Annotated in this window: 49 protein-coding genes and 1 pseudogene (2 of these 50 running past the window's edge); 24 read left to right on the forward strand and 26 right to left on the reverse strand. The window is 63.4% G+C overall.

What is annotated here, in order from left to right; translation table 11 throughout:
• The 3 genes in view from CRO75_RS22270 to CRO75_RS22280 are tightly spaced (each overlapping or abutting the next) and all read left to right on the forward strand, a layout consistent with a single transcriptional unit that may run on beyond the window.
• A protein-coding gene (locus CRO75_RS22270) for an FUSC family protein (protein WP_097138215.1) crosses the window boundary here: on the forward strand, positions 1-769 show its final stretch. It extends 1,379 nt beyond the left edge of the window; the window shows 769 of its 2,148 coding nt (coding positions 1,380-2,148); the start codon falls outside the window, past its left edge; its stop codon occupies positions 767-769.
• Positions 759-962 carry a DUF1656 domain-containing protein gene (locus tag CRO75_RS22275; RefSeq protein ID WP_007924845.1) on the forward strand — a complete coding sequence of 68 codons (204 nt, stop codon included), beginning with the start codon at positions 759-761 and terminating at the stop codon, positions 960-962. The genes CRO75_RS22270 and CRO75_RS22275 overlap by 11 nt, the downstream gene beginning before the upstream one ends.
• The gene (locus tag CRO75_RS22280; RefSeq protein ID WP_009044140.1) at positions 959-1,906 is read left to right on the forward strand and encodes an HlyD family secretion protein; all 948 of its coding nucleotides are present in this window, start codon (positions 959-961) and stop codon (positions 1,904-1,906) included. Before CRO75_RS22275 ends, CRO75_RS22280 begins: the two co-directional genes overlap by 4 nt.
• Positions 1,907-2,007: 101 nt before the next feature.
• Here the strand turns inward: CRO75_RS22280 and CRO75_RS22285 are convergent, their stop codons facing one another.
• From CRO75_RS22285 to CRO75_RS22305, 5 genes are all read right to left on the reverse strand, one after another.
• Complete coding sequence (locus tag CRO75_RS22285; RefSeq protein ID WP_097138217.1) at positions 2,008-3,429, reverse strand: TolC family protein; 1,422 nt, start codon at positions 3,427-3,429, stop codon at positions 2,008-2,010.
• Positions 3,426-6,605 (reverse strand): efflux RND transporter permease subunit, encoded by a 3,180-nt coding sequence (locus CRO75_RS22290; protein WP_097138219.1) that lies wholly within the window; start codon positions 6,603-6,605, stop codon positions 3,426-3,428. The genes CRO75_RS22285 and CRO75_RS22290 overlap by 4 nt, the downstream gene beginning before the upstream one ends.
• Before the next feature lie 15 nt (positions 6,606-6,620).
• Positions 6,621-7,877 (reverse strand): multidrug efflux RND transporter periplasmic adaptor subunit MexE, encoded by a 1,257-nt coding sequence (mexE, locus tag CRO75_RS22295; protein WP_009044137.1) that lies wholly within the window; start codon positions 7,875-7,877, stop codon positions 6,621-6,623.
• A gap of 280 nt (positions 7,878-8,157) precedes the next feature.
• Positions 8,158-8,817 carry a DUF2931 family protein gene (locus CRO75_RS22300; RefSeq protein WP_097138221.1) on the reverse strand — a complete coding sequence of 220 codons (660 nt, stop codon included), beginning with the start codon at positions 8,815-8,817 and terminating at the stop codon, positions 8,158-8,160.
• Positions 8,817-10,391, reverse strand: a complete 1,575-nt coding sequence (locus CRO75_RS22305) for a DUF2235 domain-containing protein (RefSeq protein ID WP_097138223.1) — start codon at positions 10,389-10,391, stop codon at positions 8,817-8,819. Before CRO75_RS22305 ends, CRO75_RS22300 begins: the two co-directional genes overlap by 1 nt.
• A 255-nt stretch (positions 10,392-10,646) precedes the next feature.
• Here CRO75_RS22305 and CRO75_RS22310 point away from each other — a divergent pair, with 255 nt between their 5' ends.
• Genes CRO75_RS22310 through CRO75_RS22335 form a run of 6 tightly spaced genes read left to right on the forward strand, consistent with a single transcriptional unit; the run spans position 10,647 to position 16,721 of the window.
• On the forward strand, positions 10,647-11,963 hold the full coding sequence (locus tag CRO75_RS22310) for an NAD(P)/FAD-dependent oxidoreductase (RefSeq protein ID WP_097138225.1): 1,317 nt from the start codon (positions 10,647-10,649) through the stop codon (positions 11,961-11,963).
• Positions 11,963-12,373, forward strand: coding sequence for a RidA family protein (locus CRO75_RS22315; protein ID WP_023965614.1), 411 nt, complete (start codon positions 11,963-11,965; stop codon positions 12,371-12,373). The genes CRO75_RS22310 and CRO75_RS22315 overlap by 1 nt, the downstream gene beginning before the upstream one ends.
• Positions 12,374-12,383: 10 nt before the next feature.
• Positions 12,384-13,058 carry a DUF1028 domain-containing protein gene (locus CRO75_RS22320; RefSeq protein WP_097138227.1) on the forward strand — a complete coding sequence of 225 codons (675 nt, stop codon included), beginning with the start codon at positions 12,384-12,386 and terminating at the stop codon, positions 13,056-13,058.
• Positions 13,051-14,247 carry an acetylornithine deacetylase gene (gene argE, locus CRO75_RS22325; protein ID WP_097138229.1) on the forward strand — a complete coding sequence of 399 codons (1,197 nt, stop codon included), beginning with the start codon at positions 13,051-13,053 and terminating at the stop codon, positions 14,245-14,247. Before CRO75_RS22320 ends, argE begins: the two co-directional genes overlap by 8 nt.
• Positions 14,244-15,626 carry an aspartate aminotransferase family protein gene (locus tag CRO75_RS22330; protein WP_097138231.1) on the forward strand — a complete coding sequence of 461 codons (1,383 nt, stop codon included), beginning with the start codon at positions 14,244-14,246 and terminating at the stop codon, positions 15,624-15,626. Before argE ends, CRO75_RS22330 begins: the two co-directional genes overlap by 4 nt.
• 54 nt (positions 15,627-15,680) lie before the next feature.
• On the forward strand, positions 15,681-16,721 hold the full coding sequence (locus CRO75_RS22335; protein ID WP_097138232.1) for an ABC transporter substrate-binding protein: 1,041 nt from the start codon (positions 15,681-15,683) through the stop codon (positions 16,719-16,721).
• Between the two features lie 58 nt (positions 16,722-16,779).
• Here CRO75_RS22335 and CRO75_RS22340 read toward each other — a convergent pair whose 3' ends face one another.
• The gene (locus tag CRO75_RS22340) at positions 16,780-17,691 is read right to left on the reverse strand and encodes a LysR substrate-binding domain-containing protein (RefSeq protein WP_009044121.1); all 912 of its coding nucleotides are present in this window, start codon (positions 17,689-17,691) and stop codon (positions 16,780-16,782) included.
• Between the two features lie 351 nt (positions 17,692-18,042).
• Here CRO75_RS22340 and CRO75_RS22345 point away from each other — a divergent pair, with 351 nt between their 5' ends.
• Together CRO75_RS22345 and CRO75_RS22350 are read left to right on the forward strand one after the other, a co-directional pair.
• Complete coding sequence (locus CRO75_RS22345; RefSeq protein ID WP_062826026.1) at positions 18,043-18,678, forward strand: lytic polysaccharide monooxygenase auxiliary activity family 9 protein; 636 nt, start codon at positions 18,043-18,045, stop codon at positions 18,676-18,678.
• A gap of 37 nt (positions 18,679-18,715) precedes the next feature.
• Entirely contained in the window at positions 18,716-19,774 is a 1,059-nt protein-coding gene (locus CRO75_RS22350) for a chitinase (RefSeq protein ID WP_097138234.1), read from the forward strand.
• A 272-nt stretch (positions 19,775-20,046) separates the two neighbouring features.
• Here CRO75_RS22350 and CRO75_RS22355 read toward each other — a convergent pair whose 3' ends face one another.
• Positions 20,047-20,619, reverse strand: coding sequence for a LuxR C-terminal-related transcriptional regulator (locus CRO75_RS22355; protein ID WP_097138236.1), 573 nt, complete (start codon positions 20,617-20,619; stop codon positions 20,047-20,049).
• A gap of 148 nt (positions 20,620-20,767) precedes the next feature.
• Here CRO75_RS22355 and CRO75_RS22360 point away from each other — a divergent pair.
• The 3 genes and pseudogenes from CRO75_RS22360 (at position 20,768) to CRO75_RS22370 (ending at position 24,874) form a co-directional block, all read left to right on the forward strand.
• A pseudogene (locus tag CRO75_RS22360) lies at positions 20,768-21,946 on the forward strand (acetyl-CoA acetyltransferase).
• 2 nt (positions 21,947-21,948) lie between these two features.
• Positions 21,949-23,490 carry an AMP-binding protein gene (locus tag CRO75_RS22365; protein ID WP_097138238.1) on the forward strand — a complete coding sequence of 514 codons (1,542 nt, stop codon included), beginning with the start codon at positions 21,949-21,951 and terminating at the stop codon, positions 23,488-23,490.
• Between the two features lie 43 nt (positions 23,491-23,533).
• Positions 23,534-24,874, forward strand: coding sequence for an MFS transporter (locus CRO75_RS22370; RefSeq protein WP_097138240.1), 1,341 nt, complete (start codon positions 23,534-23,536; stop codon positions 24,872-24,874).
• Between the two features lie 160 nt (positions 24,875-25,034).
• Here the strand turns inward: CRO75_RS22370 and CRO75_RS22375 are convergent, their stop codons facing one another.
• From CRO75_RS22375 to CRO75_RS22420, 10 genes are all read right to left on the reverse strand, one after another.
• Positions 25,035-27,155 (reverse strand): TonB-dependent siderophore receptor, encoded by a 2,121-nt coding sequence (locus CRO75_RS22375; protein WP_097138241.1) that lies wholly within the window; start codon positions 27,153-27,155, stop codon positions 25,035-25,037.
• A 268-nt stretch (positions 27,156-27,423) separates the two neighbouring features.
• Positions 27,424-27,741: a hypothetical protein gene (locus tag CRO75_RS22380; protein WP_177409778.1), complete on the reverse strand. Its 318-nt coding sequence runs from the start codon at positions 27,739-27,741 to the stop codon at positions 27,424-27,426.
• Between the two features lie 114 nt (positions 27,742-27,855).
• Entirely contained in the window at positions 27,856-28,533 is a 678-nt protein-coding gene (locus CRO75_RS22385) for an energy-coupling factor ABC transporter permease (protein WP_097138243.1), read from the reverse strand.
• Between the two features lie 59 nt (positions 28,534-28,592).
• On the reverse strand, positions 28,593-29,033 hold the full coding sequence (locus tag CRO75_RS22390) for a nitrile hydratase accessory protein (RefSeq protein WP_097138245.1): 441 nt from the start codon (positions 29,031-29,033) through the stop codon (positions 28,593-28,595).
• Entirely contained in the window at positions 29,030-29,683 is a 654-nt protein-coding gene (gene nthB, locus CRO75_RS22395) for a nitrile hydratase subunit beta (protein WP_092420071.1), read from the reverse strand. The genes CRO75_RS22390 and nthB overlap by 4 nt, the downstream gene beginning before the upstream one ends.
• 19 nt (positions 29,684-29,702) lie before the next feature.
• Positions 29,703-30,341 (reverse strand): nitrile hydratase subunit alpha, encoded by a 639-nt coding sequence (gene nthA, locus CRO75_RS22400; RefSeq protein ID WP_097138247.1) that lies wholly within the window; start codon positions 30,339-30,341, stop codon positions 29,703-29,705.
• A gap of 76 nt (positions 30,342-30,417) precedes the next feature.
• On the reverse strand, positions 30,418-31,932 hold the full coding sequence (locus CRO75_RS22405) for an amidase (protein WP_097138249.1): 1,515 nt from the start codon (positions 31,930-31,932) through the stop codon (positions 30,418-30,420).
• Positions 31,933-32,252: 320 nt separating this feature from the next.
• Positions 32,253-32,777 (reverse strand): group 1 truncated hemoglobin, encoded by a 525-nt coding sequence (locus CRO75_RS22410; protein ID WP_097138251.1) that lies wholly within the window; start codon positions 32,775-32,777, stop codon positions 32,253-32,255.
• Between the two features lie 160 nt (positions 32,778-32,937).
• Positions 32,938-33,804, reverse strand: a complete 867-nt coding sequence (locus CRO75_RS22415; protein ID WP_097138253.1) for a transporter — start codon at positions 33,802-33,804, stop codon at positions 32,938-32,940.
• 87 nt (positions 33,805-33,891) lie between these two features.
• Positions 33,892-34,947, reverse strand: a complete 1,056-nt coding sequence (locus CRO75_RS22420) for a phenylacetaldoxime dehydratase family protein (RefSeq protein ID WP_097138255.1) — start codon at positions 34,945-34,947, stop codon at positions 33,892-33,894.
• A 573-nt stretch (positions 34,948-35,520) separates the two neighbouring features.
• Here CRO75_RS22420 and CRO75_RS22425 point away from each other — a divergent pair.
• Positions 35,521-36,456: a helix-turn-helix domain-containing protein gene (locus tag CRO75_RS22425; RefSeq protein ID WP_097138257.1), complete on the forward strand. Its 936-nt coding sequence runs from the start codon at positions 35,521-35,523 to the stop codon at positions 36,454-36,456.
• 376 nt (positions 36,457-36,832) lie between these two features.
• Here CRO75_RS22425 and CRO75_RS22430 read toward each other — a convergent pair whose 3' ends face one another.
• Positions 36,833-37,747 carry a LysR family transcriptional regulator gene (locus CRO75_RS22430; RefSeq protein ID WP_009044100.1) on the reverse strand — a complete coding sequence of 305 codons (915 nt, stop codon included), beginning with the start codon at positions 37,745-37,747 and terminating at the stop codon, positions 36,833-36,835.
• A gap of 269 nt (positions 37,748-38,016) precedes the next feature.
• On the opposite strand from CRO75_RS22430, the gene CRO75_RS22435 reads away from it, so the two are divergent.
• Both CRO75_RS22435 and pgm read left to right on the forward strand, forming a co-directional pair.
• Entirely contained in the window at positions 38,017-39,039 is a 1,023-nt protein-coding gene (locus CRO75_RS22435; protein WP_009044099.1) for a zinc-dependent alcohol dehydrogenase family protein, read from the forward strand.
• Between the two features lie 229 nt (positions 39,040-39,268).
• A complete protein-coding gene (pgm, locus tag CRO75_RS22440; RefSeq protein WP_097138259.1) occupies positions 39,269-40,912 on the forward strand; it encodes a phosphoglucomutase (alpha-D-glucose-1,6-bisphosphate-dependent) in 1,644 nt (547 codons plus the stop codon).
• Between the two features lie 74 nt (positions 40,913-40,986).
• Here the strand turns inward: pgm and CRO75_RS22445 are convergent, their stop codons facing one another.
• Positions 40,987-41,682: a pirin family protein gene (locus CRO75_RS22445; protein ID WP_097138261.1), complete on the reverse strand. Its 696-nt coding sequence runs from the start codon at positions 41,680-41,682 to the stop codon at positions 40,987-40,989.
• Between the two features lie 277 nt (positions 41,683-41,959).
• On the opposite strand from CRO75_RS22445, the gene CRO75_RS22450 reads away from it, so the two are divergent.
• The gene (locus tag CRO75_RS22450; protein WP_097138263.1) at positions 41,960-44,419 is read left to right on the forward strand and encodes a UvrD-helicase domain-containing protein; all 2,460 of its coding nucleotides are present in this window, start codon (positions 41,960-41,962) and stop codon (positions 44,417-44,419) included.
• Between the two features lie 66 nt (positions 44,420-44,485).
• Here the strand turns inward: CRO75_RS22450 and CRO75_RS22455 are convergent, their stop codons facing one another.
• Entirely contained in the window at positions 44,486-44,755 is a 270-nt protein-coding gene (locus CRO75_RS22455; protein ID WP_007924808.1) for a DUF1652 domain-containing protein, read from the reverse strand.
• A 12-nt stretch (positions 44,756-44,767) separates the two neighbouring features.
• Here CRO75_RS22455 and CRO75_RS32620 point away from each other — a divergent pair, with 12 nt between their 5' ends.
• The 5 genes from CRO75_RS32620 (at position 44,768) to CRO75_RS22475 (ending at position 48,842) form a co-directional block, all read left to right on the forward strand.
• Positions 44,768-44,980 (forward strand): hypothetical protein, encoded by a 213-nt coding sequence (locus tag CRO75_RS32620; RefSeq protein ID WP_143504001.1) that lies wholly within the window; start codon positions 44,768-44,770, stop codon positions 44,978-44,980.
• A gap of 62 nt (positions 44,981-45,042) precedes the next feature.
• On the forward strand, positions 45,043-45,858 hold the full coding sequence (locus CRO75_RS22460; protein ID WP_097138265.1) for a nuclear transport factor 2 family protein: 816 nt from the start codon (positions 45,043-45,045) through the stop codon (positions 45,856-45,858).
• A 51-nt stretch (positions 45,859-45,909) separates the two neighbouring features.
• Positions 45,910-47,316, forward strand: a complete 1,407-nt coding sequence (locus CRO75_RS22465) for an FAD-dependent oxidoreductase (RefSeq protein ID WP_097138267.1) — start codon at positions 45,910-45,912, stop codon at positions 47,314-47,316.
• Between the two features lie 41 nt (positions 47,317-47,357).
• Entirely contained in the window at positions 47,358-47,699 is a 342-nt protein-coding gene (locus CRO75_RS22470; protein WP_097138269.1) for a cupin domain-containing protein, read from the forward strand.
• 48 nt (positions 47,700-47,747) lie between these two features.
• Positions 47,748-48,842 carry a polyamine ABC transporter substrate-binding protein gene (locus CRO75_RS22475; RefSeq protein ID WP_097138271.1) on the forward strand — a complete coding sequence of 365 codons (1,095 nt, stop codon included), beginning with the start codon at positions 47,748-47,750 and terminating at the stop codon, positions 48,840-48,842.
• Positions 48,843-48,893: 51 nt separating this feature from the next.
• Here CRO75_RS22475 and CRO75_RS22480 read toward each other — a convergent pair whose 3' ends face one another.
• From CRO75_RS22480 to CRO75_RS22505, 6 genes are all read right to left on the reverse strand, one after another.
• On the reverse strand, positions 48,894-50,096 hold the full coding sequence (locus CRO75_RS22480) for an MFS transporter (protein ID WP_097138298.1): 1,203 nt from the start codon (positions 50,094-50,096) through the stop codon (positions 48,894-48,896).
• 239 nt (positions 50,097-50,335) lie between these two features.
• Positions 50,336-51,100, reverse strand: coding sequence for an SDR family oxidoreductase (locus CRO75_RS22485; RefSeq protein ID WP_097138273.1), 765 nt, complete (start codon positions 51,098-51,100; stop codon positions 50,336-50,338).
• A complete protein-coding gene (locus CRO75_RS22490; RefSeq protein ID WP_097138275.1) occupies positions 51,097-52,479 on the reverse strand; it encodes an aspartate aminotransferase family protein in 1,383 nt (460 codons plus the stop codon). Before CRO75_RS22490 ends, CRO75_RS22485 begins: the two co-directional genes overlap by 4 nt.
• 256 nt (positions 52,480-52,735) lie before the next feature.
• Positions 52,736-53,551 carry a molybdenum cofactor biosynthesis F family protein gene (locus CRO75_RS22495; RefSeq protein ID WP_097138276.1) on the reverse strand — a complete coding sequence of 272 codons (816 nt, stop codon included), beginning with the start codon at positions 53,549-53,551 and terminating at the stop codon, positions 52,736-52,738.
• Between the two features lie 90 nt (positions 53,552-53,641).
• Complete coding sequence (locus CRO75_RS22500; RefSeq protein ID WP_097138278.1) at positions 53,642-54,319, reverse strand: LuxR C-terminal-related transcriptional regulator; 678 nt, start codon at positions 54,317-54,319, stop codon at positions 53,642-53,644.
• Between the two features lie 268 nt (positions 54,320-54,587).
• Positions 54,588-55,919, reverse strand: coding sequence for an aspartate aminotransferase family protein (locus CRO75_RS22505; protein ID WP_097138280.1), 1,332 nt, complete (start codon positions 55,917-55,919; stop codon positions 54,588-54,590).
• A 434-nt stretch (positions 55,920-56,353) separates the two neighbouring features.
• Between CRO75_RS22505 and CRO75_RS22510 the strand changes: the two genes are divergently transcribed.
• On the forward strand, positions 56,354-57,160 hold the 5' portion of the coding sequence (locus CRO75_RS22510) for an aldehyde dehydrogenase family protein (protein ID WP_097138282.1). It continues 681 nt past the right edge of the window; only the first 807 of its 1,488 coding nucleotides appear in the window; it begins with the start codon at positions 56,354-56,356; the stop codon falls past the right edge of the window.

The raw sequence follows: 57,160 nt of genomic DNA on the forward strand, positions 1-57,160 counted from the left end.
CGAATGGCTGGCGCTGTTGCTGGTGCCGCTGCTGTATACGGTCGCGGTGGGCCTGGCCAGCCCGATGACCGCCGGGATCGGCATGGGCCTGGGGCTGTCGAGCCTGCTGATGATCGGCCCACAGAACATCGGCGCCTGGCAGAACAATGCCGCTCAATGGTTCGAGTTCGCCGGGGCCTATGTCAGCGGCGGGGTGCTGTCGTTGCTGGTCTATGCGTTCATTTTCCCGTTCAACCCGGTGCTGCGCATTCGCCGCTTGTTCCGCGACACCCGCGAGCAGGTGTACGCCTTGCAGAAAACCACGGCCAGCGATGAGGAGCAGTTTGTCTTCGAGAGCCGCATGGTCGACCGCCTGACCCAGATGCTCGGGCTATTGCCCGCCGCCGCCGACCGGGCTTCCGTCGAGCGTTTCGAGACCAGCCTGGCCTGCATGACCCTGGGCGTGGCGATGAACCAGCTCAAGCAGCAGAGCCTGGACAACCCCTGGCTGAGCAGCGCGGCCAACGCCGACCTGCAGCAGTTGCTGCGGCGGGTCGGGCGCTATGTGGCGGGGCGCCCGGGGCTGGATGTGGACCCACTGCTGGCGCGGCTGCGGGAACTGGGCGACCACCTGGACCAGTTGCACGCCGACGACCGGCCCCAGGCCCACGAACAGCTGTGGTCGGTGTTCCGCATGCGCGTCTCGCTGCTGATTGTCGGCGCTTTCCTGGAGCGCTACCGCCCCATGCTGCAACCCACGGAAACAGGAGAACCGGCCCTTGCCCATTGATTTCGAATTCGGCGGCGTCTACCTGCCGCCCATTGCCCAGGCCCTATTGCTGGCCTTGCCGATTTTCCTGCTGCTCGACTGGGGGCTGCGGCGCCTCGGTGTATTGCGTTTCGTCTGGCACGAAGCATTGTTCGAAGGGGCGCTGTATGCCTGCGTCTGCGCCACGGTCATTCTGTTGATGGGAAGCCTATGAATCTGAAAAACACCCTGGCCCGTTCGATCACCCTGGTGGCGGTAGTGCTGGCGCTGGTGCTGGGCTGGTTCGCCTGGGAGCATTACACCCGCGCGCCCTGGACCCGCGATGCGCGGGTGCGGGCCGATGTGGTGACCCTGTCGGCGGACGTCGCCGGGCGCATCGTCAGCCTACGGGTGCAGGACAACCAGCACGTGGACAAGGGCCAGCTGTTGCTGGAGATCGACCCGGCGCAATATGCCCTGGCCGTGGAGCATGCCAAGCGCTCGGTGGAAGTGGCGGTCGCCACCCTCGGCCAGTCCGAGGCGGCGATTGCCGCCAGCGCGGCGCAGCTCAAGCAGCGGCAAAGCGAAGAACGCCGGCGCCGCAGCCTGAAGCAGGGCTTCGCGATTTCCGGCGAGGAGTGGGAGAAGTCCAATACCGATGTGGCGGTGGCCCAGGCCGACCTGTTGCGCGACCAGGCCAACCTCGGCTTGGCCCAGGCCAACGTGCACCTGGCCCAGGCCGCGCTGAAGCAGGCCGAACTGGACCTGCAGCGCACCCGGGTCGAAGCCCCGGTCAGCGGCTACGTGACCAACCTGCAGACCCGCCAGGGCGACTACGCCAGTGCCGGCGCGGCCTTGCTGGCCCTGGTGGACAGCGACTCCTTCTATATCAGTGGTTATTTCGAGGAGACCAAGCTGCCGCGGATCGAGGAGGGCAGCGCAGTGCGCATCCAGCTGATGAGCGGCGAGACCTTCAACGGCAAGGTGCAGAGCATTGCCTTCGCCATTACCGACCGTGAGAACTCCCAGGGCAGCCGCCTGCTGGCCAACATCAACCCCAGCTACACCTGGGTCAAGCTGGCGCAGCGGGTGCCGGTGCGGATCGCCATCGACCCCGATTACCCGGGCAAGGACAGGTTGCGCGCCGGCACCACGGCGACGGTGACGGTGCTGGAATAGGCGATGCTTTTTGCCAGGCGAAAAAAAGCCCCGTGACCGAATGAGAACACGGGGCAAAAAATTGGTTGGTTGCGGCCAACCAAAGGAGCTCGGTTGAAGCCTTATTTGCTGGCGACCGTCTCCGGCTGCCAGCCGCCACCCAGGGCCTTGTAGATGGCGACGATGCCACGGTACAGGTCGACCTCGGCCTGGGCCTGGGAGTCCTCGGCGGCCAGGCGTTCGCGCTGGGCGTCGAGCAGCACCAGGAAATCGACGGTGCCTTCGCGGTAGCGGATTTCCGCCAGGTCGGCCGCGGCGCGGCTCGACTCGCTCTGGCGAATCAGCGAGATCAGGCGTTGCTGGCGCTTGCCGTAGTCGCTGAAAGCGTTTTCCGACTCTTCCAGGGCCAGCAGCACTTGCTGCTCGTAGGTCGCCAGGGCGCCGTCGGCGTCGGCATTGGCGCCCCGCAGGCGGGCGCGCACGCTGCCCAGGTCGAAGGCCGCCCAGGTAATGCTCGGGCCCAGGGCCCAGGCATTGGCGGCCGAGGAGCCGATCTGCGAACCACGGCCGGCGGTGAAGCCGAGAAAGCCGCTGAGGCTGAGCCGCGGGAACAGGTCGGCCTTGGCCACGCCGATCCGCGCGGTGGCGGCGGCCAGCTGCCGTTCGGCGCTGAGGATGTCCGGGCGGCGCTGCAGCAGTTCGCCCGGGTCGCCGATTGGCAGGGCCTTGGCAATCGCCGGCAACTGCGCGGGCTTGAGATCGACACTGAGCTTGTCCGGACGCTCGCCCAGCAGGGTGGCGATACGGTTGCGCTGGCGCACCTGTTCGGCCTGCAGTTGCGGCACGCTGGCCTCTACCGCGGCCAGGCGCGCATCGGCGCGGACCACGTCGAGCTGGTCGCCGACGCCGGCGTCACGCAGGCTTTCGGTGATCTTGCGCGACTCCTGCTGGTTGTCCAGGTTGGCCAGGGCGATCTTTTCCCGCAGCTGGGCGCCACGCAGCTGGCCGTAGGCGTCCACCAGCTCGGCAATCATGGTGACTTGCAGCTGGTAGAGGTCGGCCTCGGCGGCCTGCTGGTCGGCTTCGCTGGCTTCCAGGTTGCGCTGGATGCGGCCGAACAGGTCCAGCTCCCAGGCCATGTCCAGGCCCAGGTCGTAGCGTTCGCTGTTGACCCGGCGGGTGGTCTGGCCGGGGATCTGCCCCTTGGCCAGATCGCTGCTGGCACGGCTGGTGATGGTCGGCATCGCATCGTTGCTGGCGTCGTCGCGGATCGCCCGGGCGGCCCGCAGACGGGCGAAGGCCACGCGCAATTCACGGTTGCCCTGCAGGGACTTTGTCACCAGCTGGTTGAGCACCGGGTCGTCGAACTGCTGCCACCAGATGCCTTCGAAGCGCGCGCGGTCGAACTGCTTCTGGCCCGCGGCGCCATCGGCGGCGGCCGCGATATGGGCCGCCTCGGTGGTCGGGGTCTGGTAGTCCGGGCCGACGGCACAGGCGCTCAGGGCCAGTGCCAGCAAACTCGGCAGGAAGACTTTCAGGCTCATTGTTGCGCCTCCAGTTTCAGGGCACGGGTCGCTTTGCGGGCTTCGCTGCGCTCCACATAGTTGCGGATCAGGACGTAGAACAACGGGGTCAGCAGCAGGCCGAAGAAGGTCACCCCGAGCATCCCGGAGAACACCGCGACACCCATGGCATGACGCATTTCCGCGCCGGCGCCGCTGGAGAACACCAGGGGCACCACACCCATGATGAAGGCGAACGAGGTCATCAGGATCGGCCGCAGACGCAGGCGGCAGGCTTCCAGGACCGCGGCCAGCGGATCAAGGCCCTCTTGCTGCTTGTCCTTGGCGAACTCGACGATCAGGATCGCGTTCTTGCACGCCAGGCCCACCAGTACGATCAGGCCGATCTGGGTAAAGATGTTGTTGTCGCCACCGGACAGGATCACCCCGGCGATAGCCGACAGCAGGGTCATGGGCACGATCAGGATCACCGCCAGCGGCAGGCTCCAGCTCTCGTATTGCGCGGCCAGTACCAGGAAGGCCAGCAGCACGCAGAGCGGGAAGACGAACAGCGCGGTGTTACCGGCCAGGATCTGCTGGTAGGTCAGCTCGGTCCATTCGTAGGTCATGCCGTTGGGCAGTTCTTCCTTGAGCAGTTTCTCGATCGCCGCTTCCGCCTGGCCGGAGCTGTAGCCCGGTGCGGCCGCGCCGTTGATTTCCGCAGTGACGAAGCCGTTGTAGTGCATCACGCGGTCGGGACCGGCGGTGTCACTGACCTTGATGAAGGTCGCCAGCGGGATCATCTCGCCCTTGTTGTTGCGTACTTTCAGCTGGCCGATCTGCTCGGCCTCGAGACGGAACTGCTGTTCAGCCTGGACGTTGACCTGGTAGGTACGGCCAAAACGGTTGAAGTCGTTGGCGTACAGCGAGCCCAGGTAGACCTGCAGGGTGTCGAAGATATCGCTGATGGCCACGCCGTGGGTCTTGGCCTTTTCCCGGTCGATAGCCGCATCGACCTGGGGCACGTTGACCTGATAGCTGGTGAACAGCCCGGCCAGTTCCGGCACGCTGCGACTCTTGGCGATGACGTTCTGCACTTCTTTATACAGCTCTTCGTAACCCATGCCGCTGCGGTCCTCGACCTGCAGGCGGAAGCCGCCGATGGTCCCCAGGCCCTGTACCGGCGGCGGTGGGAAGATCGCCATGTAGGCTTCCTGGATATCGGCGTACTTGCCGTTCAGGGCGCCGGCGATGGCCCCGGCGGACATGCTCGGGTCCTTGCGCTCGTCGAAAGGCTTGAGGGTCACGAACACGATGCCGTTGTTCGGGCTGTTGGTGAAACCGTTGATCGACAGGCCCGGGAAGGCCACCGCGCTTTCCACGCCCGGTTGCTTCAGGGCGATGTCGGACATGCGCTTGATCACGTCCTCGGTGCGGTCCAGACTCGCGGCGTCCGGCAGTTGGGCGAAGGCCACCAGGTATTGCTTGTCCTGGGCCGGGACGAAGCCCATCGGCGTATGGGCGAAGCCGAACCAGGTCAGCACCATCAGGCCCGCGTAGAGGAACAGGGCGATGCCGCTGCCACGAATCACCCGGCGCACGGTGCCGACGTAACCATGGCTGGCGCGGTCGAAGAAGCGGTTGAAGGGTTTGAACAGCCAGCCACCCAGCAACTTGTCGAGGAACTTGGAGAAGCCGTCCTTTGGTGCGTGGTGGTCCTTGAGCAATACCGCGGCCAGGGCCGGCGACAGGGTCAGGGAGTTGAAGGCCGAGATCACCGTGGAGATCGCGATGGTCAGGGCGAACTGCTTGTAGAACTGCCCGGTCAGGCCGCTGATGAAGGCCGCCGGCACGAACACCGCGCAGAGCACCAGGGCGGTGGCGATGATCGGCCCGGTCACTTCGCGCATGGCGCGCTTGGTGGCTTCCACCGGGTTCAGGCCGAGGCCGATATTACGCTCGACGTTTTCCACCACCACGATGGCGTCGTCCACCACGATACCGATGGCCAGCACCAGCCCGAACAGCGACAGGGCGTTGAGCGAGAAGCCGAACAGATGCATCACGGCAAAGGTACCGATCAGCGAGACCGGCACCGCCACCAGCGGGATGATCGAGGCGCGCCAGGTCTGCAGGAACAGGATCACCACCAGCACCACCAGGATCAGTGCTTCGAACAGGGTATGCACCACGGCCTCGATGGAGCCACGCACGAAGATGGTCGGGTCGTAGACGATGCTGAAGTCCATGCCTTGCGGGAAGCTCTGTTTCAGCTCGGCCATCTTGGCCCGCACTTCGTTGGAGATCTCGATGGCGTTGGAGCCAGGGCGCTGGAAGATCGGGATCGCCACCGCTGGCTGGTTGTTCAGCAGCGAACGCAGGGCGTACTGGTTGGAACCCAGCTCGACCCGGGCGATGTCTTTCAGGCGGGTGATCTCGCCGTTGTCGCCGGAGCGGATGATGATGTTCTCGAACTCTTCCTCGGTCACCAGGCGACCCTGGGTGTTGACCGACAGCTGGAAGCTGGTGGCGCTCGGCGCGGGCGGGGCGCCCAGGGTACCGGCGGCGACCTGGCGGTTCTGCTCGCGAATGGCGGTGACCACGTCGGTGGCGGTCAGGTTGCGCGAAGCGGTCTTGTTCGGATCGAGCCAGACCCGCAGCGAGTAGTCGCCCATGCCGAACAGCTGCACATCGCCGACGCCGCCCAGGCGCGCCAGCTCATCCTTGATATTGAGGATGGCGTAGTTGGACAGGTAGAGCATGTCGTAGCGTTTGTCCGGCGAGGTCAAGTGCACGACCATGGTCAGGTCGGGCGAGGCCTTGTCCACGGTGATGCCGATGCGCGTCACCTCTTCAGGCAGCTTGGGCTCGGTGCGGGTCACGCGGTTCTGCACCTGCACCTGGGCGTTGTCCAGGTCGGTACCCAGGGCGAAGGTGATGGTCAGGGTGATCTTGCCATCGGCGGTGGACTGCGAGGACATGTAGAGCATGTTCTCGACGCCGGTGATGGCCTGCTCCAGGGGCGCGGCCACGGTTTCACCGATGACTTTCGGGTTGGCGCCCGGGAAGTTGGCGCGCACCACCACGGTCGGCGGTACCACTTCCGGGTATTCGCTGATGGGCAGCTGGAACAGCGAGATGGAGCCGGCGATCAGGATCAGCAGCGACAGCACCGCTGCGAAGATCGGCCGTGAAATGAAGAATTGGGAGAAATTCATCTTGAGTCTTTTCCCTTAACCGCGTGGAGTCGCAGCGCTGGCCAGTTTCGCAGCCGCTTCAGACGCGCCCTTGGCGGGGGCGACTTGAGGCAGGTTGCTGGCTTCCAGGGCCTTTCTTTGTTGCGCCAGGGCGGCGAGGGTTTCCTTGCTGGCCATCGGCACCACTTCAGGGCTGACCGGCGCGCCCGGACGGGCGCGCTGCAGACCCTTGACGATGATGGTGTCGTCCTTGTTCAGGCCGTTGCGCACGATGCGCAGGCCTTCGATCTTCGGCCCCAGCTCGACGGCGCGGTACGCCGGCTTGTTGTCGGCATCCATCACCAGCACGAACTTCTTGCCCAGGTCGGTCCCCACCGCTTCGTCGTTGATCAGCACGGCGGAGTAGGTGCCGCTGCCCACCAGTTTCAGGCGCGCATAGAGGCCCGGGGTGTAGCTGCCGTCGGCGTTGTCGAACACCGCGCGACCGCGGATGGTGCCGGTCTGCGGGTTGACCTGGTTGTCGACGAAGTTCATCTGGCCCAGGTGCGGGTGGCCTTCTTCATTGGACAGGCCGAGGTAGACCGGGGTGGTCTGGCCACGCTGGCCCTGGCGGGCGAGCTGGGCGTACTTGAGGTACACACGCTCGTCGGCGTCGAAGTAGGCGTAGACCTTGTCGGTGGAGACCACGCTGGTCAGCGGGGTGACATCGGCGGTCACCAGGTTGCCGGCGGTGATTTGCGCACGGCTGACGCGACCGCTGATGGGCGCGCTGACCCGGGTGAAACTCAGGTTGAGCTTGGCCACGTCCAGTTGCGCCTGGATTGCGTCGACTCCGGCGCGGGCTTCCTGGGCGGCACTGGTGCGGGTGTCGGCCAGCTCGGCGGAGATCGCGTTGCTGGTCAGCAGGCGCTGGCCGCGCTGGGCTTCATTGGCACTGCGGGTGGCGGTGGCGCGGGCCTGTTGCAGCTGGGCTTCCAGGCGGCGCACTTCGGCCTGGAACGGCCGCGGGTCGATCTGGAACAGCAGGTCGCCCTTTTTCACCAGGGCGCCTTCGGTGAAGGCCACCTGGTCGATCTGGCCGGAAACCCGAGGGCGGATCTCTACGGTTTCAGGCGCCTCGAGGCGCCCGGTGAACTCGTCCCATTCGTTGACCGGCTGTTCGAGCACCTTGGCTACGCTGACTTTGGCGGCGGGCATGCTGGCGGCCGTTTCCGGCGCCTTGCCACAAGCGCTCATCACCAGCACGGCCAGGAGTGCGAGAGGGAAGCGTAAGTGTTTGAGTGACTGTTCCATGGATCATCCGCCAATGTATTTGAGATGGGCGGATGATGCTCGGCAGGGTTGTATCGCACGAATCGAATGAGCCGAAGGTAACTATCATTCGGAATGATATAAGCGCGATGAAAGCCCTCTAGCATGCACCTTTCGTTAGGGGGCTATCAATTCCCTAAACGGAATTTCATTGTTTCCGCGATTGCAAGGGTCGGGCGGCGGGGGCGGTGACGCATAAGGTGTTATCGCAAGGATTGTCGCCTAGGTTGCGGTCTGCCCGGCAGGGAGATGAGTGCTTTCATTACCAACTGCCATAGGGGATGCCGTACTTCTCTATATAGCGTTTGGAGTTCTCGCTGACCTTATAGGCATAACGGCCGTTGTTTTTTCCTTGGCTGGGTCCCAATGGTTCGACTTCAGCTTGAGCTCGAGCGACTTTGACTGTGTGGCGGCATTCATCTCTTACCCACACTTGAACAATGCCGCCCGGCGCCAAACCCAGATAGACGGACGCCATATAGCGGGCGGTCTGGTCCGGTGTTTCCGAGCAGCGTCGGTTAGTTGAGGCCCGCATGATTTTTCGGGCCTCTTCGGGGATCTCCACCCACGCCCGATAAGTCTGTGGTTCCACGATGGATTGCCAACGTACGTAAATACGCTTGGGCAAGTCGGCTCCCACCACTGACCATCCATTGCCTCCAACTTTATCTTCCCAGCCCCGGGCCCACTCTTTGTCATAACCGAGGTCGCCACCTGCCGCGGAGCCGCTGCCAGTGTGGGTGAATAGCTGGCCATTGATGTCTTCAACGGCGCTGTCTTCGACCCAGACTTTCATGTAGAACGGCTCGATAAAGCCAAGCTGCCACCAGGGGGCTTTCGGGTCATTCTTTCCAGAAAGTGGATCAGTGGCTTGGCAGCCACTTAGCAGCAGTGCGCCCAGCAGTGCGATAAATGCTCTCATTACCAAAGTGTCCAGTCAGGTACGTGAGGGTGTTGCACACGCACGGCATCCACCGTGGGGGCATTGATGTAGACGACTTTAAGACTGCCGCCGTCCCGTTTACCCAGCGGGTGGTTCCAGTGGGCCGAGAGATGGATATAGCGCAGCTTGAGCAGAGTCTCCTCGGCTGGCGTCGTACTGTAGTCACCGGCGACAAACCTGTCACATAGTGCTTGAAGCTCCGTTGGAATCGCGTACTCGGGTGTCTCCGGGATTTCCTCGAATTGCACACCGTTCTGCCTGGCCAGCTCATACATGACGCGCAAAGTGACTCCCGCCAGCTTATTGCTCATTGGCCTATTGAGTTGCAGGCCGGCATACACCCGTTTTCTTCGTGGTCCGAGGCGATTCTGTGGATCCTGGGGCAGCAACAGCGGTTCCGGTGTAATGATTTCCAGCCATTGCGCGGGCCAACCCTTGGCCAGCCAGTGTGCTCTTGCCTGGAGCGCATCCCGGTAAATCGAGGAGTGGGTCACATCGGTATTGATTGAGACTTCCAGCGCCTGCATCGGGCTGACCAGTACACACTCCTGCACCTCATCCAGATAACCGCCGCCGATATCCGAATGCGCGCCGGGTAGAGTGATCTCGGCGTGATCAGGTTTGACCTGGCTCAGGGCGAAGTTGGCCCGATACTCGTCGCGGGCGACCAGTTGCACCACCGAGCGAAAGTAGCGGCGGTCGAGGTGGAGCTTGATACCGGGAGCAATGGCACTGCGCACATTGCCCAGATTGCTCAAGCCGGCAATCGAAGGCACGGTGTCGAACAGACCGATAAAGCCCATATCGACATCGTGGCCGTACTGCCGGTTGAAGTTGGGACTGAGGGCCTCGCAATGGCTATGCAAAATCAGTTGCAGCGGTCCGAGCCAGCGCACCACTTCATTGGCGAAATGCCGGGCTGCTGCCGCGCCTCGGCTAAAGCCAAAGGCATCGAAGGTCAGTGAAGTGATTTCACTTTCGAGATTCTCTTCATGGGTTTCACGTATAAGTTCCTCAATTTCACGAAATGCCCTTTGTACACACCCCAAGACACCTCTTTCTCCACGCCCGGTTCCAGAGGTAATCACGCTGTCTTTCTCGCCTGTCTTTGTGCCGATGCCCTCGATATAGATTGAGCGAAAGGCTTGCTTATGTAGACCTTCACCTTCGACTTTTTGGGGGGCGTGGTACAGCTCTCTCAACAGTTTTATATTGCTCACCCCATTCCCATAACTACTCTGCGGATCCCTCATATACGGCTTGCAGCTGCCATCGATATCCCTGGCTTCAATGGCATGCTGCGCCCCGCAAACCTGGCCCATGGCCGAGTTGCTGGCGTTGTTACCGGTACCGTCGAAGAACACGCCGATGCGCAGCGCCACCTGGACCTTTTCAGGCGGTGGCGCAGGCTCTTTGGCGTATTTCTCATACTGCGCCCAGAGCTGTTCGCCGTAGCTGGGTTGTTCGGTCTCTGCGGCTCGTTCAGCGGGGCTTTGGTTGGGATTGGCGGGCCGTAGAAGGTTGGGCATCGGCCCGGGTCCGTTGCTGGCCATGGGTGGTCCTGGTTCAAGCGAAAGGGTCGCTGGAAACCGTACCGGGAATGCTGGGGCAGGGATTTAGGAGAATTCTGCAAGAGGCTGGGCAGTGGCTGATTCGGTTGTAGGGCTGATGCAGAGCCCCCCGATAGCCAGACAGTTTTTTACTCTCTAACAACCACAAAAATCATAATTTCGGCATTTCCCGCCTTCTCCCAGAATGCGTCCTACACCTCCCACAGCCTGCGTGGGATCACTCAACAGGGCGCAGACATGACAACCCATAGAACAATAATCGACACGCTTGTAGTGGGCGCCGGCCAAGCCGGCGTGGCCATGAGCGAACACCTGAGCCGCCTGGGCGTGCCGCACCTGGTGCTGGAGCGCAACCGAATCGCCGAAGCCTGGCGCACCGGGCGCTGGGATTCGCTGGTGGCCAACGGCCCGGCCTGGCACGACCGCTTTCCGGGCCTGGAATTCGAAGGCCTGGACCCCGATGCCTTCGCCGGCAAGGACCAGGTCGCCGACTACTTCGAAACCTACGCCCGTAAATTCAATGCACCGATCCGCACCGGCGTCGAAGTCAGGAAAGTGGTGCGTAACACCAACCGCCCGGGCTTCACCGTGGACACCAGCGACGGCGTGATCGAAGCCCGGCAAGTGGTGGTGGCCACCGGTCCGTTCCAGTGCCCGGTGATCCCGCCGATCGCCCCGCAGGATCAACGCGTGCTGCAGATGCACTCGGCGGCCTACCGCAACCCGCAACAGCTGCCCGAAGGCGCGGTGCTGGTGGTGGGGGCGGGCTCCTCGGGAGTGCAGATCGCCGATGAACTGCAACGTGCCGGCAAGCAGGTCTACCTCTCGGTCGGGGCCCATGACCGTCCGCCGCGGGCCTACCGCAACCGTGATTTCTGCTGGTGGCTGGGGGTACTGGGCGAGTGGGACGCCGAGACCATGCAGCCAGGCAAGGAGCACGTGACCATTGCCGTCAGCGGCGCCCGTGGCGGGCATACCGTGGACTTCCGCCGGCTGGCCCACCAGGGCATGACCCTGGTCGGCCTGACCAAGGCCTTCGATAACGGTGTGGTCAGCTTCGAGGCCAACCTGGCTGAGAACATTGCCCGCGGCGACGAAAACTACCTGGCGCTGCTCGACGCCGCCGATGCCTACATCGCCCGCAACGGCCTGGACCTGCCGCAAGAGCCCGAAGCGCGGGTGATGCTGCCGGACCCACCGTGCCTGACCCAGCCGCTCCTCGAACTCGACCTGGCCAAGGCAGGCGTCGGCACCATCATCTGGGCCACCGGCTATTCGGTGGACTACAGCTGGCTGCAGGTCGACGCCTTCAAGGACAACGGCAAGCCCCGGCACCAGCGCGGTGTGTCCAGCGAGCCCGGGGTCTATTTCGTCGGCCTGCCGTGGCTGTCGCGCCGTGGCTCGGCGTTTATCTGGGGCGTGTGGCACGACGCCCGGCACATCGCCGAGCACATCGTCAAACAGCGCCTCTACTTCGATTATCGCGATGCCGCGCAGCGTCAAGCCGAGCGCGAATCCGCCACTCAACCCGCCAGCCGCATGGGAGCCCGCTGATGCCTACGCATACCCGCATCCGCATGTTCAACACCCAAGACACCTACCCGAACCAGAGCCTGGACAACGACCTGTGCCAGGCTGTGCGCGCCGGCAACACCGTGTATGTGCGCGGCCAGGTCGGCACCGACTTCAATGGCCAGTTGGTCGGCCTCGGCGACCCGCGGGCCCAGGCCGAGCAGGCCATGCGCAACGTCAAGCAACTGCTGGAAGAGGCCGGCAGCGACCTCAGCCATATCGTCAAGACCACCACCTACCTGATCGACCCGCGTTACCGCGAGCCGGTCTACCAGGAGGTCGGCAAGTGGCTCAAGGGCGTGTTCCCGATCTCCACCGGGCTGGTGGTCAGCGCCCTGGGCCAGCCGCAGTGGCTGATGGAAATCGACGTGATCGCGGTGATCCCCGAATAAGGAGTGCGCCATGACTTTTTCCATCGTCGGCCGCTGCGCCGAAACCGGCCAGCTGGGCATTGCCATCAGCTCGTCGAGCATCGCCGTCGGCGCCCGCTGCCCCTGGCTGCGCAGCGGGGTGGGCGCGGTGTCGAGCCAGAACATCACCTTGCCGGCCCTCGGCCCCCAGGTGCTCGACGGCCTGGGCGAAGGCCTGGCGCCAGCGCAGGCCCTGGACCAGGCGCTGACCCGCAATGGCTACAGCCAGTACCGCCAGGTGGCGGTGGTGGATGCCCGGGGGCGCACGGCGGTGTTCAGCGGCAATCACGCGCTGGGCATCCACAACGCGGTGGCCGGTGAGCAGTGCGTGGCGGCCGGCAACCTGCTGGCCAGCAGCGCGGTGATCGAGCGCATGGTCGAGGCCTTCGAAAGCAGCGAAGGCTGCCTGGCGGCGCGGCTGCTCAGCGCGCTGCAGGCCGGGCAGGACGCCGGGGGCGAGGCGGGCGCGGTGCATTCGGCGGCGCTGTCGGTGGTCGGCGAGCTGGTCTGGCCGATCGTCGACCTGCGGGTGGACTGGGCCGAGGCCAACCCCATCGGCGAGTTGCAGAAACTCTGGGGCGCCTACGAGCCGCAGTTGCAGGACTACCTGACCCGCGCCCTCAACCCGACCCTGGCGCCGAGCTACGGAGTACCGGGCGATGAGTGAGCTGCGCAGCCGCGCCTTGCTGGCCAGGCTGGTGGGCTTTGCCACGGTCAGCCGCGATTCGAACCTGGCCTTGATCGAGTTCGTGCGCGACTACCTGCATGGCCTGGGTGTCGGCTGTGAGCTGATCTACAACGCCGAGCGGACCAAGGCCAACCTGCTGGCCAGCATCGGTCCGGCGGTGGAAGGCGGCATCGTGCTGTCCGGGCACACCGACGTGGTGCCGGTGGACGGCCAGCCCTGGACGCTCGAACCCTTCAGCCTGACCGAGCGCGACGGCAAGCTCTACGGGCGCGGCACCGCCGACATGAAAGGCTACCTGGCCTCGGTGCTGGCCGCGGTGCCGCTGTTTCTCGAAAGCCCGCTGCGCCGGCCGGTGCACCTGGCGTTCTCCTATGACGAGGAGGTCGGTTGCCTCGGCGTGCGCAGCCTGCTGGAAGTGCTGCCACAGCGCATCCCGCAGCCGGCGCTGTGCCTGATCGGCGAGCCCACCGAGCTCAAACCGGTGCTCGGCCACAAGGGCAAGCTGGCCATGCGTTGCCATGTGCACGGCGCGCCATGCCACTCGGCCTATGCGCCTTATGGGGTCAACGCTATCGAGCAGGCGGCGCGGCTGATCGGCCGGCTGGGGGAGATCGGCCAGCGCCTGGCGGCCCCGGAGCATCACGACGCTCGCTTCGACCCGGCGTTCTCCACTGTGCAGGTCGGGGTGATCCAGGGTGGCACGGCGCTGAATATCGTCCCGGCCGACTGCCGCTTCGACTTCGAGGTGCGCGCCTTGCCGGCCTTCGAACCCCAGGCGATGGTGGACGAACTGCAAAGTTATGCGGAACAGGACTTGCTACCGGCGATGCAGGCGATCGAGGCCGACACGGCGATCCGCTTCGAAGCAATCTCGGCCTACCCAGGTTTGGCCACCGCCCCTGAAAGCGCCGCCGCGCAGTTGGTGGCGCAGCTGTGTGGCAGCGACGCCTTCAGCACCGTGGCCTTCGGCACCGAAGGCGGGCTGTTCGACCAGGCCGGCATCCCGGCGGTGGTCTGCGGCCCCGGCAGCATGGACCAGGGCCACAAGCCGGACGAATTCGTCAGCGTCGAACAGCTGGCGGCCTGTGACCGGCTGATGGACCGCCTGGCCGAGTACCTGTGCAACCTCGGCCCTCTGGATAAAAAACCACAAGGAGACTGGCAATGACCGTTGAAGAGAAAACCGTGCGCAGCACCGGCGACTACCAGGCCGCGGATGCCGCGCACCACATTCATGCGTTCCTCGACCAGAAGGCGCTGAACGCCGAAGGGCCGCGGGTGATCGTGCGCGGTGAGGGCCTGGCGCTCTGGGACAACGACGGCCAGCGCTACCTGGACGGCATGTCGGGCCTGTGGTGCACCAACCTCGGCTACGGCCGCAAGGACCTGGCCGCCGCCGCCAGCCAGCAGCTCGAACAGCTGCCGTACTACAACATGTTCTTCCACACTACCCACCCGGCGGTGGTCGAGCTCTCGGAGCTGTTGTTCAGCCTGCTGCCTGCGCACTACAGCCACGCGATCTACACCAACTCCGGCTCCGAGGCCAACGAGGTGCTGATCCGCACCGTGCGTCGCTACTGGCAGATCCTCGGCAAGCCGCAGAAGAAGATCATGATCGGCCGCTGGAACGGCTACCACGGCTCGACCCTCGGCGCCACGGCGCTGGGCGGGATGAAGTTCATGCACGACATGGGCGGGGTGATCCCGGACGTGGCGCACATCGACGAGCCGTACTGGTTCGCCCACGAAGGCGACCTGACCCCGGCCGAGTTCGGCCTGCGCGCTGCGCGCCAGCTGGAGGAGAAGATCCTCGAACTGGGCGCTGAGAATGTCGCGGCCTTCGTCGCCGAGCCGTTCCAGGGCGCCGGCGGCATGATCTTCCCGCCAGAGAGTTACTGGCCGGAAATCCAACGCATCTGCCGCCAGTACGACGTGCTGCTGTGCGCCGACGAAGTGATCGGCGGTTTCGGCCGTACCGGCGAGTGGTTCGCCCACCAGCATTTCGGCTTCGAGCCCGACACCCTGTCGATCGCCAAGGGCCTGACCAGCGGCTACATCCCCATGGGCGGGCTGATCCTCTCCAGGCGCATGGCCGAGGTGCTGGTGGAGCAGGGCGGGGTGTTCGCCCACGGCCTGACCTATTCCGGCCACCCGGTGGCGGCGGCGGTGGCCATCGCCAACCTCAAGGCCCTGCGCGACGAAGGCATCGTCAGCCGGGTCAAGCACAAGACCGGGCCGTACCTGCAGCGCTGCCTGCGCGAAGTCTTCGACAACCACCCGTTGATTGGCGAAGTGCAGGGCGCCGGGCTGGTGGCGGCCTTGCAGTTCGCCGAAGACAAGGCCAGCCGCAAGCGCTTCGCCAACGAAAACGACATGGCCTGGCGTTGCCGCACCATCGGCTTCGAAGAGGGCCTGATCATTCGCTCGACCCTGGGCCGGATGATCATGGCCCCGGCCCTGGTGGCCAGCCACGCCGACATTGATGAACTGGTCGACAAGACCCGTACCGCTGTAGATCGGACCGCCCGCGAATACGGTCGCCTGTAAGCCCAAAGCGGCCGGCGCGCGCGGGCGCGTCGGCCTATTGAGAGGAACCGCTACATGTCCAGATCCTTGCGTTGCTGTGTTCCCTTTGCCCTGGCCCTGTTGTGCACCGCGGTTGCGGCCGCGCCGCAGAGCCTCACCGTCATCTCCTTTGGCGGTGCCACCAAGCAGGCCCAGGACAAGGCCTACTTCCAACCTTTCACCGCCAGCGGCGCAGGACGCGTGGTCGCCGGCGAATACAACGGGGAACTGTCGAAAATCAAGGCCATGGTCGATGTCGGCCATGCCAGTTGGGACGTGGTCGAAGTCGAAAGCCCGGAGCTGCTGCGCGGCTGTGACGAAGGCCTGTTCGAACGCATCGACCCGGCGCGCTTCGGCGACCCGGCGCAATTCGTGCCGGGGACCCTGAGCGAATGCGGGGTGGCCACCTATGTCTGGTCGATGGTCATGGCCTACGACCAGGACAAGCTGGCCAAGGCGCCGACCTCCTGGGCGGATTTCTGGAACGTCGCCGACTTCCCCGGCAAGCGCGGCTTGCGCAAGGGCGCCAAGTACACCCTGGAAATCGCCTTGCTCGCCGACGGGGTCAAGCCGGACCAGCTGTACCAGGTGCTGGGGACCCCCGAGGGCGTGACCCGGGCGTTCGCCAAGCTCGACCAGATCAAGGGCAATATCCAGTGGTGGGAGGCGGGCGCGCAGCCACCGCAATGGCTGATCGCCGGGGACGTGGTGATGAGCGCGGCCTACAACGGGCGGATCGCCTCGGCGCAGAAGGAAGGCATGAAGCTGAGCATCGTCTGGCCGCAAAGCCTGTACGACCCGGAGTACTGGGCGGTGGTCAAGGGCACGCCGAACAAGGCGCTGGCCGAAGACTTCATCGCCTTCGCCAGCCAGCCGCAGACCCAGAAGGTGTTCTCCGAGGAGATCCCCTACGGGCCGGTGCACCGTGACGCGCTGGCGCTGCTGCCGGCGGCGGTGCAACGGCAGCTGCCCACCGCCGAGGCCAACCTGGCCGGGGCGCGGGCGGTGGACGCGGAGTTCTGGGTGGACCATGGCGAGGAGCTGGAACAGCGCTTCAATGCCTGGGCGGCGCGCTGAACCGACGGTAGCGCGAAACCGCAGGAGCGGGTCGATCCGCTCCTGCAAACTGTCTATCTCAGGCGAGCCAGGCCTTGAACTGTTCCTTGCAGTAATCGACGAACAACTGCGCGGGCTTGGTCAGTTGCGCCCGTTTCAGCCAGCCGGCCACCAGCGCCGAACCGGTGACATCCTCGGCAATCTCCACACAGACCACTTCCTGGCCGTCATAGGTGCTGTTGCCGTGGGGCCTGGTCACCAGCAAGGCAAAGCCGAACCCCTGGCCGACCATGCCGCGCACCATCTCGATCGACGGCGAGCCGAAGACGATATTCGGCGTCAGCTGCAGCTCCTCGAAGATGCTCACGAAGTAGGTGCGGCTGGGCTGCACATCCAGCAGGATCATCGGCTCCAGGACCAGGTCGCGCAGTGACACCTGGGCCTGCCCGGCAAAACGATGCCCGGCCGGCACCAGGGCATACGGCCGTTGTGGCGCCATCAGCGCCTCGGTCTCGATGGTGCTGTCCAGGTCGTGCTCGTAGAAGATCGCCAGGTCGAAGCGGCCGCCGGTCAAACCCTGCACCAGTTCCTGCTGCTCGCCGTCCTGCAGGCGGATCTCCACCCCCGGAAAACGCTGGCGAAAGCCGGCGATCAGCCGTGGCAGGTAGAGCGGGGCGACGGTCTCGAAGCAGCCGATATCGATCTGCCCGCACACCACGTCGTTGTCGGCCAGGGCGTTCTGCTCGAACTCGTGGGCCATGCGCAGCAGTTCCTGGGCTTTGCGGTAGAAACGCGCGCCACCCGGGGTCAGGGACACGCCCTGGGCGTGATGACGGATCAGCAACTGCACGCCGAAGCTGTCTTCCAGGCCCTTGACCGCCGTGGAAATCGACGGCTGGGCGATATACAGCTTGCGCGACGCCTCGGCGACGCTGCCACAGTCGACGGTGGTGACGAAATACTTCAATTGACGCAAGGAATAGGACGCCACAGTGCACCTCTGGCCGATGGTTTTGCTCCACGATACCCGCTCCGCGGGCCGGCGCTGCAGCGGATTTTGCTCGGCAGTGGGCATATTTTCGCTGGGTAGGCGCGCAGTGCCGCAAAGGCTTGTGGGTAGAGGTACAGCTTCCAGGTGCCGCCTGGACAAGTAGGACTTTTGCTTCAAGTCGGGTAGGAGAAATCTAGGTGTACTGGTTATATATCCAGTATTCTCGGGCGATTCCTCTGCCAGCGTGATGCAGACCGAAAAATGGGCCCGTGGACAGAAATTCCAGCTCGGTTAATTTGCAGACCTCTCCTTTGGAAAGGGAGAGTTTCTTAAATCAATGGAGCAATAAACATGAACCAACCACAAACCCAATCACCGCTTCGCCACGGTCGCGTCACCTCCCCAGCCTCCCGCGGCGCAGTCGCCATCGACCTGGGCCTGCTGGGCGGCTGGCAGGTCAATGAAATGGAAGGCGGCAAGAACTTCCCGGCCCTGGCCGCGGGTCCGTTCCCTGCACCGTTCAACACGGACAACCCAAGCGACGTGCCGCCGGCCGATGGCTTCATCCTCAGCGGTGGCAAGACCGATGCCCGGGACTGCGTCAACTTCACCGATGAGGAAATGAGCAAGAAGCTCGGCCGCGCCTTCACCTGGCCGACGCTCAACGTCAACCCCGGCCAGATCTTCAAGGTGACCTGGCAGTACACCGCACCGCATACCACCCGCGGCTATCGCTGGCTGATCACCAAGGACGGCTGGGACCCGAAACAGCGCATCACCCGCGCACAACTGGAGGCTCAACCTTTCGCCGAGGACTTCTATCCGCAGGTGCCTTACTACAGCCATGCCGGCGAACTGAAGGCCAAGGTCGATCATGAAGTGAAGCTGCCGGCCAATAAAAAGGGCCGTCACGTGATTGTCCTGATGTGGATCGTGGCCAATACCGGCAATGCCTTCTATCAGGCCTTCGACGTCGACTTCAAATAAGTCTGCGGATCATTAAAACGTTCTGAAGGATTAGAACATGTCAAAGATTGACTTTACCCAACTGAAAGCGCCGCGCGATGACGCCGCGTCGCAAATGCCGAGCCTGGATGGCAAGAAAATCCTCATGGGCTATTGGCACAACTGGCCGGCCGGCCCCTCGGACGGCTACCAGCGCGGGCAGTTTGCCAATATGAACCTGGAGGATGTGCCCCGCGACTACAACGTGGTGGCCGTGGCGTTCATGAAAGGCAGCGGTATTCCGACGTTCAAGCCGTACAACCTGTCCGATGCCGAGTTTCGTCGCCAGGTGGGCGTGCTGAACAGCCAGGGCAGGGCGGTGCTGATGTCCCTGGGGGGCGCCGACGCTCATATCGCATTGAACCCGGGCCACGAACAGCCCCTGGCCAATGAAATCATCCGTCTGGTGGAAACCTACGGCTTTGACGGGCTGGACATCGATCTTGAACAGAGCGCGATTGACTTCGCCAGCAACAAGATCGTCTTGCCGGCCGCGCTGAAGCTGGTCAAGGATCACTATGCTGCCGAGGGCAAGCATTTCATCATCAGCATGGCGCCGGAGTTCCCCTACCTGACTGCTGCCGGTCGATACGTCGACTACCTCAAGGCGCTGGAAGGCTACTACGACTTCATCGCGCCGCAGTTCTACAACCAGGGCGGCGATGGCCTCTGGGTTCAGGAGGTCAACAACGGCAAGGGCGCCTGGATCGCCCAGAACAACGACGCCATGAAAGAGGACTTCCTCTATTACCTGACCGAAAGCCTGGTCAGTGGTACTCGCGGTTTCACCAGGATTGCGCCTGACAAATTCGTCATTGGCCTGCCCGCCAACGTCGATGCCGCGGCCACCGGGTACGTGGTCAATCCGGCGGCCGTTGCCAATGCGTTCAAACGCCTCCATGCCAAAGGGCTGTCGATCAAGGGCCTGATGACCTGGTCGGTCAACTGGGACAATGGGTTCAGCAAGGACCACGTGCCCTACAACCAGGAATTCAGCCGGCGCTACGGGCCGTTGATCAACGGTGGCAAGCAGTCCTCCTCAACCCAGGATGAGCCCCACCCGCAGACCGCCCACTAGCGCTCGATCAAGGAGGCATCCGGCAGACGTGCCGGATGCGCGACAGTCAGGCCTATTGACTGGATCGCTGAGGGCAAGCAATGAAATCCGATGTCGGAAGGCATCGGATTTTTTTGTGGATGAGGCCTGCAGAGGCAAAATCGTCTCCAGACGCAGCGTCGGTATGGATGCCTTCAACCAGGTCCTGGCGCAGGGCGACAGCGTGGAGGGCGTGCATATCGGGCCATTGCAGCTGCTGCGCATCAGTGCCCGCGACAGGCTTGCGCAGGCGTTCAGCTGATGAAGATGATCTTCGACACCAGTTCTGCGCTGTTCTTGGCCTGAAGCTTCTTCATCAGCCGGGCGCGGTGGACTTCCACGGTGCGGTGGGAAATGCCCAGCTTGCGTGCCACTTCCTTGCAGGTCAGGCCATTGACGATATGCAGCGAGATCTCCCGTTCGCGCGGGGTCAACTGGATCATCGGCGCCGGTTGGCGGTCCAGGCGCTCGAAATGCCAGACCATCAGCTTGAACGGATCCTCGGCCGTCAGGGAAAAACCGTGGGCGCGGGCCCAGAACACCTCACCATTGCGATGCTGCATGAAACGTTCGTCGGAGTAGAAGGTGCCGGGTCCGTTGCGCAGCCAGTGCTCGCTGCGTTCGCCGATGCTCTGGTAGTCGGCCTGGGAGGGGTACAACAGCAGGGTCAGGTGGCCCTGCAAGTGTTCGCGCTCGTAGCCGAACAGGCGTACGAAGGCCTGGTTGCAGTCGAGCATCCGGCGATGCCCGGTGATCATCTGCGGTGCGGGGGAAACCTGGAAGGCCAGGCGCTCGAGGTCCTGGAATTGCTGGGCGTGTACAGTCATCGGGCATCCTGCCTCGGGTTTATCGGCGCGTCTCTTTTTTTGGGGGGCGGGGGACTACTTACTGCCGTACGTAGTTCCCCCAACTAGCGTGTGATTCGGGTGTTGAATCATTGTATGGAATACCCGCTTCAAGGAAGAAGAAAATCACATGATTCACGATTCCGTATCCATCGTCGCTGCCGCCCATAGCCCTTTCGGTCGCCTGGACGGCCTGAACCTCGAGGACCTGATCGTCCAGGTTACCCGCGAGGCCCTGGCAGACGCTGAGATCGAGGCTGCACAAATCGACGCGCTGTTTCTCGGGCACTTCAACTCCGGCCTGGTGGCGGATGGTTTCCCCGCCTCGCTGATGCTCCAGGCCGATCCGCAACTGCGCTTCAAACCCGCCACTCGCTGCGAGAACGCCTGCGCCTCCGGTTCGGCGGCGATCCAGGCCGGGATCAACGCGATCCGCAGCGGCGCCGCCGAACTGGTACTGGTGGTCGGCGCGGAGAAAATGACCGGCAACAGCACCGTCGAGGTCACCCGGGCCCTGGCCGGCGCCGGCTACCAGAACACCCACCAGGAGGCCGGCATGAGTTTCGCCCAGCTTTTTGGCCGGGTGGCGCAGCAGTACGCCGACCGCTACCACAACCCGATGTCCTCGATGGCCATGATCGCGGTGAAAAACCATGCCAATGCCATGGCCAACCCCCTGGCGCAGATGCACCGCGTGATGGATTTTGAACACTGCAACAACGTTTCCCAGGGCAACCCGCTGATTGCACCGCCACTGCGCCTGACCGACTGCTCGTTGATCAGTGACGGTGCGGCGGCGATCATCCTGGCCTCGCCCCAGCGCGCCCGTTCGATGCGACGCCAGGTGGCGATCCGTGCCATGACCCAGGTGAACGACTTCCTGCCCTTGTCGAGCCGCGACATGCTGGCCTTCGAGGGGCCGCGACGGGCCATCCATGGGGCCCTGCGCCAGGCCGGCGTGACCCTCGGCGACCTGAGTTTCGCCGAGGTACACGACTGCTTCACCATCGCTTAATTGCTGATCTACGAAGCCATGGGCCTGGCGCCCAGGGGCGAGGGGCACCGGGCCCTCGACGACGGCACCGTGCGCCAGGGCGGACGCCTGCCGGTGAACCTGTCCGGCGGGCTCAAGGCCAAGGGGCATCCGGTGGGCGCCACCGGGGTATCGATGCATGCCCTGGGCTTTGCCCAACTGATCGGCAAACCCATCGGCCTGGGTGTGCCCGGTGCCGAGTTCGGCTTGCTGTTCAACATGGGCGGCATGGCGGTGGCCAACTACGCCAGCGTCCTGCAAGCGGTCAAGGTCTGAGGATGAACATCGCCCACTGGCTGCGCGATACGGCCCAGCGCTGGCCTCGGCGGGGAGCTCTGTTCGAGGGCCGCCGCCAGGTCGCCGACTACCAGGCGTTTGCCGAGCAGGCCAGGGCACGCGCCCTGCAACTGCGCCATGAGTACGGCATCGAGCCTGGCGACCGAGTGGCGCTGCTGCTGAAGAACAGCTGCGGTTATCTCGAACTGTTGTACGCCATCTGGTGGAGCGGGGCGGTGGCGGTTCCGATCAACAGCAAGCTGCATGCACTGGAAGCCGCCTGGATTGCCGGCAATGCCGGGGCCCGGCTGATCTACACCGATGAGGGGCAGAGCTTCGACACCGTGGCCCTGCCTGCCGGTTGCCGTGAACTGGCCGCGTCCGGGCTGACCGTGCAAGGCCGGGTGCCGGACGATGAACTGGTGGAGCCGTACCTGCGGGAGGACAGCGACCTGGCCTGGCTGTTCTACACCTCCGGGACCACTGGCCGCCCCAAGGGGGTGATGTTGTCCCATGGCAACCTGATCGCCATGTCCTTGTGCTATCCGCTGGACGTGGATCCGGTGGCCGGCGATGACGCCGTGGTCTATGCCGCGCCGATGTCCCATGGCGCCGGCCTCTACAACTTCATCCATGTGCGCTGTGGCGCCCGGCATGTGGTGCCGACGTCCCAGGGGTTCCAGGCGGCGGAGTTGTTCGAGCTGGCGCAGGCGCTGGGCCAGGTCAGCCTGTTTGCCGCGCCGACCATGCTCAAGCGCATGGTGCAGCAGGCCCGGCAGCAGGGCTATTGCGGCGAAGGGATCAAGACCATCGTCTACGGCGGCGGCCCGATGTACCTGGCGGATCTCGCCCAGGCCCTGGACACCTTCGGCCCGCGGCTGGTGCAGATCTACGGCCAGGGCGAATGCCCAATGACCATCAGCGCCCTGTCCAGGGAGACCATTGCTGACCGCGGGCATGCTGACTGGTCGACCCTTGCTGCCTCGGTAGGGCGTGCCCACGCCTGCGTTGAGGTGCGCGTGGTGGATACTGCGGGCCAACCCCTGGCTGCCGGAGAGAGGGGGATAATCGCCGTGCGCGGGGCTGTGGTGATGCAGGGGTACTGGGACAATCCGCAAGCCACCCGGGAGGCCCTGGTGGACGGCTGGCTGCTCACCGGTGACATCGGTTTCCTGAATGAGCAGGGTTACCTGACCCTGACCGATCGCAGCAAGGATGTGATCATCTCCGGCGGCAGCAACATCTACCCGCGGGAAGTCGAGGAAGTGCTGATCCAGCACCCCGAGGTATTCGAAGTGTGCGTGGTGGGGGAGGCCGACCCGCAGTGGGGCGAGTCGGTGGTGGCTTTCGTGGTCCTGCGTTCGCCCGGAAACCTCGATGCGCAGGCGCTCAACCAGTGGTTCCTGGCGCGCATGGCCTCGTTCAAGAAACCGAAGAAGTACCTGTTTTGCGCCGAGCTGCCCAAGAACAGCTATGGCAAGATTCTCAAGACCCGCTTGCGCCAGTGGTTGCAGGACCCCACCGGGCCCTTGAGCAACCTTTGAAACGCGGCATTTCATGGATAGCACTACGACAGGAGTCCCCACGATGGGCGTGCCACCTTCCAACCCCCAGCGCCAGCGGCGCCGGGCCTTTATCGGCGCCACTTCCGGCCACTTGATCGAGTGGTACGACTATGGCGTCTACGGTTTCCTGGCCTTGTACATCGGCAAGGCCTTCTTCGTTTCCGACGATCCCACCAGCAGCCTTCTGGCAAGCTTCGCGGCCTTTGCCCTGAGCTTCTTCATCCGGCCCCTGGGCGGCCTGTTCTTCGGGCCCCTGGCCGACAAGATCGGCCGACGCAAGACCCTGATCACGGTGCTGGTGATGATGGCCGGCTCCACCTGCCTGCTGGGCCTGTTGCCGACCTACGCGAGCATCGGCATCGCCGCGCCGGTGATCCTGGTGCTGGTCCGCTGTGTGCAGGGTTTCTCTGCCGGCGGCGAGATCGGCACCATCACCAGCTTCATTTCCGAATACGCCAGCCCGGGGCGCCGGGGATTCGCCACCTGCTGGCTGATGGTCACCGCTGTGCTCGGCCTGCTCCTGGGTGGCGCCGTGGCCAATGGCATGACCTGGGCCCTGGGCGCCGAGCTGATGCAGGATTGGGGCTGGCGGATCCCGTTCATGATCGCAGGTCCCCTGGGCTTCATCTCGCTGTACATCCGCCTGAAACTGGAGGACAGCCCGGAATTCCTCGCCTTGCTGCAGGCCGGGCAGACCTCCAAGGCGCCGCTGCGCGAGGTTTGGCAGTGGAAGCGCCCGATCGCTTTGGTGTTCTTCATCATCACCCTGCACAGCTCGATCTTCTACCTGGTGCTGACCTTCGCCTCGACCTACATGTCCAACACCCTCAAGTTCGACAGCGGCACCACCTTGCTCTATGTATTCGTCGCCAGTCTCTCGGCGGCGGTGGTCATGCCGTTCGGCGGCGCCTTCACCGATCGCTACGGGCGCAAGCCGTTCCTGATGGTGATCGGTACCCTGGCGACCCTGGCCATGTACTGGTTCTTCAAGGCCGCGCCCAACGCGACCCCGGCCACCTTGTTCTGGCCGCTGATGGCCGTGGCGATCCTGTTCGGGCTCTATGCGTCCTCGACCTACGCGCTGATGAGCGAGCTGCTGCCGACCCGCATCCGCTCCACCGGCATCGCCGTGGCCTACAACATCCCGGTGGCGGTGTTCGGCGGTAGCGCGCCGCTGATTTCCACCTGGCTGATCAAGCTCACTGGCGACATCACCGCGCCCTGGTACTTCTACGTGGCGACCGGGATCGCGTCGCTGCTGGCCCTGCTAGTGCTGCGCAAGGAGGACTTCGTCGCCTGTACCCACGACGTCCGGCACCAGGGGCATGGGGCTTCGCAACTCCTGGTCAATCCGCAAGCTTAAGCGCCGGATGCTCGCGAAGGCAGCCGAGAGGGGGCGGTGGTCGACAGGGGCGATGCCGCTGCGCGAGCGGCGAATGCAAGGGCCTTCGCAGGGGGGGCTGCAAAAGCCCTCACAGGCAGGCGTGCAGTTCTTCGGTGCACGCCCTGGAACAAGCTTTCAATTAGAAGGTGTAGGCAATCCCCGCCTGCACCGTGCGCGGCGCGCCCGGGTAAACGTAGGTATTGAACGCGCCTTCGTCATAGCCCTTGTTGAACAGGTTCTTCACGTCCAGGTTCAGGCGCACGTGTTCGTTGAGCCGGTAGAAGCTCAACAGGTCGACCACGCTGTAGCGCTCCATGGTGTAGGTGGTCGCGGCGGTCTGGCCGGCGCGATCATCCACGTACTTCACGCCCATCCCCAGGCCCAGCCCTTTGGCCACGCCGTCCTGAAATTCGTAGGTGTTGAGCAGGCTGAAGGTGTTGCGCGGGATGTTTGCCAGGCGTGTGCCATCGGCCAGCGTGTTGTCCTTGGTCACCTCGGCGTCCACGTACGCGTAGCCGCCGAGCATGCGCCACTCGGGGGTGATGTTGCCGGCGATGTTCAGGTCGAGGCCGCGGCTGCGGACTTCACCGGCCGTCACGCTGTAGTTGGAGTCGACCGGGTCGACGGTCAGTACATTCTGTTTGACGATGTGGTAGATCGCGGCATCCACGCTCAGCTGATGCTCCAGCGCTTCCCACTTGACGCCCAGCTCATAGGACTTGCCTTTCTCCGCGTCGAACCCACCCCCTTCACGGCTGGCACCGTTGTTCGGCTTGAAGGAGCGCGCGGTGTTGGCGTACACCGCGACAGTGTCGGTCAGGTCGTAGATCAGGCCGAAACGCGGGGTGACCGCATTTTGGTTCTTGGTGAAGTCGCGGGTGGTGCTCAGGTAGTCGTCATAATCGTGTTCGAAACGCTCGAAACGCACGCCGGCCAGGGCTTTGAGGCGTTCGGTCAAGGCCACCTGGTCCTGCACGAACAGCGCCCAGGTCTTGAGGTTTTCCTTGTCGTGGGTAGTCGTGCGGGTGAGGGCCGGACGCGGCTGGCCCAGCACCGGGTCGAACAGGTCGATCGGGTAGGCAGCGGCACCGGCGGCGGAGCGCTGGATCAGCGATTGGTAGTGGTAGTCCTCATATTCCACACCGGTCAGCAGGGTATGGCTGAAGCCGGCGAGGTCGAAATAGCCGGTCAGGTTCAACTGTATATCGCGGTCGCTCCACTCCAGCTTGCGGTAGTTGAAGTTGCGCCCCAGGGTGCGGCCATCGGCCTGCAGGGCATTGGCTTCCACGGCATTGCCTTGTAGCTGGCCATCCAGCCATTGCACGCCACCGGCCAGGGTCCAGTCTTCGTTCAGTAGATGCTCGAAACGCAGCTGGGTCATGTTGTTGTCGTTGTGCAGGGTATTGTCCAGGCCCTTTTCCCAGACGTTGGTGTCCCGCGAGGCGCTTCCTTTCTGGTTGGGGTAGCGAGTCAGGCCCCGGTCCAGCGGATGGTTGTTGCGCATGTAGTCGCCTTCGAAGGTGATGCGCGTGCTGTCGTTGACCTGCCAGCTCAGCACCGGGGCGACGTCGTAGCGTTCGGTTTTGACATCGTCGCGAAAGCTTGAGCCGCCTTCGCCCAGCAGGTTCAGGCGGTAGGCCAGGGCGCCGCTTTCATCCAGCGCGCCGGTGGCGTCGAGCGTGGCACGGTGCATGCCTTGATCATCGAGCTGGCTGCCCAGGGTCACTTTGGATTCAGCCTGCGGCTGCTTACTCACCACGTTAAAGGTTCCGCCCGGGTCGCCACGGCCGTACAGCGAACTGGCCGGGCCGCGCAGGACTTCCAGGCGCTCGATGGTGTTGGCATCCGGCGCGTTGGGATAACCGCGGTTGATCGGGAAACCGTTGCGGTAGAACTCGCCGGTGGTAAAGCCGCGAACGGTGAAGGTGGTCAGGCCCTGTCCGCCGAAGTTATTGGCGCGGCCCACGCCACCTGCGTAGTCGAGCGCATCCTGCAAGCGCGTTGCGCTGATGTCTTCCACCACATCCTTGGGCACGACGCTGACGGACTGCGCGGTTTCATGCAGGGCGGTATCGGTGCGCGTGGCGCTGGCCGAACGGGTGGCGCGATACCCCTGCACCGGACCGTCGGCGCGCTCGGCAGCGGCGTCGGCGGTGATGCTGGTGGCCTGCAACTCGAGTGAGGAAGCGCTGGATTGATCGGCCCAGACAACAGGGGAAACGGCGTGCAGCAAGCAAAGCGAAACGAACGTACGACGCATCGACAGGACGATCCAGAGCAGGAGAGGGGAGGAAAAACCGCAGCATACTATATGCTAATGCTTATCATTAGAAGCGTTGGTTGGTGTACTAACGTACCGCTAACAGGGCTGCCCATCGGCACCCGCCGGCACGGAGAAAACGCCCGCGTCGCTCGCCCGCTAGAGGCTTGTATCTACCCCTGTGGATTACCTGATTCTGGCGAAATGCCCATGCTGGAAAACGCCATCAAGGTCGATATCGTGGTGGTCACGCCTCAACTCCACCCATTCAATCAACGCTTGCATTGAGCTGCAATTTCCAGAGCAAATCACCCGACCCGCATGCCGCCAATTGCCAAAGTTGTTCTTGAGCGTGCAGCTGCGTTTCGTATTCACCCCGCTGAAGCTTGAGGCGTTGCTGTTCAGCATTAAGGTCGACCACGCTGGTCCGGAGCGCCGTGCGATCGGCGAGCAGGCGTTCGATGCCGGCCAATACCCGTCGCAGTGACGAATCCTTCGCCGCTATCGATACATTCTCGCCGTCGTGCTGTTCCAGCCGGTCGCCGAGCAGCTTCAATTCCTTGCGGGTGCTATTTCTGAAAAACATCAAATACCTCTGGTTTTATTCACGAGGTTTCGGGGCGGTTCTTGCTCTTGATGCCCCGGGCATTACGGTCTTCGAATGCCCGGGGCAGTCTGACCTGGACTGGAGTATGTCGACTCAGGCAGCCTGGTACAGACGGCGCTCGACCAGCGCGCTACCACGCAGGCGATGGGTTGCCTTGGCACCGGCCAGCACGGCCAGGTCCAACAGCGGTTCGAAGGTGACGACGGTCATGTAGGCACTGCCGAAGGTCAGAATCGACAGTGCATTTTCTGCTGTGAAGCCTTGCCCGTAGAAGGCCCAGAAGGCAACCCAGGCGACAATGCCCGCCTGGAAGGCGGTCGACAGCCCCAGCGCTTGTCTATAGCTCAGTTCCACATACGGTGTGTTTGGCGCGATGATGCGTTTCGCCAGGGCGGCGACTGCGAGCAGCGGTACCAGAAGGGTGGTGACGTTCATGCCGTATTGCGGCAGGTCGAATGGCGCGAAGAACAGACTCTGGATCAGCAGTCCCAGGGCGAGCCCCGCTGCCGCGGGTGCGGCGCCAAGCAGCAGAAACAGGGTTGACCCCAGGATGAGATGCACCTCGGAAACACCGACTGGATAGTGCGGTAGGAGCTCGAAGAAGCTGAATACCAGGGCCGTGGCAGTGACAGTGCGAGCCAGCAGCGAGAAGACACCACGCTCACCTATGGCGTGCGCAGCGAGTTTGAGGGTGTAGGCGCCGACACCTGCGGCAGTGACATAGCTCAGCCAGAGTTTTCCAGCTTCCACCAGATTAGGTTCGATATGCATGACGATTGCCCCTTGGCCGCTTCGCGACCTCGAAAGTAAAAAACAGGACGGCTCCGTCCTCAGCTTGTGGCACGGCTGATCGCTACCGGCTCGTGCCGCGGCAGGTGTTCGTGCCCGTTTCCATGGGCCGGTGGGCAACTCGCGTTGAGCAGCGTTACCGGTTGTCCATGGGGGGTATTCAAGTAAGCTTGCTGCCATTCCTCGCTGCGCTGGGTGATGTCTTCCATACCCGCTAAACCGAGTGTGGTGACCATGCTTTCCATGGCTGCGATCCATTGCCGGTAGTAAGTGTCGTTGACGCTTTCTCCGGGTTGCGCCGGGCTCGCCTTGATCTCGTCGCTGAATACCTGCACCCAGTCCTTCCAGGGAAACAGACCGGTTTGGTGCAGGTGTAGCAGCAGGGAAAAAGCCTGGGCCTGCCAAGGTTTGTCGAACACCGGGCCTTCATCGTCGAGAGACAGGCCGGCTATTGGGGGGATGTGACGCATGCTGGCGTTCATACGGCCTCCAGATAGTTGTCCCACAGATCAATGCAAACACTGTCCGGTCGCGCCACTCCCCACAGTTCTGTAGCACTGAAGCGAACGGCATAGACCTGTTGGGGTTGTTCGCCTAGACCGTGGGCCATCGTGTCTGGGGTGGCAAACGCGCCGTGTGCAATCTCGATGGTCCCGACCTTGCCGCGCGCGTAGCGCGGCAGTCGGGTGTGGGTGGTTGGATTGAGGTTCTTGGTCCGCACCCGGTCACCGACCCGGAAGCGGCCGCCGACAGGTTCCTTTGCCCGGGAAGAGGCGCCTCCGAGGATCACCGCCTCGACGATGTCCGGTGTGAGCACCGTTGGGGGCTGTGCCGGTGAGGTCGGCTTGACCGTGCCCTGCAGTTCGGCAGCGCTGATCACGCCTTTTTCCAGCAGCAGGGTCTCGAAGGCGTGAAGCCAGTGTTCGTAGTAACTCGACTGCAAGTATTCAGCCGGTTCCATGCGTTCAATGGAGTGTCGGAACTCGTCGACATTGAAGTGTCCGCCGACGAAGAGCGAGGCGAACAGCGGAAAGATCCTGCGCTCCCAGTCGTGATGGAAGACGGGTTCATTTTCTTCGGTGAGCACCGGGCCGAAACCGTGCATACCGCCTAAGTCGTGTACACCGTTCATGGTTTTCTCCTTCTCGGGTTCAGGCTTCGTCGCCCGGCGTCCTGGGCAGGCCAGTGCCGATCATGGCGTCACGCGTCACCAGCTCGACCAGTCGTTCCTCGCTCCAGCCGTCAGTGCCAGCCGGACGTTCCGGCAGTACCAGGTAGCGCAACTCGGCACTGCTGTCCCAGACGCGAACTTCCTTGTCATTGGGAATAATCAAACCGAATTCGGCCAGCACGCTGCGTGGATCGATGACTATCCGTGACCGATAGGGCGCGGATTTGTACCAGGCCGGGGGTAGGCCCAGGGTCGGCCAGGGGTAGCAGGAGCACAGCGTGCAGACCGTCACGTTGTGCACGGTCGCGGTGTTCTCCACCACCACCATGTCTTCGCCCTGCACGCCGGAAAAACCCAGTTCGGCAATGGCCGCAGTGGCATCTTCCAGCAGCCGATGTTTGTAATCGGGATCGAACCAGGCCTTGGCGACCACCTGAGCGCCGTTGCGCGGGCCGACCTTGTGCTGGTAGGTGTCCACCAGAGCATCCATGGCGGCTGGGTCGACCAAGCCCTTTTCTATCAACAGGGATTCGAGCGCCTTGACCCGCAAGGCGATGGCCTCGGGGGGCTCGGTGTGGTCGTGGTCGTGGTCGTGATGATGTTCGTGGGTATGGCTCATGTATTGGCTCCTCTGAAGTTGATACTCACGTTCAGTGCGACTTGCCGGTGTTTGCTCGCCAATGCGATGCGCGGGTTTACAACGTCCGCCAATCGACAGAGGCCTCGAATGCGGCTGCGGCTTGATAGAGGGTGCCTTCGGCATAATGTCTGCCGACAAGCATCAGTCCCACGGGCAGTCCGTCCACCAGGCCACAAGGGATCGACATGGCGGGGTGCCCGGTAATGTCCTGAGCGGCCGTATTGCCAAGCATCTCCAACGCACGTGTGACGGTCTCGGTGATTGAAGAACCCGGCTCAGGAAGCGGCTGAGCGGTGATTGGCACAGTCGGCATGACGAGCAGGTCATAGGTGTTCAACGCCCTGTCATAGGCGTCTCGGGCAAAGCGCGCAATGTTCTGGGCCTTGGCGTAGTAGCGGCCGTTGTAACGCTCCAGACCGAACTGGCCGACGAACATGCAAAGCTTGAGTGACGGCGACAATGCGTTTGCCTGATCGCGCCAACCGGCCTGTTTGTCCAGCAGGCCCACGTCGTAAAGCCCCTTCCAGTTAAAACCCGCTCCGTTACCGTGCATCATTTGCATGGTCAGGCCTTCACAGCCGATAGGGCTCCATAACGATCCCGCCAGGTTGTGTTCGGCAACCGATACCTCCTCGACCCGCGCGCCCAAAGCCTCGAGCCGGGCGATAGCGCTGCGTACCTTTTCTGCGATACGTGGATCCTGGTTAGCGAGTTGGAAGCCTTCCTGGAGAACCCCGATCCGGAGTCCGATCACGCCTCGTTCCAGATAATCGCAATAGGCATCGACCTCGGGAGCGGTCTGGCGAGGGTCGAGCCCGTCGGCGCCGGCCATCACTTCGAGCATGAGCGCGTTGTCGCGTACGTTGCTCGTCATGGGGCCGACATGGTCGAAAGTGGACTCGATCGCCATGACCCCGGTATAGGGCACCAGACCGAAGGTGGGCTTCATTCCATAAATGCCGCACCATGCGGCAGGAATGCGGATGGAGCCGCCTTGGTCGCCACCGATAGCCAGGTCGACCGCGCCCGTCGTCACAAGCGCCGCGCTGCCCGAAGACGAACCGCCCGTGGTGAAACCATGGCGAAAAGGGTTGTGTACAGGCGCTGGGTCCGAGGTATGGCTACCACCGGAGAGGCAGTAATGTTCACAGGTGGCTTTGCCGAGGATCGTTGCTCCAGCGTCGAGCAAACGCGTGACCACGGTGGCATCAAACGACGGTACGAAACCTTCCAGTGGTGCGGCACCGTTCATCATCGGAACGCCGGCCAGAGAGATATTGTCCTTGAGCGCGACCGTCTTGCCGGCAAGTTTGCCCGCACTGGCGCCCATCACCTCAGTTCTGTAGTACCAGGCGTTTAGCGGATTATCCGTGCTTGAAGGGCGATAACCAGCACTGCGCTCGTAGCGCACTGAAGGGATGAAATCTGGCAACTCGTCGACTAGATCGTAGGCATCAAAACTGGATTGCATAAGCGCCAGGTATTCGCTGGCTTGCTCGGGTGTCAGCTGTATGTGCAGGCGGCTGGCGAGATCCTGCACTTGTTCGAGAGTCGGGCGGATGATGGCCATGGGGTGTCCTGTGTCCTGTGCCAACCCGTAGGGGCTGGCAATGTCTGTTCAAACGTCATCTCGGGGATGCCCGGGCCCGGCGTGCACTATTGGCGAGCCGTGGCCGGGGCTGGTATCAAGCTATCTCCACAGATTGAGCAGCGCTTGGCTGAGGAGGACAGTCGCTTGGTTGAGCGGGACTCGCTTGCCCCTGTTTTTTATAGCCACTTTTTATAGCCACACCACGGTAGCCGTCGGCGGCCAGAGCGAGCCCGGGTAGCAGGTAGGGTTCCTTATGGATATGCCTTCCATTGGTGTGGCTTAGGCTTATGCCGAGGGTATTAGTCTTCGGCTTCAGGCGTGGCCTGTTTCTGAGATGACTTCCCGGGTTTTGGCCAGACAACCCCAACGCTTCTCATGCCTTTGGCGGGGTCCATTTCCGGGTGCGCGAGTACGACGTCCCGATAGGAGGGGCTCCCGATCACGGCCGGTTTGAACTTGATGAGGAAGTCATTGACCTCTTTGCGCAGATCCGGGGCCAGCCCGTAGTCGTCGTAGCACGCCTCGAGACAATCGAGCACGGCTTGCCAGTGCACCTCGGTCAGACCCATCCCGCGATGTGCGGTGACCATGTCTCTACCCCGGTATTTGGCGCTTCCACCCCAGTGCTCGGAAAGGAAATCGACAAAATTGATGTGTTCCTTTTGGAACGTCGATTCCGACATATGGGCCCAGATGTGCCCGATGGCGGGGTGCCCCATTGTTTTTCTCAACACTGCGCCTGCGAACTGATAAATAGCGTCATAGCCGCCAAGACGGGTATAGAGGGAGGGTTGTTGTTCCAGGGTGGGTTGCTGGTCGGTCATTGTCGGGTTACTCCGTTTCGGGTTAGAGGCATCTCATTAGCCAACGGTCGCGTTGGCACGATTGATACGGGATGCGAGGTCTTGCGACGGATCCAAGTTGAATTCGCCGTTGGGCGCACGCTGGGTTGATAAGGACAACGGGGGGTAGAGGCGGGCGGGTCTAAAAGACCCTGACGTAGCGCAGGTTCATGCGAAAGTCCTCTTTGGGGCCGTTCTCCACCGCAAGGTCGCGTCCAAGTTGCACCTGGAGTTGGTCCTTGGCGGTGAAAAACTTTCTGGCCGTGACACGGAAGTTGGTGGTTTCCATCCTGTCGTCCTGGTTGACGCCATCGATCTGGTTTTCCCCGCCCCAACTGTGGCCGAAGCCGATAGCCAGCGCAGTGGTCTCGTCGGGCATGTAGCGCCCCATTAGCTGAGCGCCGTAGGAAACGTCCTGCTCCCGGCGGGCGGAGCTGGCGCCGAAGTCGTCGTTGTCTCCGTACCAGATGGCGTCACCGACGAGGTCGATGGCCCACTTCTCCGTGAAGTGCTTGACGTAAGCGGCCTGGAGATCAACCTTCCAACGGTTCTCGCCAAGGTTGAGCGCGTCGTCTTTGTCATAGTTGCCAGTCGGCACGTACAGGTAAGCGGTCGCACCGAGGGTGTCGTTGGCGTCGTTGAGACGGTACTTGAGCGGCGCTGTAAGAATGAGGTCGCCGATGCCGCTGGCCTCGCCTAACCCAGAAGCGTCACCACCACCTGAGACATGGCCGAAGGGCAACAGAAATTGCGGCTCGATGGTCAGCCGCTCGCTCAGTTGGTAGACGTGTAGCAGACGCAGAATGCCGACATCGGACGTCAGGTTGAAATCGGAACTGGTCTTGTGGCCCTGGGAGTAGGCATTGTCCGTGGTGGAGTGCTGGTAGTAGAGCACGCCGATGGTCGCTCCCACGGGGAGCGGCTCGTAATCGCCAGGATCCACCTCGAGAGCGTGAGAGGAAAGGCTGGGGAGGAGGGCTGCAAGCGACAGGTAGCGGAACTGTTTCATGATCGAAGAACCTTTTTTCGGGCAAAAAGAGCCCCGCTATCGCCAGTCAGGCAACGCGCAGGGCTAAAAGTGGAGTCAGCGATGGAGTCAGGTGGGCGACACTTGCGCGTCGCGCATCATCCCGGTCTGCGGGTGGCAGTTGATGTACTCGAACAGTTGCTGGCTACCGTCCGCTACCGAGACCTCGTGATACAGCCGCAGCTTCGAAAGGCCTCCGATCACTCGGAAGAAGGTGGTGAAAATACGTAAGTGAGTGGGATGGGATTCTGCCCAGCGTTCCAGTTTGTCGAGCGATCGCCAGTGACCGATGTCATAGGCGATGTCGAGGAGATTGCCATCAAGGTCGATATTGCGTACGAAGCGGTTGCTATAGCAGCCCAGCGCCTGCCCCTCGTCACGCAGGAAGTTCATGCCGTCTTGCAGTGGCGGCAGCATCTCGTTGAAATAGAGCGCGCGCTCTTCCTCGCCGGCTTCGACCCAGTCTTGTCCAGAGCGGATCAGCGTCAGGTTGTCGTGGCCGCGTACCACGACCCTGCCGCCCTTGGCGGGATCGCCTGAAATGACTTGCAGTTCGCTGGTCGGCTGCATCCAGTCGGTCTGTGAGATGGCAAAGCGGTCGCGCGCCGAGCCCCAGTAGCCGTGCTCCTCAATCTCGCCGCTGATGCCGTCCATGACCGCGCCGACACCTGGCAAATCTTCCTTGAATGCATACAGTGTCTCGAACTGCTCGGCCCGCGGTGCGATGACTTCGCGGAAATACCCCAGCCCCTCGTTCAGGCGTGCCTCGTCACCCCACCAGTCGGCCACAGGCGCTGAAAGTAGCCATCGGTGATAGGCGGCGGGATCACGCCAGTAGCCCACGGCAATGAAGTTTCCATAACCCTGATTGTCGAGGTGGTAGGTCAGGTCGTGATTCCCAGGGCCATCGGCGAGGGCAAAGCTGGCGTCAATGTAGCGCATGGCTTGCAGGGCGGCGGCGCGTTGTTCGTCGCGAAATTGCACCCCGAGGTAGGCCATCACAACTTGCTTCACGTTTTCGTCAGCTCGCCCCACAAACATCGGGAAGGGAGGCTTGTAATCGTCGTGAACACGACGGGACAAAGTCCGGGGACATTTGAGATGTTTATCGATTGCAGATTCCATGGGGGGCTCCTTTATTTCCGTCTCAAACGGACGGTTCGCTGTTCTACATCCCAGTGGATGTTGGTGTGTTGCGGTGGGTACCACTCCATCGGCGTTGCAGCACCAAGGTCCCGAGCTGCACCAGGTAAGTGGCAAACTCTTCGGGGGCCATGTCCCATCGCTGTAAAAACCAGGATGAATCGGACAGCCGCTGCTGTTCTCGTAGTTGCATGACCCACCTCGTCATTCGTGTTTGTAGGGACACGGCATGGAGTGAAAATTATCGAGGGGAGATGGAATTCGCTTGGCTCGAATGGACAACCGTTTGGTTAAAAAGGACAGGTATAAATGGCCGGCATATCAGTGCGCGGCAATGGTGCGGGGCTTGTGAAATAAGGGGCGGGGCGCCCTGGGAAGTTGCAAGGGGAGTGTTGTGGAGGATCTACCGACATACGCGCCAGCCGAGTGTTCCGGTGACCATCTGGCAGTGCGTCCAACAGCTGGAATGAGGCCGTGAGGGTGGCCTGCTAATTGCTTGGCTCGCAAAAACGTTACCACGCTTTTTTGTTGAATCGCTGCCGGTAGGTGAATGCAATGAGCCAGACATGTCACTATTCGACCCTTGCCGTTACGGCACCCCTCCGGTTTGATTACTGGAAAGATGTGGTTTGTCATCACTGCCTGGACGCCGACAGCAAACTGCTGGCGCAGAGCGATTTCGACGGGGTGCTGGAGGTGCATGGCATGGGCGCATTGGACATCTGCACCTTGTCCGCGCCCTTGCATTATTGGGAGCGGTCCGCCCAGCACCTGCGCAGTGATCCTAATGACGATTTGTGGTTGGGCTTTACCAGGAGCGGCTATGGCGAATTGGAACAGGCTGACCGACGGACGAAGCTCACCGCGGACGATCTGTTTCTTTATGACGCATCCCAGCCGTTCAGATTCAGCTTCGGCGGTACCGACAATCACCTTGTCCGCATTCCGAGACAACTGCTCAGTCAGCGGTTACCCGGCATAGCAGGTTGCACCGCGATGGTTCTGGATGATCGTCGCCCAGGGGTGATTCCGTTACGCGAGATGTTGCGCCAAGCCGCGAGCATGCCTTCAGGCTTCCATAACCCGGGAATATCCAGTCGTTACTCCAGCACCTTGCTCGACCTTCTGGTGGTCAGCCTGGAACTCCAGGATTTAAAGCAGACTCATGACGAGCTGGACCTGTATGGCCGGATCATGAATTACATCCACCAATATTTGACCGATGTGGACCTGTCGCTCGAACGCATTGCTCAAGCTCACCATGTCTCCACGCGCACTGTGACGCGCGCTTTCGCTCGTCATCAGAAATCGCCGGTCGCGGAAATTTGGAAGGCGCGCTTGCTCGCGAGCCGCGACGCGATTGAGCGCGGTCAAGTCCGCAGTATTTCCCAGGCGGCGCTGGATTTCGGTTTCTCCGACTTCTCTCATTTCAGCCACGCCTTTCGCAAGGCCTTTGGCATTGCTCCCCATACTCTTCTGCGACGAGAGTGAAATGGACGGGCTTTATCGCTTCTGAAGCGAAAGCCATTTGAAGGTGATCATCCGAGAGGCGTGTGCAGCGGCTGGCTTTGCCGTAGCGTGGTGCCAGCGGTGATAATCGCTTCCAATGTCATTGCACGCGCAGCTGCATGACAAACCGACTGGAACAGTGGCTCCAGGACAATGTTTCTGGCAAAAAAAATTGAAACTTGCCGCCGTATTTGCCCCCGCTCGTATCGGCTGTACGAGTGAGCAGTGCGGCCAATCGCGGCTTTTCGTTTGTATCATCCTGAGCGACGAGCCGTCCCTGGCTCCCCACCTCAAACAAGCTAGAACGGGCCGATGCCTGAGACTGCTGATAGGAACATTGGGCGCACGCAATGCCGTATCAAAGACTCTCGGGGTCGCCGAAGAACATCTGAATCCGCGAGCGCAGCCAGCGTTCGCCCGGGTCGTTGTCCTGGGAGCCGCGCCAGGCCATGTGCAGTTCGAAGGTGCGCACCGGCAGGGGCGGGTCTTCGGCGCGCACGCCGCCGGCGGCGGTCAGGGCTTCGGCGGTGTAGTCCGGCACGGTGGCAACGATGTCGGTGCCGGTGAGCAGGGTGCTCAGGCCGTTGAACTGCGGGACCGCGAGTACCACGTGACGCTTGCGCCCGAGTTTTTCCAACTCTTCATCGATAAAACCGCTGAGGTCGCCGGCGAACGACACCAGGGCGTGGGGGCGGGCGCAGAAGTCGTCGAGGCTCAGGGCGCCGGGCATGCTGTCGGCCCGCAGCAGCTTGGGCAGGCTGCGGCGCAGCACCTTGCGCTTGGCGTTGGCGGGCAGGTCCTGGGTGTAGCTGACGCCGATGGAAATCTCGCCGGAGGCCAGCAGGGCCGGCATCAGCAGGTAGTTGGCGCGGCGCACCACCAACACGATCCCCGGCGCCTCGGCGCGCAGGCGCTTGAGCAGCATCGGCAGCAGGGCGAACTCGACGTCGTCGGACAGGCCGATGCGGAACACCGCGGTGCTGGTCGCCGGGTCGAATTCGGCGGCGCGGCTGACCGCGGTGGAGATCGAGTCGAGGGCGGGCGAGAGCAGGGCGAAAATCTCCACCGCCCGGGCCGACGGCTCCATGCTGCGCCCGGTGCGCACGAACAGCGGATCGTCGAACAGGCTGCGCAGGCGCGACAGCGCCGCACTGATGGCCGGCTGGCCGAGGAAGAGTTTCTCCGCCGCCCGGGTCACGCTGCGTTCATGCATTAATGTTTCGAACACGATCAACAGGTTCAGGTCGACACGACGCAGGTCATTACGATTCATCTTGAGTCCTGGCAGAGTCAGCAAACTTGACGAGAGCGGCCATATGAGAACAATGGCCGGCATGAATCTTACGGGGAAAGGCTGCTACTCTGCACCGGCTAATTGCTTTTTCCTGTAAGGAGCCCTTCGCTCTGGCACGCTGTTTCCCGTTGTTGCAGGTGCTGCGGAATCAATGACAGGCATGTCGACTATTAATAGCCACTGATGGTCTTGGCCAGAAAGCCCAGATAGAGTTCGGGGCATTAGAGGTTACTTTGACGAGGTTTGCGATGTCCCGCACGATCCGTTTTCACAAGTTTGGTCCGGCCGAGGTGCTCAAGTGCGAAGAGCATGCGGCCGCTCTGCCTGCGCCAGGCGAAGTGCAGGTGCGTGTCGAAGCGATCGGCATCAGTTGGTACGACGTCCTTTGGCGCCAGAACCTGGCGTCTTCCCATGCCCGCCTGCCTTCCGGCCTTGGCCATGAGATGGCCGGCGTAGTGACTGCGGTCGGCGAAGGTGTCGACGACCTGGCCATTGGCGACAAGGTTGCCAGCTTCCCGGCCGAAAGCCCGAACGATTATCCGGTCTATGGCGAGCTGATTGTCCTGCCACGCTCGGCGTTGACCCGCTATCCCGATGTGCTCAGCCCGGTGGAAGCCGCGGTGCATTACACGCCGCTGCTGGTGGCCTACTTTGCCTATGTCGACCTGGCGCGGGTCAAGCCCGGGCAGTTCGCCCTGGTCACCGATGCCAGCCACTGCGCCGGTCCGTCCTTTGTCCAGTTGGGCAAGGCGCTCGGAGTGCGGGTGATTGCCGCGACCAAGACCGCTGAAGAGCGTGAGTACCTGCTGTCCCTGGGGGCCGAGAAAGTCATCGTCACCGAAGAGCAGGACCTGCTCATGCAGATCAACAAATACACCGACAACCGTGGTGTCGACGTGGTGTTCGACGGCCTGGGCGGTCCGCAGATGTCGATGCTCGGCGACGTCCTGGCCCCACGCGGCAGCCTGGTGCTGTACGGCCTGCAAGGTGGCAACCAGACGCCGTTCCCGGCCTGCGCGGCGTTCCAGAAGAACATCCAGTTCTTCGTGCACTGCATCGGCAACTTCACCGGCAAGCCCGAGCTGGGGATCATCCAGGATCAGGTGGCCTTGCAGCGCGCCTTGCGCGACATCAACCAGCTGACGGCTGATCGTGTGCTGCTGCCGCTGAAGACCCGGATCTTCCCGTTCAACGAGTTCGTCGAAGCCCACCGCTACATGGACGAGTGTCCTTGCCGCGAACGGGTCGCACTGCAGGTCGAACCGGCCTGATCCTGAACGCCAGGGTTCGCCATCGCGCACTCTGGCGTTTCTGTCCTCGCGGTCACTCCCTTCTTTATTCCCGTCTCGATCCTGAGTGTCTTCTGTGCAGCAGCCGACAATGGCCTATGTTGCGCCTGCTTATTGTGCAAGCCTCCACGGATAGATCCCGTCGCGTTGCGGTCAAACTGCCAGTAAACTGCGCAGCACTCACCGAACCATCCATTTCCCGAGGTTTTGCATGACACTCAGTCCTTTTGCGGGCAAACCGGCGCCGACAGAATTGCTGGTCGATCTTCCGCGACTGGTAACGGCCTACTACACCGGCCAGCCCGATGCCGCCATCTCTACCCAGCGGGTCGCCTTCGGCACCTCGGGGCATCGTGGCAGCTCGTTCGACCTGAGTTTCAATGAATGGCATGTCCTCGCCATCAGCCAGGCGATCTGCCTGTATCGCCAGGCCCAGGGCATCGATGGCCCGCTGTTCGTCGGCATCGATACCCACGCCTTGTCCACCCCGGCCGGTGCCAGCGCCCTGGAAGTGCTGGCCGCCAACGGTGTGACCGTGATGATCGCCGCGGGTGACGAGTACACCCCGACGCCGGCGGTGTCCCATGCGATTCTCTGCTACAACCGCGGCCGCACCAGCGGCCTGGCCGACGGCATCGTGATCACCCCGTCGCACAACCCGCCACAAAGCGGTGGCTACAAGTACAACCCCACCAACGGCGGCCCGGCCGATACCCACATCACCAAGTGGATCGAAGCCAAGGCCAACGAGCTGCTGGCCAACAAGCTGGCCGGTGTGAAGCGCATCAGCTATGAGCAGGCGCTGAAGGCCGACACCACCCATCGTCACGACTACGTCAACAGCTATGTCGCCGACCTGATCAATGTCATCGACCTGGAGGCCGTCCGCAACGCCAAGCTGCGCCTGGGCGTCGATCCGCTGGGTGGAGCAGGGGTGCGCTACTGGTCGGCGATTGCCGAGCACTATCGCCTGGACCTGGAAGTGGTCAACAAGGAAGTCGATGCCACATTCCGTTTCATGTCCGTCGACTGGGATGGCCAGATCCGCATGGACCCGTCGTCCAGCTATGCGATGCAAGGTCTGATCGGCCTGAAGAATCGTTTCGACGTGGCCTTCGGCTGCGACCCGGACCACGACCGTCACGGTATCGTGACCCCGACGGGCGGCCTGCTGGCGCCGAACAATTACCTGGCGGTGGCCATCGACTACCTGTTCCAGAACCGCCCGCACTGGCGCGCCGACGCGGCCGTGGGCAAGACCGTGGTCAGCAGCGGCCTGATCGACCGCGTGGCGGCGCGCCTGGGCCGCCGCCTGTACGAAGTGCCGGTGGGCTTCAAGTGGTTCGCCGACGGCCTGTTCGACGGCTCCCTCGGCTTTGGCGGTGAAGAGAGCGCCGGTGCATCGTTCCTGCGCAAGGACGGCGGCGTCTGGAGCACCGACAAGGACGGCCTGATCCCGGCCTTGCTGGCCGCGGAAATGACCGCCCGCACCGGCCGCGACCCGAGCCAGGCCTACCGTGCCTTGTGCGACGAGTTGGGCGAGCCGTTCTCGGTGCGCGTCGATGCCAAGGCCAACCCGCAGCAGAAAGCGCTGCTCGGCAAGCTGTCGCCGGAGCAGGTGACCTCGACCCAACTGGCCGGCGAAAGCATCCAGAAGATCCTCAGCCATGCGCCGGGCAACGACCAGGCGATCGGCGGCCTCAAGGTCATGACCGAGAACGGCTGGTTCGCCGCGCGTCCATCGGGCACCGAAGACATCTACAAGATCTACGCCGAGAGCTTTATCGGCGACGATCACCTGAAGCAATTGGTGCAGGAAGCGCAGACCCTGGTGGACGGCGCAATCAGCGGCTGATGCGATAAGGCCCGTAAGCCGGACGCAAAAAGGGCGACCAGACGGTCGCCCCTTTTTTGTTTGCCGTTAACGCCTCAAGCCAGGTCCACCAGGACGATTTCGCTGTCCTCGAGGGCGGTGACCCGCAGCAGGCGTTCATCCTCCACCGCGACACCGTCTCGAGCTTCGGCGCGCAAGCCATTGACTTCAATCACCCCGGTCGCCGGCACCAGGTAGGCCCGACGGCCCTGGTCCAGCGGGTACTCGGCGGACTCCCCAGCCTTCAGGTTGGCGGCTACCAGGCGCGCGTCGGCACGAATCCGCAGGCTCTGGTCATCGCCTTGCTTGCCGCTGGCCAGGGTCACGAAGCCTTCGCGCTGGCCTTTGGGGAACGGCTTGGCACCCCAGGACGGCGCGGAGCCGGCCTGGTTGGGGATGATCCAGATCTGGAAGATCCTGGTTTCGCCGGCTTCCAGGTTGTATTCGCTGTGGGCAATCCCGGTACCGGCGCTCATCACCTGCACGTCGCCAGCCTCGGTGCGGCCCTTGTTGCCCAGGTTGTCTTGGTGGGTGATAGCACCTTCACGGACGTAGGTGATGATTTCCATGTCGCGGTGCGGGTGCTGCGGAAAACCGCTGCCGGGAGCGATCACGTCGTCGTTCCACACGCGCAGGTTGCCCCAGTTCATGCGTTTGGGGTCGTAGTACTCGGCGAACGAAAAGTGGTGGTGGGCATCCAACCAGCCATGATGGGCGCCGCCCAGGGATTTGAAGGGTCTGAGTTCAAGCATGATCGTCTCCTGTCAGGGTTCGTCATGGGGCGCCTTGGTGGAGCCGCAGAACGAGACCGGTGATTGATGGCGCTCATCATCCATCAGCAAAGCATCGATAAAAAGCGCAAAAACTGCCGTTATCAGATCTAATAAATAGATATATTTTGGAGTCTTTCTTCTGCCTCCAAACATTCAGTTCGGGGCTTAAGTGAATGACCTGTAAGCATTTCACTAGAAGTCATCGACGAATGAAGCGACCATACCGTCCCACACAGCCTCACACCCTGGAGTCAGCGTGCCGCAACACACCCCCGATCTTCCTCCCGAACTCTTGCCCCTGGCCGAAATGCCGCTGCTCAAGCGCTTGGCGGCCAGGTTCTTCGATCATGGCCTCAGTCGCTTGCGCGCCCAGCATCGCGCGTCCTGGTTGCATGGCCAGGCGGACGGCTTTCGCAGCGGGCATACCGCCGGGGTGGAATACGGTTACCAGGAGGGCAAGGCCGAGGGACTGGAGCAGGGCCGTCAGGTCCTGCTGATTCGCGACAGCCGCTCCACCGAGCATCCGGCGCCCGGGGTAGACGATTATCTGTTCGACGACTGGCGCCTGCCGCTGAGCGCCGAACTGAAGAAGTGCATCAAGGCCGACGTTGGCCGCCTGCTGCCGGCCCATGCCCAACCCAGCAGCGCGCAATGGAAGATGATCTTCAGCGAAACCCCGTCCACCTCGGTGATTGCCGGCGCTGGCGCGGGCAAGTCGACTTCCCTGGTCCTGCGCATCCTGCTGCTCAACCATTACCTGGGCTTCGAGCTCGACTCGATGACCGTGGTGACCTTCACCCGCGAGTCGCGCAAAGACTTCATCAACAAGTTGATGGAGGTGTTCGCGCTCTGGGGCCGGCCCCTGGGCCTCAAGGAGGCGCGGGAGCTGGTGCGCACCTTTCACTCGCGCATCCTGCCGATGGTCCGCAGCCTGCCGGGTTTCGAGCGCCTGCAGGCCTTCGAAAACCTCAGCGATCGCCCGGCGGTGGGGGATCTGGAGGTCGACAGCAATCCCTTCGACCTGCGGATCAACGATGCCCAGCGCATGCACCTGAATGCCTGTTACCACGCCTTGCACCGGCGTGACGGGCGTTTTCGCGAGGCGATCAAGCCGTTGCTGCGCCATGCCCTGCAGCTCAAGGAGCTGGAGCGCGATCACCCGGACGTGCAAAAACGCATGGCCGTGACCGAACTGGCGGCCAAGCGCGACGAAGAGCTGTGCGACACTCTGGAAGACCTGTGGTTTCGTGCCGGCGCCTGGCCGATCAAGGGCATTGAGCCGAACCGGCAGACGGTCGAGATCAACGGCTCGCAGTTCCATTGCCATGGCTACGTCGCCGAGCTGGATGCCTGGGTAGTGCTTGGGTTCGACCCTCGGGAAAACCCGCAGCTGAGTCGCCCCGGATCGAAGCTTTCGGTGCGCGCGGAGTGGGCGGTAAAGCGCACCCTGTTTCAAGCTTTCTGCCGTAAGCCGATGATTTGGCTGGATAGTTACGATTCGGCAAAGCGCGTCCTGTCGTCCCTGGCCGGGGATGCCAGTGCCGGACCGGGCTTCGATTACAAGGTCAAGGGTGAGCTGGCGTCGGCGCCGTTGCTGGACTGTTTTGTCGCAGCGGCCGGGTTTATCGAGAACCTTGGGCTGGACGTCTCAGTGGCCGTGGGCCAGATGGTGTTTGCCCGGGACGACCCGGATCGCTACTTCTTCGAGGCCCTGAGCCTGTTCTGGCGGGCGCTGGATGATCATCTGCTCGACCAGTCGCCGCCGATCATGAGCTACAACCGCATGTTCGCGCTGTTCGGCGAGAACACCCCGGAGAACTTCAAGCTGCTCAGCGATGAGCGGCTGCGGCCGATGTCGCACCTGATGATCGACGAATTCCAGGACGTCTCGCCGCAGATCGTCTCGTGGATTCGCGCCAGCCTGCGCGAGATCCGCAGTCGCGGGCCGGCCATGCATGTCGGCCGCGGGGCACAGCGCTCGTCGTTGCTCTGCGTGGGGGACGACTGGCAGTCGATCTACGGCTGGCGTGGCAGTTCGCCGAAATTCTTCATGGAGTTCAACAAGGAATTCCCGTCGCCGGCCACCACCCGGGTGATGCTCAGCGAGAACTATCGCAGCCACCAGCACATCATCGACGCCGCGGAACATATCGTCCGCGCGGCGCCGGCGATTGCCGGGAAGAAGGCCAAGGCCAGCGGCGAACCCAAGGAAGTGTTGCCGGTGAATGTGCTGGACCGCGATGACCAGGGGCTTGCAGCACGGCTGGCGGAGCACTATCGCAATGGCGATTCGATCTTGATGCTGTTTCGAAAAAGTAGCGATAAGTCATTGATTGAAGAGCATATTTTGCCAATAGTTAATGTTGATTCTAGATTGCCAGCCGAGGACCGACGCCTCAAGCAACTGACCTATCACAGCTCCAAGGGCTTGCAGGCGGATGCGGTGTTCCTGCTCGGCGATTGCCAGCACCTGACCAGTTCGCCCTACAAGAACCAGGTCTATCGCATGGCCGGGCTGGGCAAGGATGGCGACAGCGAGCCTTACGACAATGCGCAGAAGGACGAGACCTTGCGCCTGGCCTATGTCGGCATCACCCGGGCGGTGAAACATTGCTACTGGTATGTGGACCGCCCGGACACCCAGGCGGCCAATGCACCCAAGGCGTCGGACCGGATTCCCCAGGGCAAGCCGTTCTTCGCCGACCTGCGGGCCTGAAAAAGCCCGCGCGATGGCGGGCTTGAAAACAGTCTGGAGCGGCCTGGGGCCAGGAGCAGGACGACCCTAGGCTTTCAGCGCGAGTGGCGGCATGAAGGCCTCCAGCTCGTCTTCCACCGCCTCGATTATTCGCTCGACATCGGTGGCATTCATCACGGTGGCGCAGGGGATGCCGGCAATGGCGATCATGGTCTCGCCGCTGGCACGATCGAAGAGCCGGGCGATCATGCTGCCGGGTGCATCCATGCTGGCCTCGAAGCCCATGGGGTGAAAATGCCAGCGCATCAGCTGGCAGGCGTTGGGAAAGGTGACTTTGCTGGCGGAGACTCTATTCATGGATTGCCCACCTTGATCATTGAGCGCTTCCTTGTGCTCGCGGTAGGTATGGAAGGACCGTCACTGGACCAACCTGTGGAGCTTTTAAAAATAGCACCGGGATATGACATTCAACGGTTTTTTTCAGGCCGTTTGGCGATTGTCTTGCACTTTTTTGATGCAGGTCATTTCCGGCAGCGGTTTAGGCAAAACGCCAGTATCCAGGGGCCATGCATTGGCCATTGAAGCGCTGGACGAACTTCGGCAAGCTGCGCCTTTCCATCCCCTGAGCCGTTATCTCTGCCCCTATGTCTTCCCTTGATGATGGCCCGGCGCAAACCCAGGCCACCGGCGAGACGGTGCTGCGCTATCACCTGTGCTGGAAGCACCGCGACCTCGATGGCGTCATGGCGCTGTATCACCCGCAAATCCAGTACAACGACTTTTTCCAGAACCGCACCCTGGGCCTGGACGAGCTGCGCGAATACGTGCGCAACAGCATGCCGCGCGCGCCCGACGAGGCCCTGGAGCACAGCGACCGCATCCGCATGGACGGCAACACCGCGTTCATTCAATACCAGGTGACCCTGCGTGGCGGGCAGGGCCTGGTGTCGTTTCGCGCCAGCGAGGCGATCACCGTGCGCGACGGCCTGATCTGGCGGGTCAACGAATACGCTTCGCTGGTGCGCGAGGCCGAGCCGGGCAAGGCCCAAGGCCGCGTGCGGCCGGCGGTCAGCCGCCTAGGCCTGTCGCCGCGCCAGCTGAGTTTCATGGCCGAGGACCTGCAGCAGTACTTCGAGCGCCAGCAGCCATACCTCGACCCGGAACTGGACCTGCAGCGGGTGGCGAAGGAGTGCGGCTACAGCCGCAACCAGATCTCCTACCTGCTCAACCAGGTGCTGGGGCAGAGTTTCTACCGCTATGTGAACCAGGCGCGCCTGCAGCATCTGCTGGCGGCCCTGGACCAGGCGACGCCGCCGGTGCGCATCGACGAACTGGCGTTCGCCGCCGGCTTCAACTCGCTGTCGGCGTTCTACAGCTGTTTCCGCCAGCACACCGGCCTGTCGCCCAAGGCCTACGCCAGGCAAATTTCTTTGCGTGCACGCGCGCAAGACAACCCCTGAGCCCAGGCACTAGGATCGGCGCCATCGAAGTTCAGGTGGCGGAGTGCGTGTATGCCAGCGTGGCGCAATATCAGTTTGTGGATGGATCAGCTCGACGAGCCGCTGCTGGCCCGGCCGTCGCTGGAGCAGGACCTGGATGTCGACGTGGCGATCATCGGCGCCGGTTATACCGGGCTGTGGACCGCCTATTACCTCAAGCGCCTGGCGCCGACCCTGAACATCGCCATCGTCGAGGCGCAGACCGCCGGCTTCGGCGCCTCCGGACGCAACGGCGGCTGGCTGATGGGCAACCTTTTGGGCGAGGACCGGTTGCTGGCCGGGTTGAGCCCCGAACAGCGCCGCGCCTCCTTCGACCTGCTGCACGGCATTCCCGATGAAGTGGCCAGCGTCCTTGAACGCGAAGGCATCGACTGCGACTACCGCAAGGGCGGGGTGCTGTACTGCGCAGCGCGTTACCCCGAGCAGGAAATCACCCAGCGCCGCTACCTGGACACGCTCTACAGTCAGGGGCTCGACGAGCGCGACTACCGCTGGCTGAGCCCCGAGCAACTGGCCCAGCAGATCCGCGTGGCCAAGGCCTACGGCGGCATCTACGCGCCCCATTGCGCGACCATCCAGCCGGCCAAGCTGGCGCGCGGTCTGGCCCGGGCCATGGAGCGCCAGGGCGTGCGCATCTACGAAAACAGCCCGGTCAGCCACTGGCAGGCCGGCAGCCTGCAAACCGCCAAGGCCAGCGTGCGTTGCCGCTGGATAGTGCCGGCGGTGGAGGGCTATTCGGTGACCTTGCCGCCCCTGGGCCGTTACCAGCTGCCGGTGCAAAGCCTGCTGGTGGCCACCGAGCCTTTGTCGGCCGCGACCTGGGACGAGATCGGCCTGAACCGGGGCCAGGCGTTCAGCGAAAGCAGTCGCCAGGTGACCTACGGCCAGCGCACCGCGGATAACCGCCTGGTATTCGGCGCCCGCGGCGGTTACCAGTTCGCCGGCAAGCTGCGCCACGACTTCGACCTGACCCGCAGTGAAGTCGAGCTGCGGCGCTACCTGTTCAGCGAGCTTTTCCCGCAGCTGAAAAACGTGCGGATCACCCACTCCTGGGGCGGCAACCTGGGCATGTCCCGGCACTTCCGGCCGCACATGCTCTGCGACCGCCAGCGCGGCATCGCCTTGTCCGGCGGCTACGGCGGCGAAGGCGTGGGCGCCAGCAACCTGGGCGGGCGGACCCTGGCCGCATTGATTCTCCAGAGCAACAACGAATTGACGCGCCAGCCCTGGGTGATCCCCGAGGGCGGCCTCGACGCCTTGCGCGCATGGGAGCCGGAGCCGTGTCGCTGGCTGGGCTACAACGCGATCATTCGCAGCTTCGTCCATGAAGACCAGACCCTGGCCAACCCGGCCACGCCGCCCTGGCGCCGGCGGCTGGCCAGCCGGGTGGCGGGCTTCATGGAAGGCCTGATGCACTAATCAGGTTTTGACAGCGGTTTTTTCCATCGACAGGTAGCGCCATGAGCATCACTCAATTCAAGAACACCGCCCACGCCACCCTGGAGCAATCGACTCCGGTGGCCGTGCCCCTGGGCAGCCCGGTCGCCGTGACTTCGGTGACCTGCGTCGAGCGCAACGACGGCGTCGAAACCGGCATCTGGGAGTGCACGCCCGGGCGCTGGCGGCGGCAGATCGTCGCCCAGGAGTTCTGTCATTTCATCCAGGGGCGTTGCACCTTCACCCCGGACCACGGCGAACCGCTGCTGATAGAAGCCGGCGATGCACTGATGTTGCCGGCCAACAGCACCGGGACCTGGGATATCCAGGAAACCGTGCGCAAGACCTACGTGTTGATTTTCTGATCCTTTGATTGCCTGCCAATAAAAACAAACCCACACAGGAATCGCCCCATGATCCGTAAAAAACCGGCTTTATCGCTGTGCGCGCCGTTGCTGCTGGTGGCTTCATTCAGCCAGGCGGCCGAGACGGTGAAGATCTACAACTGGTCGAGCTACATCGCCCCGGACACCCTGAAGAACTTCCAGAAGGAAACCGGCATCGGTTTCAGCTACGACGTCTACGACAGCAACGAAACCCTGGACGGCAAGCTGATGACCGGCCGCTCCGGTTATGACGTGGTGTTTCCCTCCAACCACTTCATGGCCCGGCAGATCGAGGGCGGGGCGCTGAAGAAGCTCGACAAGAGCCAGCTGCCGAACTGGAAGAACCTCAACCCGGTGCTGCTCAAGGCCTTGCAGACCAATGACCCGGGCAACGAGCACGGCTTCCCGTACCTGTGGGGCAGCACCGGGATCGGCTACAACGTGGCCAAGGTCAAGGCGGTGCTGGGGGACAACGCGCCGGTGGATTCCTGGGACCTGATCTTCAAGCCCGAATACATGCAGAAGCTGCAGAAGTGCGGGGTGGCGATCCTCGACAACGGCCCCGAGCTGCTGCCGGCGGCCCTGAATTACCTGGGCCTGCCACACCACAGCAAGAATCCCGAGGACTACAAGAAGGCCGAAGCGCTGCTGTTGAAGATCCGGCCTTATGTCAGCTACTTCCATTCTTCCAAGTACACCGGCGACCTGGCCAACGGCGATATCTGCGTGGCGGTAGGTTTCTCCGGCGACGTTTTGCAAGCCGATAGCCGGGCCAAGGAAGCCAAGAACGGCGTGGAAATCGGCTACGCGATTCCCAAGGAAGGCGCGCCGATCTGGTTCGACATGGTGGCCATGCCCAACGATGCGCCGGACGAAAAGGCCGGTTATGCCTACATGAACTACCTGCTGCGCCCGGAGGTGATGGCCGAGATCACCAACCACGTGCACTATGCCAACGGCAACGAGCAGGCCGACAGCCTGGTCGACCCGGCCATCAAGAACGACACCAAGGTCTACCCGAGCCCGGACATGATGGGCAAGCTGTTCGCCCTGGAAGCCATGCCGCTGAATATCGACCGGATCCGCACCCGCGTGTGGAACAAAATCCGCACCGGCAGCTGAAGCATTGCCACCGCTTCCCGATCTGGCGACCGCCGTCGGGGAGCGGTGTTTTTATTGCTTTATCTTCAGGCGCATCGCCAGCGTTACGCCCAGCACTGCGGCAGCCAGCACCAGCACCGCCGGGGCGGACCAGCCGGCATAGGCGACGGCGGCGCTCAGGGCGATGGGCGCCAGCACCTGGCCCAGATAGTTGCCTTGCATCACCAGGCCCAGGCACAGCGGGATCAGCGCGGGCTCCGGAGAGGTCAGCGAGGTGCTGGCGAGAAGGGTGGCGGGCAGCATGCCGGCCACCGCGCAAAAGAAGAAACACAAAGGGATTACCAGGCCGGTCGGCGTGACCGAAAGAAAGATCCCCATCCCGGAAAGCCCCATGACGATACTGGTATCGCCGAGCAGAGCTTGTGGGCGGACGCCCCGTGACAGCAGCAGGCCGGCGCTGATGTTGCCGACGATATTGACCGCCACCACCGCGGCGCTGACCACCCCGGCGCTGGCGATCGACAGCCCGACCCGCTGCATCAGGAACACCGGCAGGAAGGCCATCACCGCGAAGAACTGCAGGTTGTAGGCGGTGAAAATCAGCGCCATCAGCAGCGGCTGGCGGGCGCGCAGCACGCTGCTCAGCGAGTGGCGCAAAGCGGATTGCGTCTGGCGGCGCAGCGCCAGCGGGTCCCTGGGCGTGGTCAACGGCAACAGCAGCGCCGCCAGCAGGGTCAAGGCCGCGCCGGCGATCCAGTTCTGCTGCCAGCCACCGAGCAATGGCCCGATAAGCATCGAGGTGCCGATACCGAACGCCATGAAGGTGCTCCAGATGCCGAACACCAGGTGGCGTTTGTGCGCCGGGACCAGGCGATTGAGCACCGCCGGCGCCGCGACCACCACAATGACGAAGCCCAGGCCTTCGACAAACCGCGTGGCCAGCAGCCCATGGAAGTCGTGCAGGCTGGAACCCAGCGCGCTGGCGGCGCACATGATCAAAAGGCCGAGGGCCAGCAGATAGCGGTCGCCCCAGCGCTGCACGAGGATGCCGGCGGCGATGCCGCCGAATACACCGATAAAGGGGAAGGCCGACATGATCCAGCTCAGGGATTCCAGGGACCGGCCGAACTCCTGCTGCAGCTGCGGCAGGGCGATGGTGGCCTTGCCGATATGCAGCGCCGCGGCAATGCCGGCAAACAGCACGTTGAACACGGCGGGCCAATACCCGGTATCGGCGACGGCGTAGCTGAGGGTGTCGGGCTTGGTTGAGGTCATGGGCTTCTCCGAAAGCAGGCGGGCGAGGATCGCCGGGGTGAGGCGCGCCAATGGGTCGGAGCCGACTCTAAAAGTTAAAGTTAACTTCAAGTCAATCGGTAAAAACGGGATGCAGCGTTCTACCCATAGCACCATTGAACCGTTGATCTCGCTGGGCGAAGGGGCCGGGCGAACGGTGCTGTCGGGGTCGGCGTGGCGGCGCCCGGTCGGGCGCCGTGGGTGAGGGCAGGCGTCTGCCGTCAGATGAGCTGCGTATTCTCCGGCAGCAGGGCGCCGCCATCGACGATCAGGGTCTGCCCGGTGATATAGCCGGCCTGCTCGGACGCCAGGAACAGCATGGCGTGGGCGATGTCCTGCGGGCTGCCCAGGCGCTTGAGCGGGATGCTGGCGGCCAGGGCCGGGGAGTCGCCGAGGTTGGCCATGGCCTGGGTGGCGATCAGCCCGGGTTCGACGCCGTTGACGGTGACCCGGTGTTCGGCCAGTTCCAGGGCCGCCGCGCGAATGAAACCGTTGACCCCGGCCTTGGACGCGGCGTAGTGGGACAGCCCGGGAATCGCCGTGCGCGGCCCGGTCACCGAGGAGGTGATGACGATGCGCGGATGCTCGGCCCGGCACAACGCCGGCAGCGCCGCCTGGGTCAGCCAGAAACAGCTCTTGAGGTTCACCGCCAGGGTCGACTCGAGGATTTCATCCCTCAGGTCGCGCAGGTTTTCCATCGGGAACACCGCTGCGTTGTGGATCAGCAGGTCCAGCCCGCCAAAGGCCCTGAGCGTGGCGGCCACCGCCTGGTTGGCCGCGGCCCGGGTGCGCAGGTCCACGACCAGCAGCTCGGCGCTGCCGCCGGCTTCACGGATCAGGCGCAGGGTTTCGGCGCCCGAGGCTTCGCTGCGAGTGGCGAGCAGCACCTTGGCGCCCTGGGCGGCGAAGACTTGCGCGATGGCGCGGCCAATGCCCTGGCCGGAGCCGGTGACCAGGGCGATACGGCCGCTGAGGTCGAGGATCATGGATGTTCTCCTTGAATGACGGTGCCCAGGCATTCGTCCAGCAGGCGGTTGTGCAGGTCGACGTCGTCGGTGGTGGCCGACGGGCAGATCAGCGCCATGTTGTGGAACGGGGTCAGCAACACCCCGCGATTGAGCAGGTAGAGATGCAGGTAGGCCTCGATCAGGCCATGACGGGCATGGTGGGCTTCGCCGCCGTTGCGCGGCGCGTGGTCCATGAACAGGTATTCGACCCGGGCACCGATCCGCGTCACGTGCCAGGGCAGGCGGTGCTTGGCGATCAGCGCCTGGACCCCGGTCCGCAGGCGTTCGGCCAGGGCAATCATGTGCGCGTAGTTGGCCGCGCTCATGACCTCGCTGAAGGTGGCGCGCATGGCGGCCATCTGCAGGGCGTTGCCGGCCAGGGTGCCGCCGAAGCCGAAGTGGTTGATCGCCTGCCCGGGCTGGAAATGCGGCAGCACCTGCCAGATGCGCTCGGCCATGGCCTGGCTGGCGCCCCACACCGCGGTCGGGATGCCGCCGGCGATGCACTTGCCGAGCACGAAGAAGTCCGGTTGCAGGCCATGCTCGCCGCTGTAGCCGGCCGGGCCGCAGGAGATGGTGTGGGTTTCGTCGATGATCAGCGGCACATCGAAACGCCGGGTCAGCTCGCGCAGGCCGTCGTGGAAGCCGGGGGCGGGCGGGACCATGCCGACGTTGGTCATGAAGGGTTCGGTCAGCACCGCGGCCACGTCGCCGTGGGCCAGTGCCGCCTCCAGCGCCGGCAGGTCGTTGAACTCCACCAGCCGGGTGGTGGCGTCGTGGCGCAGGCCGTTGGCGTGCACGCCTTCGCGGGGAATCATCTGGCCGCTGGCGTCGAACTCGACCTGGGACTCGTCGACGCTGCCGTGGTAGTTGCAGTTGAACACCAGCACTTTCTCCCGCCCGGTGATCATCCGGCACAGGCGCAGCACAAAGCGGTTGGCGTCGGTGGCCGAGGTGGTGACTTGCCAGAACGGCAGGCCAAAGCGCCGCGCCAGCTCCTGGCCGACCCACAGGCTGTCGGCGGTCGGCAGCATCAGGGTCGAGCCGTGCTGGGCCTGATGGGCGATGGCCTCGGCCACGGCGGGCTGGCCATGGCCGAACATGGCGCCGGTGTCGCCCAGGGCGAAGTCGACGTAGCGGTTGCCGTCGCAGTCGGTCAGTGTCGCGCCCTGGGCGTCGGCCACCAGGATCGGGTACAGCCCCGGCCATTGCTGCATCCAGTGCAGCGGCGCGCCGTACAGCCAGTGCTTGAGGTTTTCCCGGTAGAAGCCGGCGGAACGCGGATGGCGTTCGGCGAACAGTTGCAGCTCGGATTGGTAACAGCTGGCGACGCGATCGAGGTTGAGGCCGAGGGTCATGGTCGAAGTCCTGGGATAAAAGGTTGTCGCTGACAGGTTTCTGTAGCCGCTGCCGAAGGCTGCGATCGGCCCGAAGGGCCGTAAAGGCAGCGTCTGCTACGCAGCCGATCGCAGGCTGCGCCAGCGGCTACAGGAACAAGTGTCTGGGTAGCCGCTGCCGAGCAACGCGAGGCTGCGATCGGCAACGCAGTTGCCGCGAAACCCGAGTGCGCGGTGTGTCAGGCCGAGCGCGCTGTGCGGATCGCGACAGGTAGCATCAGATGTAATTGGTGCGGTTCAGCACATGGGCGAGGGCGCCCACCGGGAAGTTGCTGGGCGCGGCGAAGTCGCTGCCCTGGTAGCCGAAGATCTTGCCGTCGGTCCTGCCCGCTTGCAGGTCGATCAGCACCAGGCCTAGGGTCGGCACGATCTTTTCGCGCCAGACGAACAGGTACAGCTGTTCGGCGAGCTTGTAGTAATGGCAGCGGTCGGTGTCCGCCAGGCCCTGCTCGACGCCCTTGAGGCACTGCCAGCTGTAGAAGTTGCGGTTCAGGTAGACGTGCTCGTAGGCCTCGGTGGCGCTGTAGACGTACTGGTTGCGCAGGCCGACCAGCTCTTCGGTCAGCGCGTGTTGCGGGCTGCTGGCGGTCAGTGGCGTGTCGATGCTGCCGTGGATGAACTGGGCCTGGACGCTGGTCAGCTCGCGGCCGGACAGGGTTCGGCTGAACAGATCGACCCGGGTCTCGGCCTGGCTCGGCATCTGCCCGATCACCGCGGTGAAGATGTTCCGGCCCAGGTCGAGGATCAGGCTTACCGAGTGGATCTGGTGGTTCTCTGACTTGAGAAAGTCCACCAGGTAAATTCCGGAACGTATTGAAGTGGCTCGATAAGTTGTCTCGCCGCTGGCTTGGCTTTCAGTGTCCTGCCAATGCAGCGAGCGTGAGCCGAAAAGGTGTTCGATGCGCCAGCCATTGGCGAAATGCAGGGTCAGGTTGCGGCCGTTGAGGTCATCCAGGCTGGGCAGGATATGGTTATCGGCGGCAAAGCCTTCGGCCAGGGCGCCAACGGTAATCCATTCGGGTTGCGGGTTCATGAGGGCGGACCTTGTCGATGAGGGAGAACCTCATGTTCATCGCGCAAACCGTTGTTGCCCATCAACCGAATGGTTGAGGCGCACGGTTTTTTACAGGAACAGCGCGCTCACCAGCTCGGTGCGGTTGTTCACCCCGACCTTGCGGAACAGGTTGATCAGGTGGGTCTTGACCGTCGGCAGGCCCAGCGCCAGCTGTTGGGCGATGGTCTTGTTGCAGGCGCCGTCGCGCAGCAGTAAGGCGATCTGCCGTTCCCGGGGCGTGAGGGGCTGCAGGCGTTCGTTGTGGCGCGAATAGGGCGCCTGGGCGGCGATTTCCAACAGGCCTTGCAGCGCCTGCAGGGTGCTCAATTCGTCTGGCCGGAACGGGCCCAGGCTGGCATCGCGCAGCAGGGACAGGCCGGCGATCGGGCTGCCACCGGCATTACGCGCGAGGATTTCCACCACATCCAGCACCCCATGGCGTTGCAGGAACCCCTGGTAAACCTCGGTTTCGTGCCGCCCCTGCTGGGCCATGCCCATGTGCAGCGACAATACCGGGCGGCCCGCCGCCACGCAGTTGCGCGGCCGCAGCGGGTCGTAGTGCCGGTAGCGTTGCAGGTAGGCCTCATGCATCTGCGGGCTCATGTGGTACAGCGAGAAATGCTCGGCCTGCAGCTGCGCGTCGATGCGGTAGAAGGCGCACAGGGTCGCCGGCACCACCCGGGTAAAGGCGTTGATGCAGCGCTGGCCAAGCTGTTGGGCATCCGGCAGGGCGGTTGGCGTATGCATGGGACGACTCCCTCTTCATGAACGGCCGGTAAAGAGGGCCGTAACCCTCTGATGCCACGGTACTTCAGACAGATCGCGAGCCCAGGTTTTGCGGCCACTGCGTTGCCGATCGCAGCCTCGCGGGCTCGGCAGCGGCTACACGGACACTGCGTTCCTTGTAGCCGCTGCCGCAGGCTGCGAAAAGCCCCGCAGGGGCTTCCCGCGATCATGCAGGCCGCGCTGATATCGGCTCCAGCGCGGTCCAGGCTTCAAGGCTGCGGCGTCAGGCTCAACGGGCCTGGGTGAAGCCCAGCTCCAGGGCAGTGACTATGGCGTCGATCTGCGGCGGCTGGATCACCAGCGGCGGCGACAGGATGATCTTGGTCCCCACCGGACGCACCATCACCCCGTTGTCGCGGGCGATCTGCGCCACCTGGTTGGCATAGCCGCCCATGGGGTCGATCGGCTCGCGGGTGGTCTTGTTAGCCACCAGGTCGAGGGCGATCATCAGGCCCTTGCCGCGCACTTCACCGACGCTGTCGAAGCGCTCGGCGAACGGCAGCAGCTTGTTCAGCATGTAGTCGCCCATCTTCGCGGCGTTGGCTGGCAGGTCTTCCTTGACCACGATGTCGAGGCTGGCCAGGGCCGCCGCGCAGGCCACCGGGTGCCCGGAGTAGGTGTAGCCGTGCATGATCGCGCCGGTGAAGTTGCCGTTCCTGCTGAACGCCGACTCGATCCGATCGTTGACCACCGTGGCGCCCAGCGGGATGTAGCCGGAGGTGATGCCCTTGGCCAGGCACATGATGTCGGGCTTCACGCCCCACAGGCGGCTGCCGAACATCGAGCCGCTGCGGCCGAAGCCGGTCACCACTTCGTCGGCGATCAGCAGCACGCCGTATTTGTCACAAACCTCGCGGATCAGCGGCCAATAGTTGGCCGGCGGCACTATCACGCCGCCGGCGCCCTGGATCGGCTCGGCGATAAAGGCCGCGACGGTGTCGGGGCTCTGGAACTGGATTTCCCGCTCGAGCAGGTCGGCGCAAATCTTTCCGAGCTCTTCCGGATCCTGGCTGTAGGGGTTGCGGTACAGCCACGGGGTATCGACGTGGAAGCAGCCGGGCAGCAGGGGCTCGTAGTTGCGCCGGAATACCGTGTTGCCGTTGACCGAAGCGCCGCCGAAGTGGGTGCCATGGTAGCCCTGGCGCAGCGAGATGAACTTGGTGCGGTCGGCCTGGCCTTCGAGTTTCCAGTACTGGCGGGCCAGTTTCAGCGCGGTTTCGATGGCGTCCGAGCCGCCGGAGCTGAAGGCCACGCGGCGCATGCCCTCGGGCTCCAGCAGGTTCATCACCACCCGCGACAGCTCTTCGGCGCGCGGATGGCTGACGCCGTCGAACAGCTGGAAGTATTCCAGTTCGTCCAGCTGGGCGGTGATCGCCGCCTTCACTTCCTTGCGGTTGTGGCCGACGTTGACGTTCCACAACCCGGCGACGCCATCCACCAGTTGGTGGCCGTGGTCGTCGTACACGTAGCAGCCATCGCCACGGACAATGCGGATCGGCTCGCGTTGTTGCATTTCATTGGGGTGCAGCATGGGATGCCAGAAGCGGCTTGGTTCGCTCACGTTGAATCTCCTGAAAACGCACGGACAGCGTGGGACATAGTAGTGCGCCCTTTGCCGGATGCCTGCTTGCCTCTGTGTGCCAGGCATTTGACCGCCACTGCCATCGACCCAGCGTCCCGCGCATTGCGGATCTGCCCGGAAAAATGCGTTCGCAGGCTTGGCGACGGCTACGCCGCCGAGCGCAGGCTGCGCCAGCGGCTACCGGGCACGCGGTGTTTTTGTAGCCGCTGCCGAGCCCGCGAGGCTGCGAACGGTTGCGAAGCAACCGCAAATACTGAGTCTGCGGTTTATCTGGATAGACGCGCCAGCGGCGGCAAAACGTGTGTCGCGGTTCCCTGGCAGCCAGTGGCAAGTTTCGCGGCAGCCAGGATCAAGACGGTGGCCGGCATTGGTCTCAGAGTTCGATCCATGAGGCCAACTAGCGAGGATTGCCCATGAGTATTGCCATCGACCCACGTGTCGCCGCCTTTATCGACAGCCAGCACGGCCTGTTGATCGACGGGCGCAGCCAGCCGGCCTTGTCCGGCGCGCAGATGCCGGTCTTCAACCCGGCCACCGGCGAAGAACTGACCCGCGCCGCCGCCGGCGCCGACGCCGATATCGACCTGGCCGTGGCCGCCGCGCGCCGGGCTTTCGAGGGGCCATGGGCGGCGCAGCGCCCGGCGGATCGCGAGCGTCTGCTGCTGAAGCTGGCCGATCTGCTGGAAGCCCATGGCGAGGAGCTGGCGCAGTTGGAAACCCTCAACAACGGCCAGTCGATCCACCTGGCCCGGGCCCTGGAAGTCGGCGCCGCCGCCGAGTTCACCCGCTACATGGCGGGCTGGGCGACCAAGATCGAAGGCAAGAGCCTGGACCTGTCCATCGCCGCCGTTCCGGGCGCCCGCTACCGTGCCTACACGGTGCCGGAGCCGGTAGGCGTGGTCGGCGCCATCGTGCCGTGGAATTTCCCCTTGTTGATGGCCATCTGGAAAATCGTCCCGGCCCTGGCCTGTGGCTGCACCGTGGTGCTCAAGCCCGCCGATGAAACCCCGCTGACCGCCTTGCGCCTGGGCCAGTTGTGCCTGGACGCCGGGATCGCCCCGGGGGTGGTCAACGTGGTCACCGGCAGCGGCGCCCAGGCCGGCGCGGCGCTGTCCGCGCACAAAGGCATCGACAAGCTGGCCTTCACCGGCTCGACCCAGATCGGCAAGGTCATCGGCCATGCGGCGGTGGACAACATGACCCGGTTTTCCCTGGAGCTG

The organism is Pseudomonas sp. LAMO17WK12:I10, assembly GCF_900215185.1.
Classification (GTDB): Bacteria; Pseudomonadota; Gammaproteobacteria; order Pseudomonadales; family Pseudomonadaceae; genus Aquipseudomonas; species Aquipseudomonas chlororaphis.

Excerpts from the sequence above, each read along its gene's own strand:
- CRO75_RS22425 (WP_097138257.1), top strand. The coding sequence starts at position 35,521 with ATGAGCCAGACATGTCACTATTCGACCCTTGCCGTTACGGCACCCCTC.
- CRO75_RS22350 (WP_097138234.1), top strand. The coding sequence starts at position 18,716 with ATGTCAAAGATTGACTTTACCCAACTGAAAGCGCCGCGCGATGACGCC.
- CRO75_RS22430 (WP_009044100.1), bottom strand. The coding sequence starts at position 37,747 with ATGAATCGTAATGACCTGCGTCGTGTCGACCTGAACCTGTTGATCGTG.
- CRO75_RS22465 (WP_097138267.1), top strand. The coding sequence starts at position 45,910 with ATGCCAGCGTGGCGCAATATCAGTTTGTGGATGGATCAGCTCGACGAG.
- CRO75_RS22335 (WP_097138232.1), top strand. The coding sequence starts at position 15,681 with ATGTCCAGATCCTTGCGTTGCTGTGTTCCCTTTGCCCTGGCCCTGTTG.
- CRO75_RS22415 (WP_097138253.1), bottom strand. The coding sequence starts at position 33,804 with ATGAAACAGTTCCGCTACCTGTCGCTTGCAGCCCTCCTCCCCAGCCTT.
- CRO75_RS22455 (WP_007924808.1), bottom strand. The coding sequence starts at position 44,755 with ATGAATAGAGTCTCCGCCAGCAAAGTCACCTTTCCCAACGCCTGCCAG.
- CRO75_RS22445 (WP_097138261.1), bottom strand. The coding sequence starts at position 41,682 with ATGCTTGAACTCAGACCCTTCAAATCCCTGGGCGGCGCCCATCATGGC.
- CRO75_RS22320 (WP_097138227.1), top strand. The coding sequence starts at position 12,384 with ATGACTTTTTCCATCGTCGGCCGCTGCGCCGAAACCGGCCAGCTGGGC.
- CRO75_RS22475 (WP_097138271.1), top strand. The coding sequence starts at position 47,748 with ATGATCCGTAAAAAACCGGCTTTATCGCTGTGCGCGCCGTTGCTGCTG.
- CRO75_RS22300 (WP_097138221.1), bottom strand. The coding sequence starts at position 8,817 with ATGAGAGCATTTATCGCACTGCTGGGCGCACTGCTGCTAAGTGGCTGC.
- CRO75_RS22490 (WP_097138275.1), bottom strand. The coding sequence starts at position 52,479 with ATGACCCTCGGCCTCAACCTCGATCGCGTCGCCAGCTGTTACCAATCC.
- CRO75_RS22290 (WP_097138219.1), bottom strand. The coding sequence starts at position 6,605 with ATGAATTTCTCCCAATTCTTCATTTCACGGCCGATCTTCGCAGCGGTG.
- CRO75_RS22405 (WP_097138249.1), bottom strand. The coding sequence starts at position 31,932 with ATGGCCATCATCCGCCCGACTCTCGAACAAGTGCAGGATCTCGCCAGC.
- CRO75_RS22470 (WP_097138269.1), top strand. The coding sequence starts at position 47,358 with ATGAGCATCACTCAATTCAAGAACACCGCCCACGCCACCCTGGAGCAA.
- CRO75_RS22315 (WP_023965614.1), top strand. The coding sequence starts at position 11,963 with ATGCCTACGCATACCCGCATCCGCATGTTCAACACCCAAGACACCTAC.
- CRO75_RS22385 (WP_097138243.1), bottom strand. The coding sequence starts at position 28,533 with ATGCATATCGAACCTAATCTGGTGGAAGCTGGAAAACTCTGGCTGAGC.
- CRO75_RS22435 (WP_009044099.1), top strand. The coding sequence starts at position 38,017 with ATGTCCCGCACGATCCGTTTTCACAAGTTTGGTCCGGCCGAGGTGCTC.
- nthB (WP_092420071.1), bottom strand. The coding sequence starts at position 29,683 with ATGAACGGTGTACACGACTTAGGCGGTATGCACGGTTTCGGCCCGGTG.
- CRO75_RS22280 (WP_009044140.1), top strand. The coding sequence starts at position 959 with ATGAATCTGAAAAACACCCTGGCCCGTTCGATCACCCTGGTGGCGGTA.
- CRO75_RS22500 (WP_097138278.1), bottom strand. The coding sequence starts at position 54,319 with ATGCATACGCCAACCGCCCTGCCGGATGCCCAACAGCTTGGCCAGCGC.
- CRO75_RS22370 (WP_097138240.1), top strand. The coding sequence starts at position 23,534 with ATGGGCGTGCCACCTTCCAACCCCCAGCGCCAGCGGCGCCGGGCCTTT.
- CRO75_RS22485 (WP_097138273.1), bottom strand. The coding sequence starts at position 51,100 with ATGATCCTCGACCTCAGCGGCCGTATCGCCCTGGTCACCGGCTCCGGC.
- CRO75_RS22375 (WP_097138241.1), bottom strand. The coding sequence starts at position 27,155 with ATGCGTCGTACGTTCGTTTCGCTTTGCTTGCTGCACGCCGTTTCCCCT.
- mexE (WP_009044137.1), bottom strand. The coding sequence starts at position 7,877 with ATGGAACAGTCACTCAAACACTTACGCTTCCCTCTCGCACTCCTGGCC.
- CRO75_RS22285 (WP_097138217.1), bottom strand. The coding sequence starts at position 3,429 with ATGAGCCTGAAAGTCTTCCTGCCGAGTTTGCTGGCACTGGCCCTGAGC.
- CRO75_RS22480 (WP_097138298.1), bottom strand. The coding sequence starts at position 50,096 with ATGACCTCAACCAAGCCCGACACCCTCAGCTACGCCGTCGCCGATACC.
- CRO75_RS22355 (WP_097138236.1), bottom strand. The coding sequence starts at position 20,619 with ATGACTGTACACGCCCAGCAATTCCAGGACCTCGAGCGCCTGGCCTTC.
- nthA (WP_097138247.1), bottom strand. The coding sequence starts at position 30,341 with ATGAGCCATACCCACGAACATCATCACGACCACGACCACGACCACACC.
- CRO75_RS22495 (WP_097138276.1), bottom strand. The coding sequence starts at position 53,551 with ATGAACCCGCAACCCGAATGGATTACCGTTGGCGCCCTGGCCGAAGGC.
- CRO75_RS22310 (WP_097138225.1), top strand. The coding sequence starts at position 10,647 with ATGACAACCCATAGAACAATAATCGACACGCTTGTAGTGGGCGCCGGC.
- CRO75_RS22330 (WP_097138231.1), top strand. The coding sequence starts at position 14,244 with ATGACCGTTGAAGAGAAAACCGTGCGCAGCACCGGCGACTACCAGGCC.
- CRO75_RS22390 (WP_097138245.1), bottom strand. The coding sequence starts at position 29,033 with ATGAACGCCAGCATGCGTCACATCCCCCCAATAGCCGGCCTGTCTCTC.
- argE (WP_097138229.1), top strand. The coding sequence starts at position 13,051 with ATGAGTGAGCTGCGCAGCCGCGCCTTGCTGGCCAGGCTGGTGGGCTTT.
- pgm (WP_097138259.1), top strand. The coding sequence starts at position 39,269 with ATGACACTCAGTCCTTTTGCGGGCAAACCGGCGCCGACAGAATTGCTG.
- CRO75_RS22410 (WP_097138251.1), bottom strand. The coding sequence starts at position 32,777 with ATGACCGACCAGCAACCCACCCTGGAACAACAACCCTCCCTCTATACC.
- CRO75_RS22345 (WP_062826026.1), top strand. The coding sequence starts at position 18,043 with ATGAACCAACCACAAACCCAATCACCGCTTCGCCACGGTCGCGTCACC.
- CRO75_RS22365 (WP_097138238.1), top strand. The coding sequence starts at position 21,949 with ATGAACATCGCCCACTGGCTGCGCGATACGGCCCAGCGCTGGCCTCGG.
- CRO75_RS22305 (WP_097138223.1), bottom strand. The coding sequence starts at position 10,391 with ATGGCCAGCAACGGACCCGGGCCGATGCCCAACCTTCTACGGCCCGCC.
- CRO75_RS22460 (WP_097138265.1), top strand. The coding sequence starts at position 45,043 with ATGTCTTCCCTTGATGATGGCCCGGCGCAAACCCAGGCCACCGGCGAG.
- CRO75_RS22420 (WP_097138255.1), bottom strand. The coding sequence starts at position 34,947 with ATGGAATCTGCAATCGATAAACATCTCAAATGTCCCCGGACTTTGTCC.
- CRO75_RS22380 (WP_177409778.1), bottom strand. The coding sequence starts at position 27,741 with ATGTTTTTCAGAAATAGCACCCGCAAGGAATTGAAGCTGCTCGGCGAC.